56 protein-coding genes, 1 tRNA gene and 2 riboswitches (2 of these 59 cut by a window edge) are annotated in these 55,809 nt (G+C 65.0%); of the genes, 20 read left to right on the top strand and 37 right to left on the bottom strand.

Annotation, left to right across the window (positions count from 1 at the left end; all coding sequences use genetic code 11):
• A protein-coding gene (locus CDI09_RS05315) for a phosphorylase family protein (RefSeq protein WP_078525468.1) crosses the window boundary here: on the bottom strand, window positions 1–628 show its 5' portion. The gene continues 53 nt to the left of window position 1, outside the view; the window shows 628 of its 681 coding nt (coding positions 1–628); it begins with the start codon at window positions 626–628; the stop codon falls past the left edge of the window.
• Here CDI09_RS05315 and CDI09_RS05310 point away from each other — a divergent pair.
• Complete coding sequence (locus CDI09_RS05310) at window positions 627–905, top strand: hypothetical protein (RefSeq protein ID WP_078525470.1); 279 nt, start codon at window positions 627–629, stop codon at window positions 903–905. The genes CDI09_RS05315 and CDI09_RS05310 overlap by 2 nt on opposite strands.
• 28 nt (window positions 906–933) lie before the next feature.
• Here the strand turns inward: CDI09_RS05310 and hpnE are convergent, their stop codons facing one another.
• From hpnE to hpnA, 5 genes are all read right to left on the bottom strand, one after another.
• Entirely contained in the window at window positions 934–2,247 is a 1,314-nt protein-coding gene (gene hpnE, locus CDI09_RS05305) for a hydroxysqualene dehydroxylase HpnE (protein WP_078525472.1), read from the bottom strand.
• Between the two features lie 4 nt (window positions 2,248–2,251).
• Window positions 2,252–3,133, bottom strand: a complete 882-nt coding sequence (gene hpnD, locus CDI09_RS05300) for a presqualene diphosphate synthase HpnD (protein WP_078525474.1) — start codon at window positions 3,131–3,133, stop codon at window positions 2,252–2,254.
• A gap of 84 nt (window positions 3,134–3,217) precedes the next feature.
• Entirely contained in the window at window positions 3,218–4,081 is an 864-nt protein-coding gene (gene hpnC, locus CDI09_RS05295; RefSeq protein ID WP_078525476.1) for a squalene synthase HpnC, read from the bottom strand.
• Window positions 4,078–5,310 carry a glycosyltransferase gene (locus CDI09_RS05290; RefSeq protein ID WP_078525478.1) on the bottom strand — a complete coding sequence of 411 codons (1,233 nt, stop codon included), beginning with the start codon at window positions 5,308–5,310 and terminating at the stop codon, window positions 4,078–4,080. The genes hpnC and CDI09_RS05290 overlap by 4 nt, the downstream gene beginning before the upstream one ends.
• Before the next feature lie 10 nt (window positions 5,311–5,320).
• Window positions 5,321–6,316, bottom strand: coding sequence for a hopanoid-associated sugar epimerase (gene hpnA, locus CDI09_RS05285; protein WP_078525480.1), 996 nt, complete (start codon window positions 6,314–6,316; stop codon window positions 5,321–5,323).
• Between the two features lie 193 nt (window positions 6,317–6,509).
• Here hpnA and CDI09_RS05280 point away from each other — a divergent pair, with 193 nt between their 5' ends.
• Both CDI09_RS05280 and CDI09_RS05275 read left to right on the top strand, forming a co-directional pair.
• The gene (locus CDI09_RS05280) at window positions 6,510–7,571 is read left to right on the top strand and encodes a lysylphosphatidylglycerol synthase domain-containing protein (RefSeq protein WP_078525482.1); all 1,062 of its coding nucleotides are present in this window, start codon (window positions 6,510–6,512) and stop codon (window positions 7,569–7,571) included.
• A gap of 50 nt (window positions 7,572–7,621) precedes the next feature.
• The gene (locus CDI09_RS05275) at window positions 7,622–8,524 is read left to right on the top strand and encodes a prephenate dehydrogenase/arogenate dehydrogenase family protein (protein ID WP_078525484.1); all 903 of its coding nucleotides are present in this window, start codon (window positions 7,622–7,624) and stop codon (window positions 8,522–8,524) included.
• Between the two features lie 107 nt (window positions 8,525–8,631).
• Here the strand turns inward: CDI09_RS05275 and pyk are convergent, their stop codons facing one another.
• The 4 genes from pyk to CDI09_RS05255 are packed head-to-tail and all read right to left on the bottom strand — an operon-like array spanning window position 8,632 to window position 12,311.
• Complete coding sequence (gene pyk / locus CDI09_RS05270) at window positions 8,632–10,071, bottom strand: pyruvate kinase (protein ID WP_078525486.1); 1,440 nt, start codon at window positions 10,069–10,071, stop codon at window positions 8,632–8,634.
• A gap of 27 nt (window positions 10,072–10,098) precedes the next feature.
• Window positions 10,099–11,088 (bottom strand): SH3 domain-containing protein, encoded by a 990-nt coding sequence (locus tag CDI09_RS05265; protein ID WP_078525488.1) that lies wholly within the window; start codon window positions 11,086–11,088, stop codon window positions 10,099–10,101.
• A gap of 15 nt (window positions 11,089–11,103) precedes the next feature.
• Window positions 11,104–11,490, bottom strand: a complete 387-nt coding sequence (locus CDI09_RS05260) for a DsrE family protein (protein WP_078525490.1) — start codon at window positions 11,488–11,490, stop codon at window positions 11,104–11,106.
• The gene (locus CDI09_RS05255; RefSeq protein WP_078525492.1) at window positions 11,487–12,311 is read right to left on the bottom strand and encodes a HesA/MoeB/ThiF family protein; all 825 of its coding nucleotides are present in this window, start codon (window positions 12,309–12,311) and stop codon (window positions 11,487–11,489) included. The genes CDI09_RS05260 and CDI09_RS05255 overlap by 4 nt, the downstream gene beginning before the upstream one ends.
• Window positions 12,312–12,508: 197 nt before the next feature.
• Between CDI09_RS05255 and CDI09_RS05250 the strand changes: the two genes are divergently transcribed.
• A complete protein-coding gene (locus tag CDI09_RS05250; RefSeq protein WP_078525494.1) occupies window positions 12,509–13,135 on the top strand; it encodes a DUF2939 domain-containing protein in 627 nt (208 codons plus the stop codon).
• Between the two features lie 141 nt (window positions 13,136–13,276).
• Here CDI09_RS05250 and CDI09_RS05245 read toward each other — a convergent pair whose 3' ends face one another.
• Window positions 13,277–13,504 carry a DUF3126 family protein gene (locus tag CDI09_RS05245; RefSeq protein ID WP_061273942.1) on the bottom strand — a complete coding sequence of 76 codons (228 nt, stop codon included), beginning with the start codon at window positions 13,502–13,504 and terminating at the stop codon, window positions 13,277–13,279.
• Between the two features lie 267 nt (window positions 13,505–13,771).
• Here CDI09_RS05245 and CDI09_RS05240 point away from each other — a divergent pair, with 267 nt between their 5' ends.
• Window positions 13,772–14,329, top strand: a complete 558-nt coding sequence (locus tag CDI09_RS05240) for a hypothetical protein (RefSeq protein WP_236944436.1) — start codon at window positions 13,772–13,774, stop codon at window positions 14,327–14,329.
• On the opposite strand, the gene CDI09_RS05235 is transcribed toward CDI09_RS05240, so the two are convergent.
• Entirely contained in the window at window positions 14,301–16,082 is a 1,782-nt protein-coding gene (locus tag CDI09_RS05235) for a hypothetical protein (protein ID WP_236944437.1), read from the bottom strand. The two genes, CDI09_RS05240 and CDI09_RS05235, sit on opposite strands and share 29 nt — an antisense overlap.
• A 291-nt stretch (window positions 16,083–16,373) precedes the next feature.
• Between CDI09_RS05235 and CDI09_RS05230 the strand changes: the two genes are divergently transcribed.
• The 6 genes from CDI09_RS05230 to CDI09_RS05205 all read left to right on the top strand — a co-directional run bounded on the left by CDI09_RS05230 (window position 16,374) and on the right by CDI09_RS05205 (window position 22,191).
• Window positions 16,374–17,270 carry an MIP/aquaporin family protein gene (locus CDI09_RS05230; RefSeq protein WP_078525496.1) on the top strand — a complete coding sequence of 299 codons (897 nt, stop codon included), beginning with the start codon at window positions 16,374–16,376 and terminating at the stop codon, window positions 17,268–17,270.
• Window positions 17,271–17,360: 90 nt separating this feature from the next.
• Window positions 17,361–17,520, top strand: a riboswitch (FMN riboswitch).
• Window positions 17,521–17,655: 135 nt separating this feature from the next.
• Window positions 17,656–18,654 carry a bifunctional diaminohydroxyphosphoribosylaminopyrimidine deaminase/5-amino-6-(5-phosphoribosylamino)uracil reductase RibD gene (ribD, locus tag CDI09_RS05225; protein ID WP_078527863.1) on the top strand — a complete coding sequence of 333 codons (999 nt, stop codon included), beginning with the start codon at window positions 17,656–17,658 and terminating at the stop codon, window positions 18,652–18,654.
• Between the two features lie 9 nt (window positions 18,655–18,663).
• Complete coding sequence (locus tag CDI09_RS05220; protein ID WP_078525498.1) at window positions 18,664–19,281, top strand: riboflavin synthase; 618 nt, start codon at window positions 18,664–18,666, stop codon at window positions 19,279–19,281.
• Window positions 19,281–20,531 carry a 3,4-dihydroxy-2-butanone-4-phosphate synthase gene (gene ribB / locus CDI09_RS05215; protein WP_078525500.1) on the top strand — a complete coding sequence of 417 codons (1,251 nt, stop codon included), beginning with the start codon at window positions 19,281–19,283 and terminating at the stop codon, window positions 20,529–20,531. The genes CDI09_RS05220 and ribB overlap by 1 nt, the downstream gene beginning before the upstream one ends.
• A gap of 98 nt (window positions 20,532–20,629) precedes the next feature.
• Window positions 20,630–21,115 carry a 6,7-dimethyl-8-ribityllumazine synthase gene (ribH, locus tag CDI09_RS05210; RefSeq protein ID WP_078525502.1) on the top strand — a complete coding sequence of 162 codons (486 nt, stop codon included), beginning with the start codon at window positions 20,630–20,632 and terminating at the stop codon, window positions 21,113–21,115.
• A gap of 71 nt (window positions 21,116–21,186) precedes the next feature.
• The gene (locus CDI09_RS05205; RefSeq protein WP_078525504.1) at window positions 21,187–22,191 is read left to right on the top strand and encodes a lysylphosphatidylglycerol synthase domain-containing protein; all 1,005 of its coding nucleotides are present in this window, start codon (window positions 21,187–21,189) and stop codon (window positions 22,189–22,191) included.
• 31 nt (window positions 22,192–22,222) lie between these two features.
• Here CDI09_RS05205 and CDI09_RS17540 read toward each other — a convergent pair whose 3' ends face one another.
• The gene (locus CDI09_RS17540; RefSeq protein WP_146220806.1) at window positions 22,223–22,471 is read right to left on the bottom strand and encodes a hypothetical protein; all 249 of its coding nucleotides are present in this window, start codon (window positions 22,469–22,471) and stop codon (window positions 22,223–22,225) included.
• A gap of 56 nt (window positions 22,472–22,527) precedes the next feature.
• Between CDI09_RS17540 and CDI09_RS05200 the strand changes: the two genes are divergently transcribed.
• Window positions 22,528–25,122, top strand: coding sequence for an MMPL family transporter (locus CDI09_RS05200; protein WP_078525506.1), 2,595 nt, complete (start codon window positions 22,528–22,530; stop codon window positions 25,120–25,122).
• A 153-nt stretch (window positions 25,123–25,275) separates the two neighbouring features.
• Here the strand turns inward: CDI09_RS05200 and CDI09_RS05195 are convergent, their stop codons facing one another.
• From CDI09_RS05195 to gmk, 7 genes are all read right to left on the bottom strand, one after another.
• Window positions 25,276–25,512: a DUF3297 family protein gene (locus CDI09_RS05195; RefSeq protein ID WP_061275528.1), complete on the bottom strand. Its 237-nt coding sequence runs from the start codon at window positions 25,510–25,512 to the stop codon at window positions 25,276–25,278.
• A gap of 59 nt (window positions 25,513–25,571) precedes the next feature.
• A complete protein-coding gene (locus CDI09_RS05190; protein WP_408884488.1) occupies window positions 25,572–26,177 on the bottom strand; it encodes an IMPACT family protein in 606 nt (201 codons plus the stop codon).
• 14 nt (window positions 26,178–26,191) lie between these two features.
• Window positions 26,192–27,592: a DNA repair protein RadA gene (gene radA, locus CDI09_RS05185; RefSeq protein ID WP_078525510.1), complete on the bottom strand. Its 1,401-nt coding sequence runs from the start codon at window positions 27,590–27,592 to the stop codon at window positions 26,192–26,194.
• Window positions 27,593–27,773: 181 nt separating this feature from the next.
• Window positions 27,774–28,568: an ABC transporter ATP-binding protein gene (locus tag CDI09_RS05180; RefSeq protein ID WP_078525512.1), complete on the bottom strand. Its 795-nt coding sequence runs from the start codon at window positions 28,566–28,568 to the stop codon at window positions 27,774–27,776.
• On the bottom strand, window positions 28,565–29,350 hold the full coding sequence (locus CDI09_RS05175) for an MlaE family ABC transporter permease (protein ID WP_078527865.1): 786 nt from the start codon (window positions 29,348–29,350) through the stop codon (window positions 28,565–28,567). The genes CDI09_RS05180 and CDI09_RS05175 overlap by 4 nt, the downstream gene beginning before the upstream one ends.
• 121 nt (window positions 29,351–29,471) lie before the next feature.
• The gene (locus tag CDI09_RS05170) at window positions 29,472–30,710 is read right to left on the bottom strand and encodes a multidrug effflux MFS transporter (protein WP_078527867.1); all 1,239 of its coding nucleotides are present in this window, start codon (window positions 30,708–30,710) and stop codon (window positions 29,472–29,474) included.
• A gap of 224 nt (window positions 30,711–30,934) precedes the next feature.
• Complete coding sequence (gene gmk, locus CDI09_RS05165) at window positions 30,935–31,597, bottom strand: guanylate kinase (protein WP_078525514.1); 663 nt, start codon at window positions 31,595–31,597, stop codon at window positions 30,935–30,937.
• A gap of 93 nt (window positions 31,598–31,690) precedes the next feature.
• On the opposite strand from gmk, the gene CDI09_RS05160 reads away from it, so the two are divergent.
• The 6 genes from CDI09_RS05160 to CDI09_RS05135 all read left to right on the top strand — a co-directional run bounded on the left by CDI09_RS05160 (window position 31,691) and on the right by CDI09_RS05135 (window position 39,117).
• Complete coding sequence (locus CDI09_RS05160) at window positions 31,691–32,521, top strand: SDR family NAD(P)-dependent oxidoreductase (protein ID WP_167370192.1); 831 nt, start codon at window positions 31,691–31,693, stop codon at window positions 32,519–32,521.
• Between the two features lie 49 nt (window positions 32,522–32,570).
• Window positions 32,571–35,864 (top strand): efflux RND transporter permease subunit, encoded by a 3,294-nt coding sequence (locus tag CDI09_RS05155; protein WP_078525518.1) that lies wholly within the window; start codon window positions 32,571–32,573, stop codon window positions 35,862–35,864.
• Window positions 35,865–35,935: 71 nt separating this feature from the next.
• Window positions 35,936–36,012: transfer RNA gene (locus tag CDI09_RS05150), tRNA-Arg, on the top strand.
• 193 nt (window positions 36,013–36,205) lie between these two features.
• Window positions 36,206–36,592: a hypothetical protein gene (locus CDI09_RS05145; protein WP_078525520.1), complete on the top strand. Its 387-nt coding sequence runs from the start codon at window positions 36,206–36,208 to the stop codon at window positions 36,590–36,592.
• Between the two features lie 123 nt (window positions 36,593–36,715).
• Complete coding sequence (locus tag CDI09_RS05140) at window positions 36,716–37,927, top strand: cytochrome b (RefSeq protein ID WP_078525522.1); 1,212 nt, start codon at window positions 36,716–36,718, stop codon at window positions 37,925–37,927.
• A 59-nt stretch (window positions 37,928–37,986) separates the two neighbouring features.
• Window positions 37,987–38,083, top strand: a riboswitch (TPP riboswitch).
• Between the two features lie 71 nt (window positions 38,084–38,154).
• Window positions 38,155–39,117: an ABC transporter substrate-binding protein gene (locus CDI09_RS05135; protein ID WP_078525524.1), complete on the top strand. Its 963-nt coding sequence runs from the start codon at window positions 38,155–38,157 to the stop codon at window positions 39,115–39,117.
• A 93-nt stretch (window positions 39,118–39,210) separates the two neighbouring features.
• Here CDI09_RS05135 and CDI09_RS05130 read toward each other — a convergent pair whose 3' ends face one another.
• A complete protein-coding gene (locus CDI09_RS05130; protein WP_167370193.1) occupies window positions 39,211–39,717 on the bottom strand; it encodes a DUF2721 domain-containing protein in 507 nt (168 codons plus the stop codon).
• A gap of 169 nt (window positions 39,718–39,886) precedes the next feature.
• On the opposite strand from CDI09_RS05130, the gene CDI09_RS05125 reads away from it, so the two are divergent.
• Window positions 39,887–40,126 (top strand): hypothetical protein, encoded by a 240-nt coding sequence (locus CDI09_RS05125; RefSeq protein WP_078525528.1) that lies wholly within the window; start codon window positions 39,887–39,889, stop codon window positions 40,124–40,126.
• Between the two features lie 480 nt (window positions 40,127–40,606).
• On the top strand, window positions 40,607–42,379 hold the full coding sequence (locus tag CDI09_RS05120; protein WP_205836578.1) for a porin family protein: 1,773 nt from the start codon (window positions 40,607–40,609) through the stop codon (window positions 42,377–42,379).
• Window positions 42,380–42,527: 148 nt separating this feature from the next.
• Here the strand turns inward: CDI09_RS05120 and CDI09_RS05115 are convergent, their stop codons facing one another.
• From CDI09_RS05115 to rapZ, 16 genes are all read right to left on the bottom strand, one after another.
• Complete coding sequence (locus tag CDI09_RS05115; RefSeq protein WP_078525532.1) at window positions 42,528–44,198, bottom strand: ArnT family glycosyltransferase; 1,671 nt, start codon at window positions 44,196–44,198, stop codon at window positions 42,528–42,530.
• A 12-nt stretch (window positions 44,199–44,210) separates the two neighbouring features.
• On the bottom strand, window positions 44,211–44,966 hold the full coding sequence (locus CDI09_RS05110; protein WP_078525533.1) for a glycosyltransferase family 2 protein: 756 nt from the start codon (window positions 44,964–44,966) through the stop codon (window positions 44,211–44,213).
• Window positions 44,967–44,987: 21 nt separating this feature from the next.
• A complete protein-coding gene (locus tag CDI09_RS05105; protein WP_078525534.1) occupies window positions 44,988–45,482 on the bottom strand; it encodes a F0F1 ATP synthase subunit B family protein in 495 nt (164 codons plus the stop codon).
• A gap of 30 nt (window positions 45,483–45,512) precedes the next feature.
• Entirely contained in the window at window positions 45,513–46,127 is a 615-nt protein-coding gene (locus CDI09_RS05100) for a F0F1 ATP synthase subunit B family protein (RefSeq protein ID WP_061275558.1), read from the bottom strand.
• 16 nt (window positions 46,128–46,143) lie between these two features.
• Window positions 46,144–46,368 (bottom strand): ATP synthase subunit C family protein, encoded by a 225-nt coding sequence (locus CDI09_RS05095; RefSeq protein ID WP_003616715.1) that lies wholly within the window; start codon window positions 46,366–46,368, stop codon window positions 46,144–46,146.
• A gap of 60 nt (window positions 46,369–46,428) precedes the next feature.
• Window positions 46,429–47,178: a F0F1 ATP synthase subunit A gene (locus tag CDI09_RS05090; RefSeq protein WP_078525535.1), complete on the bottom strand. Its 750-nt coding sequence runs from the start codon at window positions 47,176–47,178 to the stop codon at window positions 46,429–46,431.
• Window positions 47,179–47,190: 12 nt separating this feature from the next.
• The gene (locus tag CDI09_RS05085) at window positions 47,191–47,532 is read right to left on the bottom strand and encodes an AtpZ/AtpI family protein (RefSeq protein WP_078525536.1); all 342 of its coding nucleotides are present in this window, start codon (window positions 47,530–47,532) and stop codon (window positions 47,191–47,193) included.
• 124 nt (window positions 47,533–47,656) lie between these two features.
• A complete protein-coding gene (locus tag CDI09_RS05080) occupies window positions 47,657–48,427 on the bottom strand; it encodes a hypothetical protein (protein WP_078525537.1) in 771 nt (256 codons plus the stop codon).
• Between the two features lie 96 nt (window positions 48,428–48,523).
• On the bottom strand, window positions 48,524–50,104 hold the full coding sequence (gene purH / locus CDI09_RS05075; RefSeq protein ID WP_078525538.1) for a bifunctional phosphoribosylaminoimidazolecarboxamide formyltransferase/IMP cyclohydrolase: 1,581 nt from the start codon (window positions 50,102–50,104) through the stop codon (window positions 48,524–48,526).
• A gap of 49 nt (window positions 50,105–50,153) precedes the next feature.
• Window positions 50,154–50,330: a hypothetical protein gene (locus tag CDI09_RS18065; protein ID WP_167370194.1), complete on the bottom strand. Its 177-nt coding sequence runs from the start codon at window positions 50,328–50,330 to the stop codon at window positions 50,154–50,156.
• Window positions 50,331–50,354: 24 nt separating this feature from the next.
• Window positions 50,355–51,164 carry an aminotransferase class IV gene (locus CDI09_RS05070; protein WP_078525539.1) on the bottom strand — a complete coding sequence of 270 codons (810 nt, stop codon included), beginning with the start codon at window positions 51,162–51,164 and terminating at the stop codon, window positions 50,355–50,357.
• Window positions 51,161–52,537 (bottom strand): anthranilate synthase component I family protein, encoded by a 1,377-nt coding sequence (locus tag CDI09_RS05065; RefSeq protein ID WP_078527869.1) that lies wholly within the window; start codon window positions 52,535–52,537, stop codon window positions 51,161–51,163. Before CDI09_RS05065 ends, CDI09_RS05070 begins: the two co-directional genes overlap by 4 nt.
• A complete protein-coding gene (gene ptsP / locus CDI09_RS05060; protein WP_078525540.1) occupies window positions 52,530–54,368 on the bottom strand; it encodes a phosphoenolpyruvate--protein phosphotransferase in 1,839 nt (612 codons plus the stop codon). Before ptsP ends, CDI09_RS05065 begins: the two co-directional genes overlap by 8 nt.
• On the bottom strand, window positions 54,355–54,651 hold the full coding sequence (locus tag CDI09_RS05055) for an HPr family phosphocarrier protein (RefSeq protein WP_078527871.1): 297 nt from the start codon (window positions 54,649–54,651) through the stop codon (window positions 54,355–54,357). The genes ptsP and CDI09_RS05055 overlap by 14 nt, the downstream gene beginning before the upstream one ends.
• Entirely contained in the window at window positions 54,644–55,105 is a 462-nt protein-coding gene (locus tag CDI09_RS05050) for a PTS sugar transporter subunit IIA (RefSeq protein WP_078525542.1), read from the bottom strand. The genes CDI09_RS05055 and CDI09_RS05050 overlap by 8 nt, the downstream gene beginning before the upstream one ends.
• Window positions 55,102–55,809: the 3' portion of an RNase adapter RapZ gene (gene rapZ / locus CDI09_RS05045; RefSeq protein ID WP_078525543.1), read on the bottom strand. 264 nt of this gene lie beyond the right edge of the window; only the last 708 of its 972 coding nucleotides appear in the window; its start codon lies off the right edge, out of view; it ends in the stop codon at window positions 55,102–55,104. The genes CDI09_RS05050 and rapZ overlap by 4 nt, the downstream gene beginning before the upstream one ends.

The following is a 55,809-nucleotide window of genomic DNA, read 5'->3' as shown; positions in this document are numbered from 1 at the left end:
CATCACGCCCCACACGGATCAGGGCCGGAATCTGGAACGGATTGCACACGATGCTGCGCGCCAGTGCGCCCACTGCAAGGCTGCCATCAGGCCGCAGCGCCACCACGGCGGCGGGCGGCAGGGTGCGGTCTGCGGGGTCGCACACCACGCGCAGCACGGCGAAGGGCACCTTGCGGGCAGCAGCCATTTCCGCCACCACGCCGCTTTCCATGTCCAGCGCCACGCATCCCGTCTCGCGGTACAGCGCCATCTTGCGGGTGGCGGCGGTTACGATCACATCGCTATGCAGCAGGTCGCCGCCCACCACATCCGCCCGGTCGGCCCCCAGCCATGCCAGCAGCGCGGGGGCAGCGGGCAGGCGCTCGCCATTGACCAGCACATTATGCGGCACGACCACAGCACCCGGCTGAAGCACCGGGTCAAGCCCCGCCGCCAGCCCGAAGGAGAGCAGCGCGTCCACGCCGCCTTCAAGCAGATCAAGCACCGCCTGCCGCGCGCCGGACAGGGTCGCGCCACTCAGCCCGAAACGGGCATGGGGCAGGAAGGGACGGATGAGAGCCGCTTCCGCCTCCATCCCCACCACGATGCCCAACCGGGAAAATGGAGAGACTGCTGTGCTAGCCGACATGTTGATTGATCTCCCTGCCATTATCACAAGCCATAGCCGGACCGGCCTGCAAGCGCGTGGCGCTCACGCGCAGGCCCTGGCCGCGCGCAACACGACCATGCCCTCCGGCCACACCGGCCAAACACCGGGCGGAAGCCTGCCGCGCCTTATGGTACCGAAGCTTTTTGCCACCACCCACACGACACGCGACCCGAAGAAACGGGGATGCCTTACGGAAACCAGAGGCAACGCCCATGCCAACCGTCATGACCATTATGTGTTGTGGCCCGCGTGCTGATGCAGGCCCGTTATCCGTGCGCCCCGCCTCATCCCGGTCGGCCTGGCGTGCCCTTGCGGGCATGCACCGCGCGCGCCGCCGCCGCACCCGAGCGGATTGCGCCCTCGATGGTGGCGGGCAGGCCCGTGGCCGTCCAGTCCCCTGCCAGCAGAAGGTTGGGCACCATGGTCTGCGTGCCGGGGCGCAGGCGGTCCTGCGCGGGGGTGGCGGCAAAGGTGGCGCGCTTTTCACGCACGATGCGCAGCGGCGGCACTTCTACCGGCAGCGGCGCGGTGGCTGCCGGGTCGATGGCGGCGCGCACCTCGTTCCAGATCAGAGGGGCGAGTTCATCCAGATCACGCCCGGCATAGCGGTTGGCGGCGCTGACCGTGACCGACAGGATGCGGTCCTTGGCGAACACCCATTCACTGATGCCACCCACCACCCCGATAAAGCGCGCCTGCGCCAGCCCGCCGGTCAGCACCGGGGCGGAAGGCAGCAGGAAATGCACGTTCAGGATCGCCTCGAACGCATCGGGCGCGCTGAAGCCGGGCAGTTCGGCCAGCAGGCCCGAGGCCACGGGGGCGGGCACGGCCATGATGACCGTATCCTCCGGGCCGATTTCAATGCGTTCCGCGCCCAGCAGCAACGCCGTGACCGGGCCGCCACGGGTGAATTCCACAGCGCTCACCCGGCTGCCCGTACGCACCTGCGCCCTGAGCACGTCCAGATGGGCAAGGGCGGGGTCAACAAAACTTTCAGAAAGCCCGATGGCGGGGAAGCGCGGCAGGCAGTTGCGCCCGCCCCGGGCCAGGCTTTCCTTCACTACGGCACCGAGCAGGGCGGCGCTGCCGGTATCGGGCATGGTGTTGAGCACCGATATGGCAAACGGCTCAAGCAGGCGGCGCGAGAGGCTGCCAGAAGGCAGGCAGTCCGCCACCACCATATCGGGCGTGGCCTCCATCAGCGCCAGCAGGCCACGCAGCTCGGCCAGCCGCATGCCCGGCACGCGCCTGCGCTTTGAGAGCACCCATAGCGGCACCCGCCCGCGCGAGAGGTCGAGCGTCCAGCGCAGCCGGTCGGCCAGATCAATGAACGGAAAGACCGGGCGCTTCGGCCCCACCAGCGTATCCTGCGCCCCGATCAGGCCCAGGTAGCGGTACACCGCCGGGTTGCCCGACAGCAGCAGGTGGTTGCCATTGTCGATGCGGCAGTCAAGATGCCGGTCATGATACGAGCGCGCGCGACCACCACAGGCGGGCCCGGCCTCGTAAAGCGTAACCTGTTCGCTGCCACCCGCCAGCTCGACCGCGGCGGACAGGCCCGCAAGGCCCCCGCCAATGATATGGACATGCCCCGCCATGGCCTCAGCCCGCCAGCGCGCGCAGCGCGATCAGCACCTTGCGCGGGCGCGAGAGCGACACGCGCTTTTCAGGCGTGCCCCAGCCCTGCCGCTCCTGCGCGCTGAGAATGGCGGCATAGGTCGCCCCCATCAGCCGCGCGGGCCGCATGGCCGTGCGGTCGCACTGCGCCATGGCTGCGGCTGCGGCGCGGAAATGATCATGCGCCCGCGCCGCCAGAATGCGCCCTACCTGCTCCAGTTGCGGCGCATGCACCACGGCGGAAGGCCTGGGCGTAATGCCGAAGCGCTCAAGCAGGTCACGCGGCAGGTAAAGACGGCCAAGCCGGGCATCCTCGGCCACGTCGCGCAGGATGTTTGTGATCTGCAGCGCGCGGCCCAGATGATAGGCCACCTGATCGGCCGCAGGCGAGGAATCGCCAAACACCCGCACCGAAAGCCGCCCCACGGCCGAGGCCACGCGGTCGCAATACAGGTCGAACGTCGCTTCATCGGGGGCCACGATGGGGCCGCGCGCATCCATTTCCATACCGTCGATCACGGCATTGAAATCATCTTGGCGCAGATCGAAGCGGCGGATGGTGGCCATGAGCACGCGGTCAATGCCATCGTGCGCCTCACCGGCATAGAGCCGGGTAATGCGGGCACGCCATTCCTCGAGCCTGCGGCTCTTGTCCTCCGCCTCGCCCTCGTCATCGGCCACGTCATCGACAAGGCGGCAGAAAGCATAGACGGCATACATGCCATATCGCCGGTCAGGCGGCAGGATACGCATGCCCTTGCCAAAGGACGTGCCCGACCGCACCACGATCTGCTCGACCTCGGCCAGGTCGGCAGCATCGCAGCCCAATACCGGCGCCTCATCATGCCGCGCGCGCAAAAAACCCATTCCCGCGTGTTCCGTTCACTTTACGAATTAACAGTTGCGCCTGTTCTTAGCGGCAATCACCTCCAAGAACAAAATCAGGCCCTATCAGACCAGCGTTCGCACCGCCCCCGCAAGGGCTGCAAGCACATCCCCGCGTGAAAGCTTGACGCGGCCTGCCACCGGGTCCTCGCTACGCAGCCGCGTGGCCAGCCGCTTTGACAGCCCCACGATCACGGCCGCCTCCATGCGCATGCGCCGGTCACGGATCAGGCCGGGCAGCAGCGAGGCACGGCGGTTGAGTTCATCCACGCGGTCAAGCAGCTGGTTGAACACCCGGCGCAGGCCGGGGCTGGCGTGGCGGCCACGCAGGTCATCAATGCTGGCACCCGCCTGCGCAAGCCACGGGCGCGGCAGATAGCAGCGGTCAAGATTGCGCAGGTCATCGGCGCAGTCCTGCAGGTGGTTGAGCACCTGCAACGCCGTGCACAGCGCATCCGACGAGCCGAACGTGCCTGCATCCTCGCCATGCAGTTCGAGCAGGAAGCGGCCCACGGGGTTGGCGGAATAGCGGCAGTATTCCTCCAGTTCCTCCCACGAATCGTAGCGGTTCTTCACCGCATCCTGCCTGAAGGCCACGATCAGGTCGGTCGCCGTGGTGGTGGGCACGCCCGTCTCGCGCAACGTCTGGCCCACGCGCACCGCCGTCTGGGCATCGGCGCGGTGGGGGGCGAGGCGCGTGCCAAGCACCACCTCTTCCATCGCGTTGAGGCGGGCGATCTTGGCGGGGGCATCAAGCTGGTCGGTATCGACGATATCATCGATCACCCGGGCGAAATCATAATAGGCATGCACATGCGGGCGCAGCCTGCGGCTGATCAGCAGGGAGCCTACGGGAAAGTTTTCATCCCCGGCATCCTTGCCCGACGAGACATCCGCGCTGCCCCATACGTCCTGCTCATCCGTGTTCACCCTACGTCATCCCCCATGGTGCGGTTCATTACCGTTGCAGCACCCTCGCTGCGCATATGTGTCGAGATCGCGCCATCCGGCTCGGTATAGGCGCGACTTTTCCAGACCACGCCCCGCCCCCGATGGTGATCGAGCGCCGAGCCGATGGTGGCCAGCGTATAGAACCCCGCAATGACCGGCAGCAACAGCGCCCAGGCCGGCGACTGGCCAAACCGGCGCAGCGTGGGCGTGTAGGACGCCATGGACAGCACCCATGCCCCGGCCCCCAGAAGGCAGGGCAGCCCGTGTGCGAGCAGCGCAAGCTGCATCGGCAGCATCCACACCAGCACCATGCCGATGACCGTGCCCACAAGCAGGAAGGGCGAATAGCCAAGCTGCACATAGGCCGTGCGCGCCACCATGCGCCAGATGTCGGAGGGGTGCGGATAGGGCCGGATGGATCTGGCCAGCCCGCTATGGCCTAGATAGATCCGCCCCCCGCTATGCTTGACGTGGGCGGCCAGCGTGCAGTCATCGATCAGCGCGCCGCGCAGGCTCTCGATCCCGCCAATGCGCGCAAGCGCGCTCCAGCGCACCAGCACCGTGCCGCCTGCCGCTCCCGCCACCCTGCTGCGCGGGTTGTTGACGCTGGCAAACGGATAGAGCAGGGCAAAAAAGAAAACGAAGGCCGGCACCAGCATGCGCTCGGCGGGGCTGGTGCAGTTCAGCTCCACCATCTCCGAGACCTGATCGAGCCCGCCCGCCTGCGCCTTGGCCACCAGGGTCGAGACATGGCGCGGGTCGTGGGTGATGTCAGCATCGGTCAGCAGCACGAAACCGCTGGAATCGGGGGCGAGTTCACGCGCGCGGGCCACGCCCTGCGCCACGGCCCACAGCTTGCCGCTCCACCCCGGCGGGCGCGCCTTGCCCGTAACCACGGTCAGCCGCCGCTGCGGGTCGGGCACCGCGCGCGCCAGCCGCCCCGTGCCATCGGTGCTGTTGTCATCCACAAGCACGACATGCAGCGCGCCGGGATAATCCTGCGTGAGCAGCGAGCCAATGCACGCCGCGACCGATGGCGCCTCATCACGCGCTGGCACCACCACGCACACATCGGGGCAGGTTGCCCCGTCAAGCTGCTGGCCTGACACGGGGGCAAGCACCGGCCCCGCCTGCCAGAAGCGGCCATGACAGAAAATAAGCCCGAGCCAGATGACGACTGTCAGAATGGAAAGGGAAAGCAGCAACATGACAGGCTGCTCAATCCAGCATGCCGTGCTGGCGGAACCAGTCGATCGCGTCCGTCACCGCCTCACGCGCGGGGCGCGGGGCGTAACCGAGTTCACGAATCGCCTTGTCCGATGAAAAGAACATTTTCTTGTGAGACATGGCCAGCATCTCGCGCGTGACGCGCGGCGCAATGCCAAAAGCGCGGGACAGCCATTCGCTCGCCACCGCCACCGGCCAGATCACCGCCTGCGGCAGGCTGATGCGCGGCGGGGCCACGCCCGCGATCTCGGCGGTCATGGCGAACAGGTCGCGCAGCAGGTAGTTCTGGCCGCCCAGGATGTATTTCTCGCCAATGCGCCCGCGCTCGAGCGCCAGGGCATGGCCCTCGGCCACGTCATCGACATGCACGATGTTCACGCCGGTATCGACATAAGCGGGCATGCGGCCTGCGGCGCAGTCGAGAATCATCTGGCCTGTGGGCGTGGGCTTGATGTCGCGCGGGCCAACGGGGGTGGAGGGGTTCACGATCACGGCAGGCAGCGCGCGCTCGTGCACCAGGCGCAGCACTTCCTGCTCGGCGCGGTATTTGGAGCGCTTGTAGATGCCGATCACGCCATGTTCATGCACCGGCGTTTCCTCATCGGAGATGGTGCCATCGCCAATCAGCCCCAGCGCCGCGACCGAGGAGCAGTACACGATCCGCTCGACCCCCGCCTTCTGCGCCGCCAGCATCAGGCTGCGCGTGCCTTCCACATTGGCCACCATCATCGGCACCGGGTCGGGCACCCACAGCCGGTAATCCGCCGCGACATGAAACACGTAGCGGCAGCCTTTCACGGCTGCATCAAAGCTTTCGGGGGTGGAGAGATCGCCTTCCACCAGCTCGGCTGGCAGATCACGCAGGTTGGTCAGGTCGCTGCCTTTGCGCACCATGAGCCTGAGCGTATGGCCACGCTCCACCAGATTGCGGGCGACGGCCGAGCCGACAAAACCGGTCGCACCGGTTACAAGGGTTGGGGCAGTCATGGTCTGAACGATCACTCCGTCAGGGGACAGAATTCACGATTGCGATACGGACTCGCAACCAGCGGGCGTTCCATTTATCCCGACACCTCCCAGTGGCGCCAGACCCTGCTGTAGTGTAAGTCAGGCAAAACCAGCCACGGCGGCATCAATTTTCCCCGGTGTCCTGACGCCAACAGACCAAGACGGATCTTTTTTGAGAAAGCTCACAATCCTGCTGGCCCTCCTCGGCCTGGCCCTGCTGACAGGCTGCACCGCCTGGTTCGGTGCCGGATCGGTGATGAAGGCCATCGTCTCCATCGGGGTGGTCGGATTCATGGCGACCGTGGTGGCACAGCTTGCAGTCGATGCAATACTGGGTCTTGCCTGGCACGCGGCTTGCCGGGACATTCCCTTCGTGCAGCTTGTGGTGTCACGCATGATCCGTGACGCTGCCGCGTCGTGCCTGCCCTTCTCGCAGCTTGGCGGCATGGTGCTGGGCATCCGCGCCACCTGCTCGAGCGACCTGTTCGCCCCCCGTGGCAAGGGGCGCCCGGTCAATGGCAGCGAGGCGGCCTGCGCCAACCTTGTCGATATCACCACCGAGGTGATGGGCCAGATCCTGTTCATCCTGACCGCCGTGCTGTGCCTTGTGGCCCACCAGCAGTCCAGCCCGTTCGCGCGCCCGGTCATCATCGGGCTCGTGCTGCTGACCATGGGCATCGCGGGCTTTATCTATACCCAGCGCCGGGGTGGTGACCTGCTCAAGCGCGCGGGCAGGATGCTGGGCCACAACATGGCCGCCCAGTGGCAGGATGCGATGCTGAGCAGCGCTGACAGCATACAGGAGCGTTTTGACGCCATCTGGTCGCATCCGCGCCGCATCGTGGAGGGCGCGCTGCTGCATTACGTGGGCTGGCTGGGCAGTGCCGCCACGATCTGGGTGGCCTATTATTTCCTGGGAGCGCATCTCAGCTTTGGCGGAGCGGTTGCGATCGAGGGCGTGGCGTGCGGCATCATGTCCGTCTCGTTCCTCGTGCCCGCAGGCCTTGGCGTGCAGGAAGCGGCCTATATCACCCTTGGCTCGGCCTTTGGCATTGCGCCTTCCATCTCGCTGGGGCTGTCGCTGCTGCGGCGCGGGCGGGAACTGGTCATCGGCATTCCCATGCTGCTGTTGTGGCAGGCCATGGAAATGCGGGCCCTGCGCCACAAGAAGGCCGCCCCCGCACAGCCGGAAGAAGCGCCCGCCCGCAAGCCCGCAAGCCCGCCGCAGGACTGATTGCACCACCCACTCCTTTGTCACACCCCATAGCCAGACAAGACCGCCCCATGACGGACAAGCCCGCCCCCCTGTTCGATACGCTGGTCATTATCGGCCCCGGCCTGATCGGTTCCTCCATCCTGCGCCGCGCGCATGAGGACCGGCGCATCGCGCGCAGGCTGATCGCATGCGACATAAGCCCCGAAGTGCGCGCGCGCGTGGCTGAACTGGGCATTGCCGATGAAGTCGCGGCCGACCCGGCACGGGCCGTGCGCGATGCGGACTGCGTGATCATCTGCGTGCCGGTCGGCGCGATTGCCATGGTCGCCGCCCAGATCCTGCCTGCCATGAAGAAGGGTGCGATCCTGAGCGAGGTCGGCTCGGTCAAGGTGACGGTGATGGAGGCCATGGCGCCGCTGCTGGCCGCCTACCCCGACATTGCCTTCGTGCCCGCGCACCCGATGGCGGGTACGGAGTTCTCCGGCCCCGATGCCGGTTTCGCCACCCTGTTCGAGGACCGGTGGTGCCTGCTCACGCCCCCTGCGGGCACGCCGGCCACCGCCCTCGCCCGCGTCACAACCCTGTGGGAGATGATGGGTGCCCGCGTGCGCGACATGACGGTGGAACACCATGACCGGGTGTGCGCCATTGTCAGCCACCTGCCGCACCTGCTGGCCTTTACCATATGCGGCACGGCCGATGACCTTGCGGATGAAACGCGCTCGGAAGTGCTGGATTTCGCAGCCTCGGGCTTCCGTGACTTCACCCGCATTGCGGCGTCCGACCCGACGATGTGGCGTGACATCTTCCTCAACAACCGCGAGGCGCTGCTCGACATGCTCGACCGCTTCATTGCCGATGCGCAGGCCATGGGCAACGCCATCCGCACCGGCAACGAGGATGTGATCGTAAGCCGCATCAAGCGCGGGCGCGCCATCCGCCGCAGCCTGATCGAGAACCGGCAGGCCTGAAGAAAACAGACAGATAAAAGTTTTTGGTGAAGCTTTTTTCAAAAAGCTTCAGAAGAACGCCGCCTTTTTGAAAAAAGGCAGCACCCAAAAACTTTTATCATTTCTCTTCAGGTCAGCGTGGCGACCCGCAGCGTGTTGGTGCTGCCCGCCACCCCGAAAGGCAGGCCCGCCGCGATCACCACCGTATCGCCCGCAACGCCATAACCATCGCCCCGGGCCACGGCCAGCGCCTGGTCCACCACGCTCTCCACGGTATGGACCGGGGCTTCCTGCCCGACCGAAACAGCCTGCACACCCCAGGCCACCGCCAGCCTGCGGGCAATCTCATCATTGGGGGTCAGGCCAAGAATGGGGCATGAAGGCCGCTCGCGCGCAATGCGCAGCGCCGTCCGCCCCGACAGGGTAAAGGCCACGATGGCGGCGGCATCGACCGTGGCGGCCACCTGCCGGGTTGCCGCGGCAATCGCGCCCGCAACGGCATGGTCCGGCTCGGGGCTGGAGGTCTCCATCTGGCGGCGCCAGACTTCATCTTCCTCAACACGACGCACGATACGGTCCATGATCGCCACCGCTTCACGCGGGTAGGAGCCTACCGCCGTCTCGGCCGAGAGCATGACCGCATCCGCGCCATCAAACACTGCCGTCGCCACATCGGAGGCCTCGGCGCGGGTGGGAGTCGGGGCGTGAATCATGCTCTCGAGCATCTGCGTCGCCACCACAACGGGGCGGCCAAGCTGGCGGGCGAGGCGGATGATGCGCTTTTGCGCCAGCGGCACCTGCTCGGGTGGCAGCTCAACGCCGAGGTCGCCACGCGCCACCATCACCGCATCCGACAGGGCGATGATCTCGTGCAGGTTGTCCATCGCCTGCGGCTTTTCAAGCTTGGTCATGATCCACGCACGGCCATTGGCCAGCGTGCGCGCCTCGCGCACGTCCTCGGCGCGCTGCACGAAAGACAGGCCGACATATTCAATGCCCAGATCAAGCGCGAACGCCATGTCCGCGCGGTCCTTGTCGGTCAGGGCGGGAATGGGCAGGACCACATCAGGCACGTTCACGCCCTTGTGGTCCGATAGCGGGCCGCCCACCACCACCTCGGTCAGCAGGAAGTCCGGGCCGCGTTCACACACGCGCAGCGCAAGCTTGCCATCATCAAGCAGCAGCGTGCTGTCCACCTGCGCTGCCGCAATGATTTCGGGGTGGGGCAGGTTCACGCGCTTTTCGTTGCCCGGTGCCCCGTCAAGATCGAGCCGGAAGGGCGCGCCCGGCGTCAGCTGCACCCGGCCATTGGCGAAATTGCCCACCCGCAGCTTGGGGCCCTGCACATCGGCAAGGATGCCGATGGGGCGGCCAAGTTCGGCCTCCACATCGCGAATGACCGCATGGCGGGCGGCGTGGTCGGCATGAGTGCCGTGGGAGAAATTGAGCCGGAAAACATCCACCCCCGCCACGGCCAGCGCGCGGATGGTGGCATGGTCGGTCGTGGCCGGGCCAAGGGTCGAGACAATCTTGGTCCGGCGCATGGCACGATAGGGTGTATCCGGCATTTCTTTCTCCGCCTGTTCACGTCATCCTCAGGAGGGCGCTATGACCTCCTGCGGCAAAAGCCCCCACATGGCGCTGCGCTCGATCCAGCCACTGTACTGCTTGACCGAAACCTTGCACCACGGCGTGCCCGCCTGGCACTGGCGCAGCGTGCCCACCACGCCGGGCCGCAGCACGGCCACCACGGCCGATGTGGTGCTGGCATCCGCATGCAGCATGACCGCGCCCTTGATATCCGCCGCATCGGCCACATCCGTCACGTGGCCTACGATGCGGGTATCGGCCCGGCCAATCACGTCAGTCTCCTTGGCGGTGGGCTGGCCCGCCTGCTGGGCATCACCCTGGGGGGGCAGTCCCGGTATGACAAACGTGCGGGTTCCCACCAGGGTTGCCTGATGGACCCAGCCCTTCTGCCCGTCCGAATCCTCAACGAGGCGCCACACATCGAATTCTCGCTCGATTTTCACCGGCAGGCCCCGGCGGTGGTACACCCAGTCAATGGGGTAACGCTGCCCCGGCCCGGTGCGCAGGTTGACCTCATCGGCGCGGAAGGCGGCAAAGCGCGGCAGGGGCAGGCCGGTCACGCTGCCCTTGGTGTTATCAACGGGCGCGAGTGCCGCGGCATCGGCCGGGGGGGCAGGTGGTGGCGTGGCGGGGGCCGGATGGGCCGTGCCAGCCGCAGCAACCCCCACACCCGCCACGGCGCCTGCGCCAGCACCGGCGGCAACCGCTGCCGCATGGTGGTGACGGCCTGCCTCATGCGTGGTCTTTTCAGCCTTTTTTTCCGCCGTTTTTGCGGTCCTGGCGGCCCCATGCACATGGGCGTGGCCAAGACTGGTCGCTGCCTTGGTCGCGGCCGCATGGGCATGATGGTGGGCCGCCACCGTCGCGGCCCGTACTGGCCCTGCCCCCATGGCCAGCACCGCAGCGCAGGCCGCCAGATACCCCCACCGCCGGGTGACACGCGAGGGCCTGCTGGCCGCCCGCGCAAGGAATTCATGCCGCACGCACTGCGCCATCGTGTTCTTCAATCCTTAAAGGGTTATGATCTGCCGCCCCCGGGCGGCTTCGAGAAAAGTGGGAATACCGGCCACCTGTACGCCATCAAGCAACTGCCCGGGCGCAAGATCGCACAGTTTCAGCGCGGCCTCGCACACCATGAGCGTCGCCTCCAGTTCAATCGTGGCTTCACGCAGCGTGTCGATGCCCGCAACGCCACGCGCACGCACGCCTGCATCATCCTCCGCATCATGCAGGCCACGCCAGTCGCGCGCCAGCGCGTGCACGCCCCGCCCCGCCGCGAACATGATGACCGGGCGGCCAATGGCCAGCGCGCCCGCAGCCACCACAAAGGCATAATGCGCGCGGGCATACGCGCCATCATACAACAAGATGGCCAGCGCCCCGTCATCACGCATCATGGCGCAGCGCTTTCGGGCACGCCGCACAGGGCGGGGGCCGGGCCGTGATGGGCCGACAGGTCATGGATGGCAGGATGCGCGCCGCACAGGGCGCAGTCAGGATCGGCTGGCAGGGTAATGGTGTGAAAGCGCATGGCCAGCGCATCCCATACCAGCAGGCGGCCGGACAGGCTCTCGCCTATGCCCAGTATTTCCTTCAGCGCCTCGGTGGCCTGGAGCGTGCCCATCACGCCTGTCACGGCGCCGAACACGCCCGCCTCGGCGCATGACGGCACGGTGCCCGCGGGCGGGGCCTCGGGGTAGAGGCAGCGATAGCACGGGCCGCCGGGGCGGAAGGTGGAAAGCTGCCCCTCAAAACGCAGCACGGCGGCGGAGATGAGGGTGCGCCCTTCCAGCGCGCAGGCATCGGCCACGAGGTAGCGGGTGGCGAAATTGTCGCTGCCATCGCACACCAGGTCATATCCGCGCACCAGCGCGCGGGCATTGTCAGCTGCAAGCCGCACGTTATGACAATCGACCCGTGTTCCCGGATTGATCGCGCGCATGGCGGTCGCTGCCGACTCGACCTTGGGCTGGCCTACGCGCGCGGTCACATGCGCGATCTGGCGTTGCAGGTTGGACAGGTCCACCACGTCATCATCGACCAGCCCGATGCGGCCCACCCCGGCGGCCGCGAGGTAAAGCGCCACGGGCGAGCCCAGGCCGCCTGCGCCAATGACCAGAACGCTGGCGTTTTTCAACGCTTCCTGCCCCGTGCCACCCACCTCAGGCAGGAGGATGTGGCGCGCGTATCGCTGGATCTCTTCGTCGGAAAAATTCATTCCTCTCTCCTGCCCCGCCCGTTGCCGCACCCATGGCGGATACACCCTGCCCCCCGCTGGCGCAGCCGGGAGAAACAGGCTTTCGATCACGATTACGTGAAAATTATGTCACGCAATCATGAAACCAATGCATGCCCGATATGTTTCCAGTATAAGCTCAAGGGCAAGGTGAAACCATTTTGGGGGAGTATAAATCAATGTCATATCTTTCCCGCATGGAAATTCCCGCCAACCTGTTCACCCTGCGCCGCCAGCAGGCGCGGTGGGTATGCGCGGGCACGCTGGCCGCCGCCACCACACTGTATGCGGCCTCGCCCTTCTGCACGCTGTGGTCCATCACGTCGGCCATCCGCACACATGACATGGGCAGCCTCAACACCTGCCTCAAATGGGAATCGGTGCGCAACGGGCTCAAGACGCAGGTGGTCGATGACCTGATCGGCCCGCCCGTGGCTGACGATGAGCTGCCCGCTTTCGGGTCATCCTTCGCCTCATCCGCCGCATCCAACGCGATTGACGAGGAAGTGCGCCCCGACAAGCTGGGCATGCTGGTCGATCACCTGATGCCGCATGAACACAAGCCCGCCACGGCGGCCATGATGCTGGGCATGCTGTGGCGCGTGCATGCGCATTTCACCCATCCCGGCGTGTTCGAGGCAAGCGTAATCATGCCCGGCCATGAGAACGAGACCCCACTGCGGCTGCAGATGCGCATCCACGCCTTCCAGTGGAAGATTCACCGAATCGACCTGCCCGCGCACCCCCAGCAGCCCCTTGTCGAGGCCTCGGCAGGCCCCGTGCCCCAGCCGCTGACGCAGCCCTAGGCTGACCAGACCCCGTGAGGGGACTGGAAAACCATCGCAGCCTCCGGGGCCACCTTTTTCCAAAAGCAGCGTCTGCTGAAGCTTTTTGAAAGAAGCTTCTCCAGAAACTTCTTTCCATTTCCGGGCGTTATGGAGGCCGCCTTACTTCGCGGGGGGCAGGTCTTCTTCGAGAACGGTCATGTGGATGGCGTAGGACACTTCGCCCTCGTCTTCATCGCGATGGACGGTGCCCACCACTTCACCATTGACCGCGAGTTCAACCGACAGCCCGGCACGCGGCGGCGCATTGACGGTAAGCCCCGGCGAGCCCAGCAGACGGCGCAGGCAGACCTGAAGACGCGAAATTTCGGAAGAGGACATGGCACCCATGAAACGTCTGTTCTCCACAATGGCGAGACCCGCCAGAAACAACAATTCAGGGCCTTGTCCGCCCCCCGATCAACGCGCGTGGCAGGTCCGGTCAGGATCGCGCGGCTGCCCCGTGACACATGCGGGCATGGCCGCAGGCTATAAGCACATGTGCCCACCCCTGCAACCGGCGTGCCCATGATTTTCCCCATCCATGCCCTGCCCGCGCCACGATTGCGGTGTTTCCTCACCATAACGCAACACCAGTAAGAAGGGAGAACAAAGACGATGCGCCCAAGCGCTTTTCCCCGGCTGATGCTGCTTGCAGCCCTGCTCGCTCCCACCATCGGGCTGACTGCACTTGCCGCAAGCCTGCCCCCTGCGGGTGCGCCCACCGAGGCCGGCATGGGCCTGAGCGCGCGCGCTCTTGCCCGCCAGCTTCATGAAGAGGGGGCCGAAGCCACCATCAAGGCGCTTGACGAGCACAAGGCCTGGCCACAGCTGCGCCGCGCCGTGGCCGCTGGCTGGTCAGGCTGGATCGAGCTGGTGCCTGAACTGATCAACCATGCCGATGACCAGACAGCCAGCCGCCTGCGCACCGCGCTGCGCCTTGCCCTGCCGCGCAACCCGCGTGCCGTGCTGGCGGTGGTTGATCCGGGCAACGGGCCGCTGCTCGGCGCGGGCGCCCTGTGCACGCCCCATGGCATGACCGCGCACTGGCGCACGACCAGCATCCGCGCCGTAAGCGACGTGCATGACATCCACCTCGCCCACCCGGCCGCTGACTGCCAGGCCGCCCTTGCAGCCAGCAGCGCGGCTACTGGAACGGCAAATAGCGGAACGTGACGTAGATGGTGTTGCCCCCGGTAGTGGGGCTGGCGCCATCGCCGCCCTTGTAGGCGAATTTGCGCAGATAGGTGTACTGCACGCCCGTCATCACCGCGCCATAGCCGCCCTGCAGCACATGCCACCACCCCCCCACGGTCAGGTCGGCAATGGTGTGGGTCTGGGCGTCACAACTGCCGCCGCTGATCTGTTCGACATCACAGCTGGCCAGTGCAAGATCGTTCACGCCATAACCGTACTGGTAGCCATCCGTGCCGGTATAGGTGCGCCTGCCCGCGCTCTCCACGCCACCATACAGATAGACCAGCAGGTTGGAGGTCGGGTGACCGATCAGCCCCATGCTGCCGATGATCTCGGGAATGGGGGCAGGCGTGCCATTGGCCCTGAAGGTGGCATCGGGCAGCATGGCGGGGCCATAACGGCCAATCCCCTCACCTGCCAGCACGTTGCCGGTAAACTGCAGGTAGCGCGGAATGACATGCACCGTCACGTCGCCGCCCACGCCACCGGCAAAGGATACGTGCTCGCGGATCGGCCCGCCCGGCGCCTGCGCCATGGCCTTGAACCAGCGCGCCAGGCCATAGACCTCGTAATGGGCAGGCTTGGTGTCGAGCGCGCCCTTGAGCACGATGTCGGGGGCTACGTCCATGCTGTATTTGGCATTGGGGTTGAGCATGCCCGAGCCTGCATTGCTGTAGAGCAGGGTCGTGTTGGAAGATGCGATGGTATCATCGCTGGCTCCCGTCAGCATGGCGTGACTGCCCCCGTTGGCGGCATAGGCCACCTGCGGCGCCTCAAGCGAAAGCCCGAGCCACCATTTACGCCCGAAATCCTTGATGAAGCGGATCTGCGGCACGCGGGTGAACACGATGCCGGGGATCTGGTTGTTATCGACGACCGGCGGCAGCTGCTCATGGCGCGACAGCAGGCCCTGCGTATAGCCCGTGGTCAGGCTCCATGCCTGGCCTGCCAGCACATGGAAGCCCCACTTGGTGTTGCTGTAGGTCATGTACGCCTGGCGGATGCGCGGCGTGTAGCTGTTGGTCTGGTAGCTGTTGGCGGTGCCGGCCGCACCGCCGAAATCGGTCTCGATATAGCCTGACAGCGTCTCGTCCTTGGTAGGCGAGCCCTGCAGCAGCACGCTCAGGCGGGTGAGCTGGGCGGAGGGACGGTACTCACCGGTATGGGCGTTGGGGCTGTTGGCATAGGGAAAGCTGCCCCAGCTCGTGGCCGGGCCGCTGGTCAGATTCTTGCTGCGATAGATGTTCGAGAAATCAATAAAGCCACCGAGCCTGACCGACACGCCGCCAATGCGGAAAATGGGCGGCAGGCTGTCCACCCCGGTCTGGGTAATGGCCAGCGGGCTGGAGGAATCAAGGTCCAGCTTGGGCTGGCTGGGCACGATGGACTCGGTCATGGTGTTTTCGGCCGCTGCCGCCGCCTGTGCGTCATCCGACAGGGCGGGGCCGCCGATGGTCAGCCGTGACAGGTCGGGCATGGCCGTAATCTGGCCCGACGGGTTGGTGACTGACGTGCTGCTTGCATTCGGGCGCGGACCCGAGCGCAGCGTGCGCCCCGCAAGCACATGCGAGCCACCACCTGTCATGCCGTGACGGGCCTCGAGCTGCTGCACCTTGGCCTCGAGCCGCTGCATCTCGGCATGGAGGGCGCGGATCTCGGCCATGTCATCGGCCTGGGCGGCGGCGGGCGCCGCCATGCCGCCAAGCACGACCATCAGGCCGCCAAGCATCATGCGGGGCCTGCCCGCCCTTTCGGCCCGACAGGAACAGCGGCCTTCTTTCCAACAGCAATCCATCAGCCTGGCGCGTCTGCCCCTGAACACATGATTGATAAAACCCTCACCCACACCCGATGCCTGACGGGATACAGGAGGGATGGCGCATCCTATTATAGAAAAAACATTCAGCTGCTATGCATTAACTATTCTCATGCACGGCTTATATTCGCATCATTTCCTTTATTCCACACCATTCCCTGCTTTAATTCAAGGCCTCTACATGTGTCAGGAAGGGAGTAACACGACATGACCGCACCCCGGCAGACCGGCTCCCCACCCCAGGAGGACCGGCCCCTTGCCGGCGCAGCCCACCCCGACCATCCGCTGCACTGGAAGCTGTATGCGTGCGAAATGGTGGCCACAATGGTGCTCATGCTGTGCGGGATCGTGTCGGTTGCGGTGCTGACCACGCCCTATACCCCCATTGGCCGCGCGCTCGCGCCACACCCGCTGGTGCAGACCGCGCTGTGCGGGCTGTTCTTTGGCCTGTCGGGCACGGTGGCGGCGTTCACGCCGTTCGGGCAGGTCAGCGGGGCGCATGTCAGCCCTTCGGTCTCGCTGGCGTTCAGCCTTGCGGGCAGGCTGGGCGTGATCGATCTGTGCGGCTACGTGGCCGCACAGATGACTGGCGCCTGCCTGGCCACAATACTGCTGGCGGGGCTGGGCCATGTCCTGCCGGTATGGGGGCAGATGGCGCAGGCCTCGGCCTATGCCGCCACCATTCCGTTCGCGCATGTATCCGTGCTGTGGCCACTGGTGACGGAACTGGTGCTGACCGTGCTGCTTGTGCTGATGATCTGCTACCTTGCCGCCCACCCGGTGCTCAAATGGCTCACGCCATGGGCGGGCGGGCTGTTTTTCCTGGCGTGCAACCCCATCTCGGCATGGCTGTCGGGCAACAGCTCCAACCTTGCGCGCAGCTTTGGCCCGGCGCTGATTGCAGGGCAGTGGCAGTCTTTCTGGATCTATGCGCTCGGCCCGTTCATGGGGGCGGCGCTGGCCATTGCCATCATCCGCTCGCGCCTGCTCGGCCGCATCGAGGTCGAGGAGGCACGGCTGGTCAATTTCGGCCATCATGGCCGCATCCCCTCGCTGCTCCATCCCGGCCGCCACAGGCAGGAACGTGAACAGGACACATTATAGTTCCCTGCACAGGGCACGGCTTGCAATCAGCGCGAATTGTTCCCACTATCAGTGCCACTGAATACGAATCGGGGCGCCGCCCCGGTTTACAGACGTTCTCAGGGCGGGGCGAAATTCCCCACCGGCGGTAATTGGTCCTGCATGCAGGGCCATAAGTCCGCGAGCGCCCGACCGCGAAAGCGGGCGGGGTCAAGCAGATCCGGTGCAATTCCGGAACCGACGGTTACAGTCCGGATGAGAGAGAACGGAAACTATGGCCCTGCTTTCCCGCACGGAAGGCAGGCATGTGGTTTTACGCGCCCTGGGTCCGTCCAGATGGATGGAGTACTGTGTTTTGGACGCGTTGCCACAGGGTTCCCACGCCAGCACCACGCAGGCCCCCGCCCTGCCGCCCGCCATCGCCCACGCCTTTCGCGCGGCGGTGGATGAAGCCGCGCGCCATGTGGGCGCCACCACGCCCAACCCGCCCGTGGGCTGCGCCATCCTTGATGCCGAAGGCACCATTCTCGCCACCGGCGGCCACCACCGCGCGGGCACGCCCCATGCCGAGGTGCAGGCCATAAACCAGTGCCGCGAGCGTGGTCTGCTGGCGCGCGCGCATACGGCGGTCGTCACCCTCGAGCCATGCAACCACACCGGGCGCACCGGGCCGTGCTCGCTCGCACTGCTCGCAACCCCCATCCGCACCGTATGGATTGGCGTGCGCGACCCCAACCCGCATGTGGAAGGCGGCGGAGCAGACACGCTGCGCCAGCGCGGCTGCACGGTGCATGTGCTTCAGCCCGCAGGCCCCCAGGGGCCCATGCAGGCGCTGTGCCGCAGCCTGCTTGCCCCCTTCACCCACTTCATGCGTACCGGCCAGCCGTGGATCACGGTCAAGCAGGCGCTTGACGCCCATGGTTCCATGGTGCCGCCCGCGGGCCAGACCACCTTCACCACCACAGCCTCGCTCACGCTTGCGCACCGCCTGCGCCGGGCGAGTGATGCGGTGATTACCGCCACCGGCACCATAAACGCCGACCGCCCCGGCCTTGACGTGCGCCATGTGCCCGACCATCCGGGCCGCGCGCCGCGCATCCTCGCCATCTGCACCCGCGCGGGCGAGGTGGATGAAGCCTACCTCACCGCCGCGCGCAACCGGGGCTTCGAGATACGGGTCTGCACCGACATCGCCGCCCTGCCCGACATGCTCGGCGAGGCGGGTGTTACATGGGCGCTGGTGGAGGCCGGCCCGAAACTGCTGGCCGAAATCGAGGCCCGCGGGCTGTGGCACGACTGGCTGAGCATTACCGCAGGCCCCGATGGCACGGACCGGTACGACGTGCGCGTGCGCGAAGGCGACGTAACGCCGCTGCGCCTGTTCCCCGAACTTGCCGCCGCATAAGGAGTAAGCATGTTTTCTGGCATTATCGAGCACCAGGGACAGGTCAGCGCCGCGCGGCGGCTTGACCGCGATCTGGACATAACGGTGCAGACGGGCATCACCGACCTTGCTCTTGGCGAGAGCATCGCCGTCAATGGCGTGTGCCTGACCGTGACCTCCTTCGATGCCGCGGGCACGGCCACCTTCTTCATCAGTTCCGAGACGCTGGACCGCACGGCGCTTGGCCGCATTGAGGCCGGGCATACCGTCAACCTCGAACGCGCGGTCACCCCCGCAACACGGCTTTCGGGCCATATCGTGCAGGGGCATGTCGATGGCACGGGCCGCCTGCTCGCAGTGCGCGAGGAAGGCGAGGCGCGGCACATCACCTTCACCATTCCCGCCCGGCTGCGCCGCTACCTGGTCGAGAAAGGCTCCATCACCATTGATGGCATCAGCCTTACCCTGAACGCCGTGGGCGCACCGGGCGAGGATGGCTGCAATGCGGATGAATTCCGCATTGCCCTGATGATTATCCCCCACACATGGGAACACACCACCCTTGGCGGCCTGAAGCCAGGCGACGCCGTGAACATCGAAGTCGATGTCATTGCTAAATATGTGGAGAGCGTATGTCAGTATCGTTGATGCCCCCGGCACTGGCGCAGGCCATAGAAACCATCCGCCGGGGCGGGATGATCATCCTTGTGGATGACGAGGACCGCGAGAACGAGGGCGACCTGGTCATGGCCGCCGAACTCATGACGCCAGACGCCATGAACTTCATGGTGACCCATGCGCGCGGGCTGGTGTGCATGCCCATGTCGCCCGAGCGCATCACGCAGCTCAGCCTGCCCATGATGACACAGGTGAACACCTGCCCGCGCGGCACGGCGTTTACCGTCTCCATCGAGGCACGCGAGGGGGTGACTACCGGCATCTCGGCCGCTGACCGCGCCGAGACCGTGCTGGTGGCAGCGGCACCTGATGCAAAGCCTGAGGATCTGGTCTCACCGGGCCACATCTTCCCGCTGCGCGCGGTGCCCGGTGGCACGGTAGCGCGCCCCGGCCACACCGAGGCCTCGGTGGACCTTGCCCGCATGGCGGGGCTGATCCCGGCCGCCGTGATCTGCGAGATCATGAACGAGGACGGCACCATGGCCCGCATGGACGACCTCCGCCCCTACGCCAAGCGCCACGGGTTGCAGATCCTGTCCATCGCCGAGCTGGCAAAATGGCTGAAGGACAACCCTATTGCAGCGCAAGGCGCGGAAAAGCCCGCCATCGAGCAGGTTGCCCAGGCCCGCCTGCCCAGCCGCTTTGGCGGGCCGGACATGATGATCCACGCCTTCCGCGCGCCCGATGGCACGGAGCATGTGGCCATGGTCAAGGGCGAACCCGGCAGGCCGGGCAGCGTGCCACTGGTGCGCCTGCACTCGGAATGCGTGACGGGGGATGCGCTGGGCTCGCTGCGCTGCGATTGCGGGGCGCAGCTACAGGGCGCGCTCGAGCAGATTGGCCGGGCGGAATCCGGCGTGCTGGTCTATGTGCGCGGGCATGAGGGGCGCGGCATTGGCCTTGCCAACAAGATCCGCGCCTACGCGCTGCAGGATGAGGGGCTGGATACGGTGGACGCCAACCACCGGCTGGGCTTCGAGACCGATGCGCGCGACTGGCAGGCGGCATCAGACATCCTGCGCGCGCTGGGCGTGAACCGGCTCGACCTGCTGACCAACAACCCCGACAAGGTCCACGCCCTGCAACGCCACGGCTTTGACGTGCGCAGGCGCATTGCGCTGGCCATTGCGCCCAACCCCTTCAACCGCGCCTATCTGGAAGCCAAGCGCACCCGGATGGGCCATGCCCTGTGCGAACCCGCGACAGCAGATGCCAACTGATAAAAGCTTCGAAGACGCCGTCTTTTTGAAAAAAGGCGGCACCCAAAAACTTTTATCCTTTTTTCAAATCTAACAATTCACAACGGACAACGTCGGATATGAGCACCAACATCCCTTCCACCACGGTCGAGCTCGACTTCGCCCATCCGCCACGCCTTGCCATCGTGGTCAGCCGCTTCAATGAAGAGGTGACCCACGGCCTGCGTGACGGCGCGCTGGCATGGCTGAAGGAACACGCCATTTCCATGCGTGATGAAGATGTGATGTATGCACCTGGCGCATACGAACTGCCGCTGATCGCGCAGACCCTGGCCAAAACCGGCCGTTATGATGGCGTGGTGTGCCTCGGCTGCGTGGTGAAGGGGGATACCGCCCATTTCGAGTTCATCAGCCTTGGGGCGGCGGTTGGCCTGCAACAGGCAGCGCTGAACACGGATGTGCCGATCGCCTTTGGCGTGCTGACCACCTACACCGATGAGCAGGCCATCGTCCGCTCGCGTGATGACGTGCACAACAAGGGCCGCGAAGCCGTGGCCGCCTGTGTTGAAAGTCTCGCATTGCTTCAGAAAATCAGAGGCTGCTAAAGTAAAACCGGGCCAATGAATGGCTGAAAACAGCCTTTCTGCGGTCCTGTTTTGGGTGACAGGGATGGCGGATGCGGCAGCTTACCTTCCTCGCCGGAGCATTCGGTGTCGGCCTTACGGTCTGGATGCTGGGGCGTTTCGGCCTGCATGACATCCTCGGGCTGATCGCGGCCGGGGGATGGAGCATTCCTGCCATCATCATTTTCCATGTCACCCAGGTCTGCGCCTCGGCGCAGGCATGGCGCCTGCTGGCCCAGACCGGGCGGCCCAAGCTGGCCTTTGCCGATTTCTTTGCCCTGCGCTGCGCGCGTGAGGGCATCAACAACCTGCTGCCCGTAGCCCAGGTGGGCGGCGAGGTCATCACCACCCGCCTGCTGGCCCGGCGGGATGACACCGGCATCAAGCAGGCCGCCGCCTCGACCATATGCGACCTGACCATCGAACTGCTCAGCCAGGTCACCTTCACGCTCATCGGGCTGGGGGTGCTGTTCTGCCTCGTCAACCGCTCGCATGTGACTGACGAACTCATGGAAAGTGCGGGGGCTGCCCTGCTGCTTGGCGCCATATTCTTTGGCAGCCAGTACCTCGGCGCCATTGCACTGGTGGAAAAGCTGCTGGTGCGCATCGCCGCCCATCTGGGGTGGGACGGGATAGACGACATCCGTGGCCTGCATGCCCAGATCCTGACCCTGTACCGCACGCGTGAGAACTCGCTGCGCGCGGGGGCGCTGCAACTGCTGGGCTGGTCGCTTGGCATGTTCGAGGTTTTTGTGGTGCTTGCGGCGATGGGCCACCCGCTTTCACTGGCTGACAGTTTCGTGATCGAAAGTGTCGGGCAGGCCGCGAAATCGGCGGGGTTTGCCGTGCCGGGCGCGCTTGGCGTGTCGGAGGGAGGATATATCCTGATTGGCGGTCTGCTTGGCCTTTCCCCGCAGGAGGGGATCGCGCTCTCGCTCATCAAACGCCTGCGCGAGATCGCCTGGGGCCTGCCCTCGCTTGTGGCGTGGCAGGTGATGGAAATGCGCTGGGTCCGCCCCAATCCCGCCAAGGACATGCGCCTGCCCCACCAGTCCTGACCGGGCGGGGGCCGTTTTTTGTAAAAGAGTGTTACCCAGCAAATAATTGATGAAAAAAACAAGGCCCCGGCTGCCGCCTTTTTTCACCACGGCGGCGTCTTGCAAAGCTTTTTGAAAAAAGCTTTGCCAAAAACTTCTTTATGATTTGCCAGTTTTTTCGTGGGTAGCCCTTTCGGGTGCCATAAGCCCCGCTGGCACCGGCGCCACCGGCATCAGCCCATGGCGGGAAAGAACCACCTTGCATCGGCACCGCATCATGGGCCAAACCGTACTTCTTCACCGACTGCCGCGTTCATGCGGCATGGGGTCAGGTTTCTGAAGGGCTGAATACTCGTCATGCTATCGGTACCGCTTGGGCGTCTTGTCGCTTTGTGTTCCCGCCATGCCATTGCTGTCGTGCTGGCGTTTGCCGTGCTGATTGCTGGCGCGACCTATGCCAGCTACGCGCTGCTCGGCGTCACCACCGATACGGACCAGATGTTCTCGTCCTCGCTGGACTGGAAGAAGCGCTCGGATGAAATGGGCCGCCTGTTCCCGCAAAAGCAGGACCAGCTCGTGGCCGTGATCGACGCCGCCCTGCCCGAGGAAGCACAGCAGACAGCCCTCGGCCTTGCGGCCAGACTGCGCGGCGACCATGAGCACTTCAATTACGTCACCACGCCGCAAACCGATCCGTATCTGGTGCGCAACGGGCTGATGTTCCTTGACCCCAAGGCGCTCGAGCGCGTGCTCAACACCACCATCACCGCCCAGCCCTTCCTAAGCGAACTTGCGGCCGACCCTTCGGGGCGCGGGCTGTTCAGCGCGCTCAACCTCATTGCACTTGGCGTGGCGCAGGGGCAGGCCAACCTTGGCAACTTCCATGCCGCCCTTGATGGCTTCGCCACCACGTTGCAGCATTCGGTCGATGGCACGCCCGAGCCCCTGTCATGGGAGCGGCTGCTGGCGGGTGACCTGGCCGACCTTGGCGGCAAGTTCCAGTTTGTCGTGACCCAGCCCAAGCTGGATTATGATTCCTTCCAGCCCGGTGGTGCGGCATCCGACGCCATCCGTGCGGCTGCCAACGACCTGCCTTTTGTCAAAAGCGGGCGGGCGCATGTACATATCACGGGTGATACCCAGATCGCGGATGAGGAATTCGCCACCGTGGCCGAAGGCATGGTGGCGGGCCTGCTCGGCTCGCTGGTGCTGGTCACGCTGTGGCTGATTCTGGCGGTGCATACGTGGCGCATCATCGTGCCGATCATCATCACGCTGGTGTCGGGGCTGCTGCTCACCACCGGGTTTGCCGCCATCGTGGTGGGCAAGCTCAACCTGATCTCGGTGGCGTTCGCCATCCTGTTCGTCGGCATTGCGGTGGACTTCGCCATCCAGTTCTCGGTCCGCTTCCGCGCGCAGGCCAACCCCGATGGGTCCGCGCTGAGCCTGCCCGCAGCCCTTGAGCAGACCGGCAACGAGACCGGCCACCAGATCCTTGTTGCCGCCATGGCCACCTCGGCGGGGTTCCTGGCCTTTACGCCCACCGCCTTCGTAGGTGTTGCGCAGCTGGGGCTGATTGCCGGTTTTGGCATGGTGTTCGCCTTCGTCTGCACGCTTACGCTGCTGCCCGCACTGCTGCGGCTGTTCCGCCCCACGGCGGGGCATGGCACGATCGGCTTTGCCTTCGCACGGCCCATCGACACCGCCATCCGCCACCATCGCAAGCCCATCCTTGCAGCCTTTGTGGTAGTGGCGCTGGTGGGGCTGGCACTGGTGCCGCGCCTGACCTTCGATGCCGACCCACTGCATACCAAGAACCCCAAATCCGAGGGCATGGTCACGCTGGGCATGCTCATGTCCGAGCCGCAATATTCACCCTATACGGTCGATGTGCTGATGCCGGACCTCAAGCAGGCCGCCGCCATGTCGGACAAACTTTCGGGCCTGCCGCTGGTGCATGACGCGCTTTGGCTCGGCTCGATGGTGCCTGCCGACCAGAAGACCAAGCTGCCGCTGATTCAGGATGCCGCCAACATCCTGCTGCCCACCCTGATCGTGCCCGACCCCAAGCCCGCGCCCGATGCCGCCGCCCTGCGCGCCGCCGCCGCCAAGACGGCGGGCGATCTCGGCGGCGTGCTGGACAAGCTGCCCGCCAATGACCCGCTGCGCCGCATCCAGTCGGCGCTGGCGCAGCTGGCAAAGGCCGATGATGCGCGCGTGATGGCCACCAACGAGGCGCTGGTGCGCTTCCTGCCCATGCAGCTGAACATGCTGCGCGACATGCTGCAGGTTAAGGAAGTGGGCATTGCCGACGTGCCCAAGCAGCTGGCACGTGACTACCTGCTGCCTGACGGGCGGGCCCTCGTCGAGGTCCATCCCAGCCACGACATGCAGGGCAACCGCGCGCTGCACCAGTATGTAGGCGAGATCCAGAAGATCGCCCCCACGGCGGCGGGTTCGGCCATCGACATCGTGCAGAGTGCCGCCACCATGGTGCATGCCTTTGTCACCGCCGCCGCTGCGGCCATTGTCATGATCGCCATCATCCTGGCCGTGGCCCTGCGCAAGCTGCTTGATACGGCGCTGGTGCTCGCCCCGCTGCTGCTCTCGGCGCTGATGACGGTCATCCTGATTATCGTGGTGCCCGAGCAGCTCAACTTCGCCAACATCATCGCCCTGCCCCTGCTGCTGGGCGTGGGCGTATCGTTCAACATCTATTTTGTCATGAACTGGCGGGCAGGCATCAGGTCGCCGCTATCCAGCCCCACGGCGCGTGCGGTGCTGTTCTCGGCGCTGACCACGGGCACGGCGTTCGGCTCGCTCGCGGCCTCGCACCATCCGGGCACGGCCAGCATGGGTCGCCTGCTGCTGCTTTCGCTGGCCTGCACGCTGATTGCGACCCTGATTTTTGTGCCCGCCCTGCTGCCCAAGCGCGCGATTGATGAGGAATGACCCTGCAGGGGGCACAGCAAAAAGGCCGCATCCTTCGGGGTGCGGCCTTTTTTATTATAAAAGTTTTTGAGGGCCACTTTTTAAAAAAAGGGCGTTCTTTTGAAGCTTTTTGCAAAAAGCTTCACCAAAAACTTTTATCTTTTTGTCGAATGATCAGGATTTGAACCAGACCTCGACCGGACCGGTGACCTTCATGGTCATGGGGTTGCCAAAGCGGTCGGTGCCACGGCCCACGGCCAGGCGCACCCAGCCTTCGCTGATGCAGTATTCCTCGACATTGTTCTTCTCGATGCCCTTGAAGCGCACGCCAATGCCGCGCTCGAGCAGGGCTTCGTCATAAAAGGGGCTGGTCGGATTGACGGACAGGCGATCGGGAGGGGTATCGGTCATGGCTGGTCTTTTTTCCGTATGCTGAACGTGAAACGCTGTCTGACATAGCGCCAATGCCGTTACGCTCCAACACCCTGTGCGCCATCTTCCTCCACCGCTCGGATGGTGGCCTGCCCGCGCGTGATGTCGGTAATGCGCGTGCGCACCTCCGCCTCACGCGCCGCGGGCACGGTTATGTGCAGACCAACGCTATCGGCGCCGAATTCCTCGGCCACGATCTGGCAGTCCATGGCCTCAAGGCGCGCGCGCAGCAGCGCGTGCTCGGAAAAACCGCAGCCAAAGGTCAGCTCCGCCATCTCTACAATCGGTACGCGCGGCGCAGTGCGCAGGCATTCCGCCGCCGTGCCACCATAAGCGCGCACAAGCCCGCCCGCGCCCAGCTTGGTGCCGCCAAACCAGCGCGTAACCACAACCACGGTGCGGTCAAAGCCCTGCCCCTCGATCACCTGCAATATGGGGCGGCCCGCCGTGCCGCCCGGCTCGCCCGCGTCATCGCTGCGATAGGTCTGGCCAATCAGGTAGGCCCAGCAGTTATGCGTAGCGTCGGGATCGCTGACGGAGGCAATGAATTCCATGGCTTCGGCCGGGGTGGCGACAGGTGCTGCCTGAGCGAGGAAGATGCTTTTTTTCACCTCGCGCTCCAGCATGGCGGGCGCGCTGAGCATGAAGCGTTCGGCGCTCACGCCTCCTCCATCGCCCCCGTGAACAGACTGACCAGATCGCCCAGATGCCCGATTTCATGCAGACCCAGCCCGTCGGGTGCGGAAGGCTTGCGGTTGCCACGCGCAATCCGGCGCGGCAGGAACGCCTGCTCGAAGCCCAGCTTGTGCGCCTCCTTGAGCCGCGTATCGGGCTGCGACACCTGACGGACCTCGCCTGAAAGCCCGACCTCGCCAAAATAGACCGAACCCGCGCTGGTCGGCTGGCCGGTCGCGGCGGAAACGAGGGCTGCGGCCACCGCCATGTCGGCAGCAGGCTCGCCCACACGCAACCCGCCCGCAATGTTGAGATGCACATCCATGGCGTTGAGCTTGATGCCGCAACGCGCTTCAAGCACGGCAAGCAGCATGTTCAGCCGCCCCGTCTCCCACCCCACCACAGCACGGCGCGCGCCGCCATCACCCGCCTTGGGGGAAAGCAGCGCCTGCACCTCGAGCAGCACGGGGCGCGTGCCCTCCATGCCCGCGAACACGGCGGAGCCCGCAATGTGGCCACGCCGCTCGGCCAGGAACAGGGCGGAAGGATTGGGCACTTCCTCCAGCCCCTGGTCGGTCATGGCGAACACACCGATTTCGTCGGTCGCGCCAAAGCGGTTCTTGGCCGCGCGCAGGATGCGGAACTGGTGGCCGCGATCACCCTCGAAATACATCACCGCATCAACCATGTGCTCGAGCACGCGCGGGCCTGCCAGCGCGCCCTCCTTGGTCACATGCCCCACGAGGATCAGGCTGAAGCCGCGCTGCTTGGCAAGCCGGATGAGTTCAAACGCGCAGGCCCGCACCTGGCTGACCGTGCCGGGCGCGCTCTCCACCGTTTCCATCCACATGGTCTGGATCGAGTCGATCACGACCAGCGCCAGATCCTTTTCCGCCTCAAGCGTTGCCACGATATCGGCCACGTTGATGGCGGCGGCGAGTTCCAGCGTGGGCGCTTCCAGCCCCAGCCTGCGCGCGCGCATGCGGATCTGGTCCACCGCCTCCTCACCCGATATGTACATCACCTTGCGGCCCGCGCGCGCCAGCGCGCACGCCCCCTGCAGCAGGAGCGTGGACTTGCCAATGCCGGGGTCACCGCCCACCAGCACCACCGAGGCCGGCACCAGCCCGCCGCCAAGCACGCGGTCAAGCTCGCCGATATGCGTCTCGATACGCGGCGGCGGCGGCGTATCGCCCGCAAGGCCCACGAGGTTGATGCGCGCACCGGTGCGCCTGCGCGCGTTGGTGCCGCCGGTGGCGGTGGGTTCGACCGTTTCCTCGACAATGCTGTTCCACGCGCCGCAGGCATCGCACCGGCCTGACCATTTGGGAAAGACCGCCCCGCAGGACTGGCAGACAAAACGGTTAGCGGGCCGACGCGCCATGATGGCTCCTTGGGCAAGAACAGATCGTGTATATCATATATGGAACGACCGGCCGCGAAAGTCAGGGAAGCCCCTGCCCAAACGACAAAAAGTTTTTGGTGAAGCTTTTTTCAAAAAGCTTCAGAAGAACGCGGCCTTTTTGAAAAAAGGCGGCACTCAAAAACTTCTGCTTCTTTATCAATCAGGTACGCACGTCCACCTTGATCGGCCCCTCGCGGCGGCCATGAGTGAACTGGTCCACCACCGGGTTGCCGCTGTCGAACAGCGTATCGGGCGCGCCCTGCCAGATCAGCCTGCCTTCATACAGCATGCCCACCCTGTCACCGATGCGCTGGGCGGAGGCCATGTCGTGCGTAATGGCAATGGCGGTGGAGCCAAGCTTGCGCACGCAATCGGCAATCAGCCCGTCAATCACCGCCCCCATGATGGGATCGAGGCCGGTGGTAGGTTCATCAAAGAACAGGATCTCGGGGCGGGCGGCGATGGCGCGGGCCAGCCCCACGCGCTTTTGCATGCCGCCGGACAGTTCGGAGGGCGAAAGCGCGCCCACGGCCGGGTCCATGCCCACCTGCTCGAGCAGTTCACCCGCCCGCGCACGGGACTGGGCGCGGGTCAGGCGCGGGCCATGGCCCATGCGGGCCGCGGCGGTGAGGCCGAAGGTCACGTTTTCCCACACGCTCAGGCTGTCAAACAGCGCACCGTTCTGGAACAGCATGCCGATCCGGGCCATGTAGGGCTCGCGCTGCCGCGGCGTGAGCGTGGTCACGTCCACGCCATCAATCTCGATGGAGCCTGCATCGGGCGTGATCAGGCCGAGGATGCAGCGCAGCAGCACCGACTTGCCCGTGCCCGAGCCACCAATGACCACGAACGACGTGCCGCCCATGACATCAAGGTCCACCCCATCGAGCACCACCTTGGGGCCAAACGCCTTTTTCAGGCCGCGAATGCGGATCTTGGGGGTCGGTTCGGTCATTGCGAGAAGAACACATCCGTCAGCAGGTAATCGAAGGTCAGCAGCAGGATCGACGCCGCCACCACGGCCGCCGTGGTAGCAGCCCCCACGCCTTCGGCCCCGCCGCGGCTATGATAGCCGTGGTAGCAGCCCATGAGCGTGATGAGGAAGCCGAAGATGGCCGCCTTGACCAGCCCCACCGTCACATCCATCACCTTGAGCGAGGCAATGGTGGCCGCGATATAGGCCGAAGCCGAGAAGTCCAGCTTCATCACGCATACGGTAAACCCGCCCAGCACGCCCAGTATGTCGGCAACCAGTACCAGGAAGGGCAGCGCCAGCGTGCCCGCCACCAGCCGTGGCGTGACGAGATATTTCATGGGGTTGGTGGAGAGCGTGGTCAGCGCGTCGATCTGGTCGGTCACGCGCATGGTGCCGATCTCGGCCGACATGGCCGCCCCCACGCGGCCCGCCACCATCAGCCCCGCCAGCACCGGCCCAAGCTCGCGCGTGACCGCAAGGATCACGATGCCCGCAATGGCGTTCTGGGCATGGTACTGGGCAAAGCCGGTATAGGATTGCAGCGCGATCACCCCGCCCGAGAACAGGGCGGTCAGCGCCACCACGGGCAGCGAGAAATACCCGATCTCGACCAGCGAGCCCCACAGCGTGCGCCAGTAAAAAGGCGGGCGGACGACATGCGACAGCGCCACGGCCCCGAACAGCGCCACCTTTCCGGCCATGCGCACCATGTCCAGAACGGCCCTGCCCAGTCCGGCAACAAAATCGAGAATGCCGTTCACCATGCCTCCCGCGCATAAGGATAACAGCCCGACCCCACAGCAGGCAGGGCGGGCCTGTCCCTGCCGTAGCGCGGCAGGCCACCCACGTCAAAGCGAAAGCGCATGACCACGCCGGGCCGCATCAGGCCCGTTGGGCGACAGCCGCCCGGCGCGCGCTGACATGCCGCCAGATATTGCACGCCACCGTGCAGCACACGCCCCCCATCACCACCACCGCCAGCGGCGTGGGACTGCGGAAGGCGACATGACCGAGAATGAAGCCGCTGCCTGCGGCGAGCGAGAACTGGATGGTGCCCATCAGCGCCGAGGCACTGCCCGCCTGGTGGCCATGATGGGTAAAGGCCAGCACCGTGGCGTTCGGCCCGATAAAGCCGAGGCTGCCGGTAATGCAGCCCACCAGCACGCAGACCAGCAGCGGGTGCGCAGGCCCCGCCACACCTGCCAGCGACAGGGCAAGGCAGGCGGAAGCGGCGATGATGATGGCCCCGATGCCATAATCAAGCAGGCGGGACAGGTCGATATGGTGCACCAGCCGCCCGTTGACCTGCGCGCAGGCGATGAACACCCCGGCATTGAGCCCGAAGAACACGCCAAACTGCCCCGGCGTGAACCCCAGCAGGTGCTCGAACACCATGGGCGCCGAGGTAATGTAGGCGAACATGACAAAGGAGGAAAAACTGTTGATCAGCGCGCTCGACATGAACACCGGCTCGCGCACCAGCCCGGCGTAGCGGCTGATCATGCCGGTGGGCGAGAACGCGATCCGCCGCTCGGGCGGCATGGTGTCGGGCAGGCTCGCGATGACCGTGACCAGACCCAGCGCGCCATAGCCCACCGCAATCCAGAAAATCCAGCGCCAGTGCCCGAACGAGAGCACGAGGCTGCCCAGCGAGGGCGCAAGGATGGGCATGACGCCAAACACGAGCATGAGCTGCGACATGATGCGCGCGCCCACAGCCCCCGTGGCCACGTCACGCACGATGGCGCGCGGAATGACCGCGCACGCCGCCCCGCCAAGGGCCGCGATGAACCGGCACAGGCAGAACAGCCCGAAGCCCCCGGCCAGCGCGCACCCCGCCGAGCCGATGATGAAGAACACAAGCCCGCCAAGCAGCGGCGCCCTGCGGCCCAGCCGGTCGGAAATGGGGCCCATGCTGAACTGCCCCAGCGCCAGCCCCGCAAACCACGCGGCCAGCGTGACCTGGCTGCTGCCCGCATGGCCGCCCACGAGTTCACGATCCATGACCGGAAAGGCAGGCAGGTACATATCCGTGGCCAGCGGCCCGATGGCCGTGAGCAGCCCGAGCAGGGCAATCATCCAGAACGGCATGACGGGGGCGGGACGGCTACGGGCAGGCATGGGAATCCATGGTGGAAGAAACACAACGGCGCGCGAGGGCGCCGGTGCATATCCCCGTATTTCAGGCAGGTTGTCCATGCGGGATCGCTGCATGCAACACATGCGTTGAGTGATGAAAAAGTTTTTGATGAAGCTTTTTTCAAAAAGCTTCGATAACGCCGCCTCTCCTGAAAAAGACGACGCGCCGAACCTTTACTCCTCACTTCCCGCAGTGAAGCACGGGTTCACACGCCAAAACTGGCCACGAGGTCAATCAGCCCCACCTGACGGTGGCGCTCGAGGCGGGCCGCAACCAGCACGGCGCGGGCCTCGGCAATGGCCTGGTCGAGGTCGGAATTGATGATAACGTGATCGAATTCATTCCAGTGCGAGATCTCGTCGCGCGCGGCCTGCATGCGGCGCGCGATCTCGTCGGCCTCATCGGAGGCGCGGCCATTGAGGCGGCGCTCGAGTTCCTCGATCGAGGGGGGCAGCACGAACAGGCTGATCACGTCATCAGGCAGCGCTTCGCGGATCTGGCGGTGGCCCTGCCAGTCAATGTCGAACACCATGTCGCGCCCATCGGCAAGCGCCTGCTCGACCGGGGCGCGTGGCGTGCCGTAGCCACGGCCGAACACGGTGGCCCATTCCAGCATCTCGCCAGTCTCGGCCATACGGTTGAATTCATCCATGCTGCGAAAATGGTAATGCACGCCATCACTCTCGCCGGGGCGAGGCTGGCGCGTGGTAACCGAGACCGAGTGCAGCAGTTGCGGCTCGGAGGCGCGCAGGGCATTGGCAATGGTGGACTTGCCCGCACCCGACGGAGCGGAAATGACCAGGCAGACCCCCCTGCGCCTGACCGGCGCCACGGAAGTTGGGCGGGAGGGGGTGGCGGACTGGCTCATGCGGCTCTCCTTGGTCGGTGGTCCTGTGCGAATGCAGGCCGGGTAGGCAAACGGGGTAGCGCAGTTCTAACAGGGTGTATGTATTCTGCGAATATGAAACAGGATTCGATACTCATCACAGGTGCCTCGTCCGGAATCGGGCGCGGTCTCGCCCTCGCCCTCGCACGTCCTGGCCGCACGCTGCATCTTGGCGGGCGCAATGCCGGCAACCTCGAGGCCGTGGCCACCGCCTGCATTGCGCGCGGAGCGGATGCCCGCATGAAAGTGCAGGACGTGCGCGATACGGCCGGCATGGAGGAGTGGATTACAAACGCAGGCACGCTCGACCTCGTATTCGCGGGTGCCGGCATTACCGCCTCGACCCGGGGCGGGGCAGACGCGCCTTATGAGCCCGATGCCCAGATCCGCCGCATGTTCGACACCAATGTCGATGGCGTGCTGAACACGGTGCTGCCCGCGCTACAGGTCATGCGCGGCCAACCTCGCGGGGTTGACGGGGTGCGCGGGCGCATCTGCGCCATGGCCTCGGTGGCGGGGCTGGTCTCGTTTCCCGGCACGCCGTCATACTGTGCCTCCAAGGCGGCGGTAGACCGCTTCATGGTGGCGACGGGAGCGAACATGAAACGCGCGGGCATTGTCATGACCAGTGTCAGCTGCGGGTTCGTGGCCACCCCCATGACGGCGCAGAACAGCTTTCACATGCCAGGCCTGACCCAGACGAATGATGCCGTGCAGGCCATCCTGTCCGGCATTGCGCGCGGCAGGCGGCGCATCGCGTTCCCGTGGTGGCTGGCCGCGGGCTCGCGCTTCATGGACCTGCTGCCCATCTCGATTGCCGAGCATTACTACTTCCGCCAGCCCGCGGGACAGGCGGGCACCATGCCCGAAACCGGGCTGACACCGGACGCCGCCCCATCTTCATGACTGCCACTCCCCGAAACCGCAGAACGGCCACGGGCAATGGAAGCCTGCCGTGAACCTGTGCCGCATTTTCATCCTGCGCCCGGTGGCGACCACGCTCATGGCGCTGGCCATCCTGCTTTCGGGCGTGTTCGCCTACCGGCTGCTGCCGGTGGGCGACCTGCCCAGCATTGCGGTGCCGGTCATCTATGTCATGGCCACACAGCCTGGCGCTTCGCCGCAGCAGATGGCCAGTTCCGTCACCACCCCGCTCGAGCGCAGGCTGGGACAGGTGGCGGGGGTGAGTTCGATTGAATCGGATTCAAGCCAGGACAGCGCCTTCATCCTGCTCGTCTTCGATGAATCGACCAATATCGACGCCGCCGCCAATGACGTGGAGGCCGCCCTGCGCGCCGCCCGCGCCGACATGCCCGCCACCTTGCAGTCCCAGCCGCAGTACTGGAAAGCCAACCCCTCCGACAACCCGATCCTGATCCTGGCCCTCACCTCGGACACGCAGCCGATGTCGGAGCTGTACGATATTGCCAAGACACGCCTGCAGCCCCTGCTTTCGCAGGTGCAGGGGGTGGGGTGGGTCGAGATCGCGGGCAGTTCCGCGCCTGCCGTGCGGGTGGACATCAACCCGTGGCCCCTGTTCAAATACGGGCTGGGGTTCGAGGATATCCGCTCGGCGCTGGCCTCGGCCAATGCCAACACGCCCAAGGGCATCATCGAAAACGACACCACGCGCACCATGCTGGCCACCAACGACCAGGCCCGCACCGCAGCACAGTACCGCGACCTCGTGATCGGCTATCGCGACACCCGCCCCGTGCGGCTGAGCGATGTCGCCACCGTGCGCAACGGCGTGGAGAACGAACGCGAGATCGGCTACCTTAACGGGCATACTGCGGTCATGGCCATCATCCGCCCGCGCGCGGGCGCCAATGTCATCCGCGTGACCGATGACATCAAGGCCCGCATCCCGGCATTGCGCGCGGCCCTGCCGCGCGGGGTGACGCTGAGCCCGGTCATGGACCGCTCGATCACCATCCGCGCATCCCTGGCCGATACCAAATGGACGCTGCTGGCCTCGGTCGTGCTGGTGGTGGGCGTAGTGCTGGCCTTCCTGCGCACGATGCGCTCGACGCTGATCCCGGCCATTACCGTACCCATCTCGCTGGCGGGCACACTGGCGCTGATGGCGGTGTTCGGCTTCTCGCTCGATATCCTCTCGCTCATGGCGCTGACCATCGCTACGGGCTTCGTGGTGGATGACGCCATCGTGGTGCTGGAGAACATCGCCCGCCACATGGAGGCCGGGCTGGACCGGCGCGAGGCGGCGCTGAAGGGCTCGCGCGAGATCGGGTTCACGGTGCTGTCCATCACCATCTCGCTCGTCGCGGTATTCCTGCCGCTGCTTCTGCTGGCGGGCACGCCGGGCAAGGTGTTCTTCGAGTTTTCCATGACGCTGGCCATCACGGTCACGGTGTCGCTGCTGCTCGCCCTCAGCCTCACCCCCATGATGTGCAGCCTGTTCCTTGAAGTGGGCGAAATTGCCCCCCTGCCGCCTACGGCGCCGTGGTGGCGCAGGTGGCCGCGGCAGGCGGGCGATATGCTGGAGGTGGGCTACGGGCACCTGCTGCGCGCCTACGAGCGCACGCTTGACGTGGCGCTGCGCCACCATGTGCTCACCGCCCTGACCCTGCCAGCAAGCCTGGCTGTGATGATCGGCGTGATCGTGCTCATGCCCAAGGGCATCCTGCCCAAGGAGGACGTGGCCATGGTCATGAGCTTCTTCCGCGCTGACCAGACCACCTCGTTCCCCGCCATGAAGGAGAAGATCCGCGCCATCAGCAACGCGCTCTCGACCGACCCCGACACGGAGGAAGTCGTGGCCTTTTCAGGCGATACCAACATCGAGGGGCAGGCCTTCGCGCAGCTGCACGACCGCGCGGCGCGCCATGACACCATAGACGACATGATCGCGCGCGTGCACACGCGCCTCGCCGCCATACCGGGGCTGGACATATCGCTGTTCTCGGCAGGGGACATCAGCGGCGGCGGCGGGCGGCAGAAGGAGGGCGCCTACCGCTACCAGCTGACCAGCGACAGTGCCGATGACCTGTATAGATGGGCCCCGATCCTGACCGCGGCGCTGCGCACGAACCCGGTGCTGCGTGATGTCACCACCGATGTCATGAACAATGGCGCGGCGATCCATGCCGACATCATCCGCGACCTCGCCGCGCGTTACCTGATTACGCCACAACTGGTCAGCAACACGCTGTATGACGCCTTTGGCCAGCGCACGGCCTCGAACATCTCCACCTCGCTCACCACCTATCATGTAGTGATGGAGGTGGCGGATGCGTACCGCACCAGCCCCGAGATTCTCAATTCCATGCGCATTTCCACCTCCGGCGGGAGTGCTGGCGGGGGCACGGTGTCAAACACGGTGCGCGCGCGCGCCACCACCACCACGCAGGCCAGCCGCAGCACGCAGCTCAGCCAGCAGTCCTTTCGCAACCAGATCGCCAACCGGCTGGCAGGCGGGAGCGGGGCCTCGAACGGGTCGGCTGTCTCATCAAGCACCGAGACCATGATCCCGCTCTCCGATGTGGCGCGCCTCGTGCCGCGCGTCACTCCCATCACCGTCTCGCATCAGGACGGGTTCGTCTCGGCGGCCATTTCCTTCGACCTCGCACCCGGCATGGCGCTGAGCGATGCCTCGTCCGCCATTGCGGACACCATGATCCGCCTGCATGTGCCACCCTCGATCCATGGCGGCTTCAGCGGGCAGGCGGCGCAGTTCAGGTCCGCCATCATCAACGAGGTGCTGATCTTCATCGCAGCCCTTGTTACGATCTATGTGACCCTGGGCATATTGTATGAAAGCTACATCCACCCGCTGACCATCATGTCCACCCTGCCCTCGGCGGGGGTGGGGGCGGTGCTCGCATTATGGGCGCTGGGGCAGGAATTCTCGCTCATCACCATGATCGGGATGATCCTGCTGGTGGGCATCGTGAAGAAAAACGCCATCCTGATCGTGGATTTCGCGCTGCATGCCGAGCGCGACCGGGGCATGGACCCCGCACACGCCATACGCGAGGCGTGCATCCAGCGCTTCCGCCCCATCCTCATGACCTCGCTTGCGGCAGCCCTTGGGGCCGTGCCGCTGATTACCAATAGCGGCTACGGCATGGAAATGCGCCGCCCGCTGGGCATTACGGTGGTGGGCGGCCTGATGATGAGCCAGTTGCTTACGCTCTACACCACGCCGGTCATCTATCTTTACATGGAGCGCATCCGTGTGGGAACGCGGCGGCTGGGCCAGCGCGTGCGTGCGCGGATGGGGCGCTAAAAAAAAATTTCCCAAAGCGAAAAAAGGGGCTTGCGGGGTACGATCACCTCGGCTAGAAACCGCCTCACAGCGCACCCGTAGCTCAACTGGATAGAGCACCAGACTACGAATCTGGGGGTTAGAGGTTCGAGTCCTTTCGGGTGCGCCACTTTTCCTTGAAAATCTGGTTCAGGCTGAACGTGGCATCTCAGGCAGATGGCTGTTCGCGCCCCCTTTTTTCCGGCCATGGCCGGATGGGCTGTCGCATGCCTTTCCCCCAATGCAACTTCACCCGCCGCGCGCGGTTCTACGGCGTGGCGCGGGGCGGTCATGCCCGTGCCGTGGCATGAAGGATGAAGGCAATGGGCTACCGTTCAGTCATGATGGGCGCGGTTACCGGTTTTGGCCTGATGGGGGGCCTGCCTGTCGCCATGGCGCAGAATACCCCCGCACCCGGCCCGCAGGCGATCCTGGCGGCAACGCCCGGCGCGCGGCTGGCGGGTTACCTCAATTTCTGCATTGGCAACGGGCTTGCGCAACATGATGAAGCCACACCCCTGCTGGTCGCGCTGATTGAAAAAAACAACGCCGTGCCGCCCGATGAAAAAGGCAACATGGATTACGCCTATGGCACGGCGGGCGTGCTGCACCCCGGCACGCCCGAGCGGGCGCGGCTGACGGATCTCGACATACCCCAGCGCCGCGACCTGTGCACGCAGGCCGTGCGGAAAGCCGGTATGGGCGCGTAATGACCCGCCGGCCGTAACATCATGCAGCCCGCCCCCACCTGATGAAAAAGAGAGCGTGCCCGCCCCCCGCCGGGCTGCTACACTCGGGGCTGATCTTTCCGTTGTCTGATTCAGGAACCGAGAATGAGCGGGCCCAGCCTCCCCGAACATAGCCCCACGCCTGTGCAGCCTGCATCAGGCGGCGTCCTTTCATGGATTGACCGCAGGCTTCCCGTCATCAGCGGGTTTCGCAAGGAATATATCGATTTCCTCATGCCCGCGAACCTCAACGCGCTGTGGAATTTCGGAGCGATCCTGACCGCGGTGCTGGTGCTCATGCTGGCCACCGGCATTTTCCTGGCCATGAACTACACGCCCACGGCCAGCGGGGCGTTCGCGTCGGTCGAGATGATCGAGCGCCAGCTCCCCGGCGGGTGGATGCTGCGCGCGATGCACATGACAGGGGCCAGCCTGTTCATGGCAGCGCTTTATATCCACCTGTTCCGGGGGCTGTATTACGGCTCCTACAAGCAGCCGCGCGAAATTCTGTGGCTCAGCGGGCTGGGGCTTCTGCTCATGGTCATGGTCACGGCCTTTGCAGGCTATGTGCTGCCGTGGGGGCAGATGTCGTACTGGGGTGCTGATGTGGCGGGCAAGGCGGTGGGCGCCGTGCCGGGCATTGGCCCCACGCTTGAGCACATCATGGAAGGCAGCGACACGCTGGGGGATATCTTCATCCACCGCTTCTTCGTGCTGCACTTCCTCATGGCGTTCGCGATCGTGGCGGTAGTGGCATTACATGTGCTTGCACTGCATGTCAGCGGACCGAACAACCCTGGCGGCAGGCCGGTGCCCGCAAAGGAGAGCGTGCCCTTCCACCCCTATTACACCACCAAGGATCTGAGCGGGCTTGTGCTGTTCGCGCTGGTGTTCGTGGCCCTTGCCTTCCTGTGGCCCGACCTGCTGAGCGAACCGGAAAACTACCGCCCCGCCAACCCCATGCATACCCCAGCCGATATCGAGCCGGAATGGTATTTCCTGCCGTTTTACGGGCTGCTGCAATCCGTGCCCTCCAAATTCGGCGGGCTGCTGGCGGCGGCGGGCTCCATCCTCATCCTGTTCGTGGTGCCGTGGCTTGACCGCTCACCCATCCGCTCGGCGCGCGAACGCCCGGCCTGCCGCATGGGCATGGCGGGGCTGGTCATCGCCTTCGTGCTGATGGGGCTGGTCGGCCGCCACCATGCCGAAGGGGGCTGGATGATCGCGGGACGGATCGCGGCCCTTTACTACTTCGGCTATTTCCTTGTGCTGCTGCCGCTGTGCGCGCGGCGTGAAATGCGCCAGCCCGCCGACTGAGGCCTGCCCGCGCGGTCCTGCATCCGTGACTTGACGCAGCGACCGCGTGCCCACACTGTGCCGCCTGACCGGGGTGCCCATAACTGATGGGCTGAGATCACACCCGTTGAACCTGATCTGGGTCATGCCAGCGAAGGGAGACAGCACGGCCCCGCCACGGGCCATGATACCGCTCCCTGCCTGCCGCGTGCTCCACAGTTCATGCTGGCAAAGGGAGCTTTCCTACCATGCACATTTTCAGGCACGCGCTGGGCATGATGGCTATTGTGGCCTGTACGCTCATGGCCCGGCCCGCCCTGGCGGCGGGGCAGCCGGTCACGGTCGTGCTGGACTGGTTTCTCAATGCCGACCATGCCAGCCTTCTGGCCGCGCAGTACAGCGGGGCGTTTGCCCGCCACGGGCTGGATGTCAAACTCATCGCCCCCGCCGATCCCGGCTCGCCCCCGCGCCTGGTGGCGGCGGGGCAAGCCGATCTTGCCGTGTCCTATCAGGCGCAGCTTGGCATGCTGGCTGACCAGAACATTCCGCTGGTGCGCGTGGGCACGCTGATCGACACGCCGCTGAACGTGCTGATTACCAGCCCGGACATTCACGGCCTTGCGGAACTGAAGGGCAGGACCATCGGCATTTCCATGCCGGGCGTGGATGATGCCTCCCTCGACGCCATGCTGCATTCGGCAGGTCTTGGGGTGGGTGATGTCAGGCAGGTGAATGTCAACTTCCAGCTTGAGCAGGCCCTTATCAGCCATGCGGTGGATGGCGTGATCGGTGCGGTACGCACCTATGAACTGCTCGACCTGCAGCAGAAGGGGATCAAGGTTTCCGCCTTCTACCCCGAGGAACATGGAGTGCCGATCTCTGATGAACTGATCTTTCTCGCCGCCCGCGCCCATGGGCATGATGCGTGGGTCAAAGCCTTCATGGAGGCGCTGGCCGAGGGCACGAACACGCTGATCAACCACCCCGACGCCATTCTGGCCCAGGCCATTCATGACCATCCGGAACTTGACACCCCGCTCAATCGCGCCGCCTGGCAGGCCACGCTACCGCGCCTGTGCAAGCAGCCCGCCCTGCTGAACCGCCCGCGCTACGAGGCCTTTGCCGCCTTTTTGCACGCGCATGGCCTGATGACGCATGACATTGCGCTGGGGCAGTACGCGCTGGATCCGTTCAGTCCTGCCGCGCCCTGATAATAATAAAAGTTTTCGGGCGCCGCCTTTTTGAAAAAAGGCGGCGTTCTTCCAAGCCATTTGAAAAAAGCTTCACCAAAAACGTCTTGGTTTTCAGTCCACCTGGCTTTCAAGCATTTCCTGCTTGTGCGGCAGAAAGGTGGTCACGCGCAGGCCATGCCATGCAACGATGCTGTCACCTAAAAACATGGCCAGCGCAATGACCGTGCACACCAGCGCATTGCCAAACATGAGCACCAGCCACCACGCAATGGCGGAATCACGCACGCTGCCCAGAAAAAGCGCAAATGCCGACCCACAGGCCGAAGCTCCGCCTACGCCACCAAACAGGATGGCGGCATCAAGCAGCAGGGTGCGGTAATGCAGGTGGGTCAGCCGGCGCAGCAGCACGACAGAACTGTCGCTACCCTTGTCATCGGCATTTTCCAGCTTGTCGCGCACGGTCTCGATATGGTCGCTGACCCGTGCGAGCCTTGTATTGAACATGTTGAGCAACGTGCCGATGCCCGAGAGCATGAACACCGGCGTCAGCGCCGTCTGGATCAGGTGGGCAACGCCATCAACAGATTCATCAGGCACAAGGCCGGGAAAAGGGGACACGGGCAGGCATATCCTTGGCTGCGGGCAACCGTGCGTTTTTTGGGGTTATCCGCGGCCCCGTCAAGGGGCAGACTTGCGCCCTGAAGGCTGTTTGAAAAGCCCGCTCTCCAAACATCCTGCACAAATAAGGACGTTTGGGGGGAACGCTTTTTGAAAAAAGGAGGCACCCATGTCCCATAATTATGCAACGCCGCTTACGCCCGAGAAAAGGCTGGCCCGCGTGCTGTCGCGCATTCCCGCCCCCTGGGGGATCAGCATCGAGCGCCTGCCCGGAGCACCTGATACCGAATGCTGGCACGCGCGCCTCGACGTGCCCGGACAGCCCCCGCAGGACTGGACCGCGCCCGCGCCCACCATGGTCGAGGCGCTGGAGCAGGCCTGGCGGCAGGCCCGCACCCTGCTGGCCTGAACCGGCGGGCATGGAAGATACGGTCAAGAACTAAGTTAATAAAATACAAACACAGCTTTGTGAGGCTCTACTGTGTATTCCTGCGGTGGCAACAGGCTTGCTCATGCCGTTTTATTGAACATAAACCACGAATTGAGCCGCACACGATTGTTTGATGGATCTTTGCGCTCCTTGCGAAACCGGACTGTTCCAGTCCACCGGGCATCATGACGTACTGCCTTGTCGCACACCACAAGACCCAAAACGCACATGTGTTCCGTTATGACCATTTTTTGAACATTGCATGAAAAAAAAGGAAGATTAACCAACGAATCCATAACGGAACCTGTCCTGCGCGCGCCCTTCCTCCCACCATGGGGGGAGAAATCCCTGCACGCTCCTGCGCCCTGCCACGCCTGCCCTGCCCCCTGCCACAGCCAGGGGGGGCCATTGACCCGCCGGGTTTTATACAACAGGAATGCGCATAGGGAGTTTAATACTATGTCGGCAGGAAAATTGGCGCGTATTGGCGCGGTGGTTGTTATGGCAAGCGGGGGGGCGTCGCTTGCCTGCGTCGATGAGGCATGGGCTGACGATTATAGTGAACTTCTCGATATCCTGAAGGCGAAGGGCAGCCTGACGCAGGGTGAATATCGTGGCCTGCTCGCCCATCACCTGCAACATGTGCACGAGGCCGCGACCAGTGCCGCCCGCACGCAGCAATACGTGCCCGCCGCGCGCCACATGGGCACGACAGCCGCCCATGCGCCCATGCGCACCGCAATGGGCCAGGCGGTTCAACCCCCCGGCCAGATCGAGATTGGCGGCAACGGCATGGACCCCGACTATGTGCTCGCCCAGGCGCAGCAGGCGGCGGCCAGTGCGCAGGCCAGTGCGGCCTCGGCCGAGTCCACCTGGCTTGCCGCCCAGCATTCCATGGGCCTTGGCGGCGGCATGTCGCTTGTGCGGATGGAAAAATACGTGCCCGGCAAGGGCCTGACCTTCAAGGCCGGGCCGATCGACATCAACCTGTCGGGCTTCATCAACGGTTTCTATACCTATAACAGCCCTGCTGGCGGCATGCCGGTGGCTGGTGGTGTCTCGACGGGGTCGAGCGGGTTCGATTCCTCGGCGCTGCGTAACGGCCTGCTGCCCGCAGGCCTGATTCTCAAGCTTTCGACCACGCAGAACGGCATCGACCTTGCCGCCGTGATGGGCATGTATCCCGGCATCAACAATGCCAAGAACGGCGCCTTCAACGCCAATACCGGCGGCAGCCCGGTGGGCCTTGGCACGGCCGGCATCGATTTTCGTCAGGTTTACGTGACGGCGGGCAACAAGAAATGGGGCACGTTCAAGATTGGTCGTGACCTTGGCATCTTTGGTGGCGACGCCATCCTTGATGACGCCACGCTGCTCAGCGTGGGCTCGACCGGCAGCAACTCGGCGCCGGGCAACACCTCGCTTGGCCGTATTGGCGTTGGTTATGTCTATGCCGACTGGATTCCGCAGATTTCCTACCAGTCGCCCACCATCAAGGGCTTCCAGGGCACGATCGGCATCCTGCAGCCGCTTGATGAGTTCGATTTCTCGGGCGCGGATGGCAATGGCAATGCCTATTCGGCAGCCTCCACGCAGCACAGCTCGCCCATGATCCAGGGCAAGGTGACATATGACTTCAAGATTGGCGGCCTGAGTGCCCGCATCTGGGCCAGCTTCCTGACGCAGCACCAGCAGGACCTGACGGTCAGCAAGACGACAACGGTCACCACCCAATTGCTTGAAGCAGATGGCGTAACGGCATTTCCCTACTCTACTACCAGTACTGCGGATGTTTCCGTCATTCCGGGCCAGAAGCATGGTGTCACGGCGGAAGCGGGCGAAATCGGCACGAAGCTGACCTATGGCCCGGCGCAGTTTGTGGGCTACTACTATCGCGGCAGCGGCCTTGGCACGACCGGCCTGTTCTTTGATGGCGTGGCCAGTAACGGCCGCAAGCGCGCATCGGAAGGCTACTATGTCCAGATGATGTATAACTTCACCAAGAAGTTCAAACTCGTAGGCAGCTATGGTGTCAGTAACCTGTATCTGGCACCGGGCGAGAAAGACCCCGATCTCGTGCGCCGCAATGAATCCGAAGTGGGTGCCGCCTACTACAAGATGACCGACTGGCTGAACCTGGTGGCCGAATACGCCCATACCAGTTCCGCAGCCCACGGCCCCTACAAGGAAAGCGACAACAGCGCCTCGGGCGGTATGATCCTGCTGTTCTGAGCAGGGAGCTTACAGAACAGAAGGCACTGCCGGGCAGATCCCGCGCAGCGCCTTTTTTGTAATGATGCCTGAAGCAAAAAGTTCTGAAGTGTAAAAAGTTTTGGGTGCTATCTTTTTTGAAAAAGGCAGCACCCAAAACTTTTATTTATTACGGTGCCGTAGGCGGCATCACCACATACAGCCCGATTTCCAGATGTTTGCCAGTTGAATAATTCAGCCCCGTCTGCTGCCCGAGTTCATGCAGGTCCAGGCCATCTTGCAGCGCGCGGGTACTGAAGGCCGCAAGTTCACGCGCGCCCACCAGAACCATGCCGCATTTCTGGTTCTGCTGCAGGAAATCAGCCGCCGCCGTGGGGCTGATCAACCGGGTATTTTCACCCAACAGAAAGACAAGGCTGGGCTCGGAATCCGATGTCGAGGCGATAATGCTCTCGCTTCCGCAGCGGCGGTGGGTATCCACCATGGCGGCCAGGCGCGGGCTGAGCCATATGGTCTGCAGGCGCGGAATGACGGTTGTAAACAGCCCGACATGGATGATGACCGCCGTGGCAACCGCCGCCATGACCGCCCGCAGCACCTCGCGATGCAAAATGAGATAGGCCGACAGCCCCAGCACCGGTAGCGCGCCCACCGGAATCAGCATGGCGGCGGGTGACAGCGTGCCTTCCATGCGCCACAGCAGCACCGGCCCGGCAAAGGCCAGTATGGAACCGACCGTAAACCAGATCAGCGCATAGGCTGCGAGCAGGCCGCGTGCCCACAAGGCGCGTGGCCATGCCCACTCCGTGGGAAAAGAGACCACGGCGGCAGCCGTCAGGATCGCAATAGCCGGATAGGTCGGCAGCACATAATGCGGCAGTTTGGTCGCAATGGCCTCGAACACCAGCCAGTGCGGCACGATCCAGCACAGCAGGTAGCGCACATGCGGCTGAAAACGCTGCGCCCACACAAAGGGTAGGCTCATGGCGGCAAAAAGCGAGCCGGGCCAGAAGGCAAGGGCAAACACGGCCAGATGATAGCCCGGCGGCAGACCATGCGTTTCCTGCCCGCTCGCGACCTTGCCCAGAAAATTGCGTCCTACCGAGCGCGAGAAGAAATCACCGTGGCTGACAACCCCGATGGCAATGCACCACGGCAGCACGATGGCCAGCATGAGCAGCCAGCCCCAGGCCGGGCGCAGGCGGCGCCACCAGTCAATGCGCCGCTCCACCACCGCCAGGGCCAGCAGCGTGCCAAAGCCGGGAATCAGCACCACCGGCCCCTTGAGCATGAGCCCACAACCCAGCGCGACCCAATACAACAGGGCCGCCGCCAGCGGTGTTGCCAGATCGCGTTCGCGGTCAAGATAGGCGCGCAACAGTCCGCATTGCGCCAGCAGCACGAACAGAAGCAGGGTGGTGTCAATGGTGGCCATGCGGCCTTCGGCTGTCATCAGCACCGAGACCGCCAGCAGCGCTGCCGCCAGCAGGCCACATTGCGGGCCAAACAGGGCAGCGCCGATCCATGCAGTCAGCACAGCGGCAGCCGTTACGGCCAGTAGCGAGGGAATCCGGTAGGGCCAGGTGGCGTGGCGGCCCTCCATGCCAGTCAGCCTTACGGCAGCGGCCTCCAGCCAGTAAATGCCCGCGGGCTGAAGATAGCGGGGCTGATCAAGAAACCGCACGTCGACATAATTGCCGCTATGCAGCATCTGGGCCGTAGCTTCCATGTAGCGGGGTTCATCACGGTCCAGCGGCGGCAGCGAGGCCCGCCCGGGCAGGAACAGGACAAACACGGACAGCGCCACAAAAACATAATGGCGCAGTGTCAGGCGCGTCATGGCACGGTCCCTTCAGCGTTCGATAACGCGTTTCGGTATCCTGGCGCGGTTATTGAGCCACATGACACCCAGTATATCGCGGATGCCAACAATCGCCCGGTTGAAATTGGTGTATTTGGAGGAACCATGCAGCCGGTTGCGATGATGTACCGGCATGCACACCAGCGGTACGCCGCGCTGCCCCATCAGGGCAGGCAGAAAACGGTGCAGCCCCTCGAATTGCGGCAATGGCAGGAAATCTTCCCGCCGGAACGCCTTGAGCGAGGCCCCCGTATCGGGGCAGCCATCATCAAGCAGGTGACGACGCAGGCCATTGGCAAAACGCGACGCCAGCCTGCGTGACAGGGTATCACGCCGCTTGGTGCGCACGCCCACCACCAGGGGCGCGCGCCCGCTGGCCTGCTGGCACAGCGCCATCATGTTGATGAAATCGATGGGGTTATCCTGCCCATCGCCATCAAGCAGAATGACCCATTCCCCCCGCGCGGCTTCAATGCCCGTACGCAGTCCGGCGGATTTGCCGTAAACGGCTTCATGGCTGAGAATCCGCAGTTGCGGCAGGATGCCATCGCGTCTGACCGCTTCAAGCTCCGCCACTGTGCCATCCGTGCTGCCATCATCGACAAAGATGATTTCAGCCGGGGGCAGGCGGTCGAGTACGGCCGCGATTTCCTGGCATAACGGGCGGAGGTTGCCGCTCTCGTTCAGCACGGCGGCAATAATGGACAAAACGGGGCGTGAAGACGCCCCGTTATCGCTGTCCTGCATGACAGGCGGCTGCAAAGGCAATCAGGCAGCGCGCTGGGAAAGGGCCGTCGGCAGATCACCGATCGCCCTGTCGATGATCTTGCCATCGGCATCCGCAGGCAGGCTTGCAGCCAGCGTCTCGCGGGCAGCCTGGATGGCGATGTCAACCGCCGTCTCGCGCACTTCGCGCAGGGCGGAACGCTCGGCCGAGGCAATGCGGTCCTTGGCCATCTGCTCACGCCGTGCGGCAATATCCTCGGCATCCTTGCGGGCTTTTTCCGCAATGTTCGCGGCTTCACGCAGGGAGTGCTCGACCAGTTCCTTGGCTTCGGCCAGTGCCGCCTCGCGGTCGCGCGTTGCGTCCTCCAGCATCTGCTCGGCCTCGCGGCGCAGGCGCGCGGCCTCATCAAGCTCGGCACGGATGCGCTCTGCCCGCCCGTCCAGCGCGCTCACCAGGGGCTTCCACAGTGAACGCCCGAACAGGACGAAAAACAGGACAAAGGCAACAGCCGACCAGAAACGGGGATCATGAAACATGATTATGACCTGTCTGTCTTGGGCAGCGGGTCAGAGACCACGTGCTGCCGCAGCAGAACCGACCTTTGCCGTCACGAAATCGGCCGGGGCGGCAATGCCAGATAACTGATTGATCAGCGTTTCCGCCGTGTTTGTGGAAATCTCGCGAACGGATGCCAGTGCCTGTGTCCGGGCCTGCGCGATGCGGGTCTCGGCGTCACTGATCTCGGCGGCAAGGCGTGCGTTCATTTCCTCGGTCTGCCGGGCGGCGGCCAGACGGGCCTCCTCGACAACCTTGTCCACATTGGCCTGTGCATCAGCCAGCGCCTTGCGGCGTGCGGCATGCAGGTCGGCCACGGCTTCATCAGCGCGGGTCTTGGCCTTGTGCGCGATGCCAAGGTCGGTCTCGATGGTCTGACGACGCAGCGAGAGAACCTTCTCCACCTTGGGCAGGGCCGAACGGCTCAGCAGCAGGTAGAGAACCAGAAAAATGCCAGCGCCCCATATCACCTGACCGATGACATAAGGATTGCCAAAATCAAGCTGGGGCATGCCCTCGGCGCGCGCGCCAGGAGCTGCCATGGCCATCAGCGGCAGAGCCAGCGCGGACGAAGCCAGAAAAGACTTCGCCCTTCGGATGTTGTTATACATCACGGCGCGCGCCATGTTCGCCTCCAGCGTATCAGACGAACAGGATCAGGAACGCGATCAGCAGCGCATACAGGGCCACGGCTTCCGTCAGGGCGAAGCCCAGCATGCCAAGGCCGAACACGTGCGGGCGTGCGGACGGGTTGCGCGCGATGCTGCTGACCAGCGTAGAGAAGATGTTACCCAGGCCAATGCCAACGCCAGCGAGGGCGATAACGGCGATACCGGCACCAATTTCACGGGCTGCTGCGATATCCATGTCTTGTTTTCCTTGTTTCAGACGTTCTGGATTGAAATAGATGGAAGCGGATGCGGCCTGTTAGTGGGCCACCGCCTCCCTCAGATAGATGCAGGTCAGGATTGCAAACACATAGGCCTGCAAGGCACCAACCAGCAATTCGAGTGCCATCAGCGCGATATTGATGACCACGGGACCAACGGCGATGATATCACCGAAGAAGCCCAGACCGGCCAGCATGATCGTGAAGGCGGCAAACATATCGAACATCACGTGACCAGCCACCATGTTGGCGAACAGACGGATCGACAGGCTCACGGGACGCGAAAGAAAAGAAAGGATCTCGATCGGGATCAGCAGCGGGGCCAGCGCCTTGGGCGCGCCCGCGGGCATGAAGTGGGCGAAGAACTTCGCCCCCTGCACCTTGAGCGATACGATGATCGAGAGACAGAACACCATCAGCGCCAGCGCCAGGGTCACGGCGATATGGCTGGTGAAGGCGAAGGAGAAAGGCAGCAGGCCAAGGTAGTTACCGGCCAGAATGAAGAAGAACAGCGTAAACACGAAGGGGAAGAAGGCCTTGCCCTCTACGCCGATCGTATCGACCGCCATGTTGTAGATGAAATCGTAGCACATCTCGGCTGCGGCCTGCAGGCGACCCGGCACCACTGCAGCAGGCCGCATGCCCACGTACAGGAACGCCAGAACCAGCAAGGCGGCGACAATCATCATCATGGGGGACTGGCTGAACCGCAGGGATTCGCCCAATGCACCCAGAACTGGATGGAGCTCGAACTGACCGAGCGCGTCGATAGATGATCCGGCCGCCAACTTCGTTCTTCCCTATAACCGTCCGGAGCCGCCATCCGGCCCGTCTGCCTTAGTGCTTATGGCATCGGGCCTGACAAGACGCCAGACATTAAGTACACCTGCCACACCGCCAAGAAGCGAAAAGACGATGAGGAACCAGGGCTTTGTGCCCAGCCAGTGGTCAAGACCCCAGCCAATGCCAACCCCGACCACAAGAGCCGACACCAGTTCCGTTCCAGACCGGATGACCAGGCCCAGGTCGGACATTGTCCCCCCCGTATCGCGTTCAGCGGTGACGCGGGGCTTCATGCGCTCGCGGGCCGCTTCCAGTCGCCGGTTGAAGGACTCGCCGGAAGGATCGTTATCCTTATCCACTTCTCGCACCTCCTTGAGGGTGCAGGCGGTAGCTAACGGGGCTGCAATAACCTGTCAAGCAAAGGGGGGCAAACAAAGCGTTTCCCCCCGCATCTTTTTTATCGGCTGTGCGTTTGCCGCACCCTTATTGCGCCGTGGCACTGCCTGGAATCACGTCATAACCCGCGCTGCCGGGAAAAGCCCCCGGCGGCGGCGCATCGGCGGGCTCGATGTGAATGGCCTGGTTCACGTCCGGCCCGATCTCACGCGCGTTGATGGCGGTGCCGCGCTCCCCGCTCACGCCAATGCCAATGGCGTGCAGGCTGGCACCCGGTTTGAGCCAGGCAGCAAGCCGGGTGGCGTTGGTCTCGCCCACATACACGACGCTATGATCGCGCATGATGGCGCCCTGCACCCTGCCCTGCATGTCATAGAGCGGGGCGAGCACGGTGCCATCCACCGGCACGTCGGGGCCGATGGAGGGCGAATCATAGGGTGCGGGCGCATTTGCGGGGCGCACATCGGCAATACGCTGCCCGCGCGGGCCGGTTATGGCATAGGCGCGCACGATGGGGCGGCCAATGCCCTTGAGCCCGTTGACAGAAACCTGCTCGCCCGGCCGGACGATGGCGGGCAGGTTCTCGCCAAGATCCTGCGGGCAGAAAACCTGCGTGCCATCAGCCAGCAGCAGCCCCGCGATCTGCCCTGCCGGGCTGAGGATGTACTGCACGAGCTGCCCGCTCGTGACAGGCAGCGGAGCGAGGTCAAACACGGGGGCGACCTGCGTTGCCGCAGGGGCCGTGGCCGTGGGCTGCGCGCCCGTCTTGCCAGCCGCATGGGCGCTACCCGCCGCCAGGCTGCCAGCAACAAGCACGCCCGCGAGCAGGCGGCAGGAGGAACGTCGATGAATGTCCATGCGGGTACCCGTCTTTCGTCTGTCTTGACCGGCACGCTGCCGGGCGTGCCATCTCATTCCATCCCCGCCCCGCAGGCAAGGGGGCTTGACGACGGATCAGTGCCGGAAATGGCGCATACCTGTGAAGACCATGGCGATGCCCGCCCTGTCGGCGGCGGCGATCACCTCGTCATCACGGATCGAGCCGCCGGGCTGGATCACGGCGGTGGCCCCTGCCGCAATCGCGGCCTCAAGCCCGTCGGCAAACGGGAAGAACGCATCGGACGCCACAACGCTGCCCTGGGTCAGCGGGTGGTCGATGCCTGCTTCCTTCGCCGCATCGGCACTCTTGGTGGCGGCGATGCGCGCGGAATCAACCCGGCTCATCTGGCCCGCGCCAATGCCGACCGTGCTCTGGTCCTTTACATAGACGATCGCGTTCGACTTGACGTGCTTGGCCACACGGAAGGCGAAGATGAGATCCGCCATCTCGGCTGGAGTCGGGGCACGTTTCGTCACGACTTTCAGCGCCTCGGGGGTGATGCGGCCGCTATCACGCGTCTGGGCCAGGAAGCCACCGGCCACCGAGCGCACCACCACGCCGCCAGCCGCGGGGTCGGGCAATGCTCCGGTCAGCAGCAGGCGCAGGTTTTTCTTGCGTGACAGGATCTCGCGCGCTTCGGCCGTCGCGTCAGGTGCCACGATCACCTCGGTGAAGATGCCGGCGATACGCGCCGCCGCCTCAGCCTCGAGCGTGCGGTTCAGCGCCACGATGCCGCCAAAGGCCGAGACCGGGTCGCAGCGCAGGGCGCGGTCCCAGGCTTCAGCCTGTGTGGGGGCGACCGCCACCCCACAGGGGTTGGCGTGCTTGACGATGACCACGGCGGGCGCATCGAATTCCGCCACCGCCTCGAACGCCGCATCGGTGTCGTTGATGTTGTTGTAGGACAGCGCCTTGCCCTGAATCTGCTTTGCCGTGGCAACACCGGGGCGGGTCGAGCCATCGGTGTAGAAGGCCGCCTTCTGGTGCGGGTTCTCGCCATAGCGCAGGCTTTCGCGCTTTTCGCCCGCAAGGATCATGCGCGGGGGCAGCACCTCGCCTTCCTGGCCAGCAAACCATGCGGCAATCGCGGCGTCATAGGCTGCGGTGCGGGCATAGGCGGCGCCTGCCAGCTTCGTGCGCTGCGCCAGCGTGGTGCCGCCATTTTCCAGTGCGGTAATCACCTCGCCATACTGGGCGGGGTCGGTCACGATGGCCACGTGAGCGTGGTTTTTGGCGGCGGCGCGGATCAGGGCGGGGCCGCCGATATCGATGTTTTCGATGCAGTCCTCCGGTCCCGCGCCAGAGGCCACGGTGGCCTCGAACGGGTAGAGGTTGACGGCCACGAGGTCGATCGGGGCGATCTTGTGCTCTTCCATCTGCCGCACATGGGCGGGCAGGTCGCGCCGGCCCAGAATGCCCCCATGTACCTGCGGCACCAGCGTCTTGACGCGGCCATCAAGAATTTCCGGGAAGCCGGTATGCTCGGACACGTCGCGCACGGCGATGCCGGCCTCGCGCAGGGTGCGGGCGGAGCCGCCGGTGGAAAGGATCTCGGCCCCGTGGGCAACAAGCGCGCGGGCCAGATCAAGCAGCCCCTTCTTGTCAGACACGGAAATCAGGGCACGCCGGACCGGCACGGTGGTGGGGGGGGTCATCTGCAAGTGACCTTTCACGCAAGCTGGAAATGAGCCAATGCGGGTTGGATTAGTCCAACCGCGCCAGAATGGGCAATAAGCGAAATGCCATGGCTGGCTCCCCCGGCGCGGTTTGAAAAGCCTGCCTGTGAAACATCAGAAAGTTTTTGGTGAAGCTTTTTTCAAAAAGCTTCGTGAAAAATGCCGCCTTTTTTTCAACACGGCGGCACCCGGAAACTTTTGTCATTTTTTATGAAAAGCAGGTGAAAAATCAGCCATCGAGATACGTCACCAGCCGCGCCAGACAGGCAGGCTGGCGTGGCAGTTCATGGCCGTCAATCGCCACCACTTCACGCGCGCACAGGCTGTTGAGGGCAAAAACCGCGTCGGCTCCGCGCAGCATGGCGGGGGTAAGGCGACCTTCGCGCAGCAGCCCCGCCGCCAGCAGCACGCCACGGGCAATGCCGGGCAAGGCGCCATCGCTCACAGGGGGGGTAAGCAGCTCCCCGCCAATAACCGCCACGAGCGTGCTGGCACTCGTCTCGGCCACATGCCCCGCCCGGTTGAGCAGCAGCGCATCATCCGCACCCAGGCTCGCAGCCTCCATCCGCGCGAGGATGGAGGGCAGGTAGTTCAGACTCTTGATGCGCGAGAGCACGCTCTCCTCATCGCGCCGGTGGGTGGCAGTGACCAGCCGCACGGGGGTTGCGGGCGGCAGGCTGGCGGCAGCAGCAAGCAGCAGGGTGGGCTGGACCCGAGGCGGGGGCAGCAGCCCGCGCGGGCCGGGACCACGGGTGAGCGTAAGCCGCAGCGAACCGCTCTGCAGCCCGGAGGCGGCCAGCAGGTCATGCACCGCCTGCGCGATCCTGTCCGTATCGGGTGGGGGGAGCATGAGCACGCCAGCGCCGTGGGCCAGCCGCTCCATATGAAGCGTGAAATGCCGGACCGCACCATCGGCCACGCGCATGGTCTCGAACAGGCCATCACCCAGCAGCAGCCCCCTATCCGCCGGGTCGATGCGGGCCTCGGCCGGACTGAGAACCTGGCCATTGAGCCATACGGGCAGGCCTGTAGGGGTCATGGCATGTTTCCTTCATCCACCTGCGGCCCGAACAGGGCCAGCAGAGCCGCGATTTTAAGCTGCATCTCGCGGTATTCACGCTCCGGGTCGGACTCCACGGTAATGCCGCCCCCTGCCGCTGCTGTAACGTGGTCACGCGTGAGGACCAGCGTGCGGATGATGACGGCGCTATCCATGGTGCCATCGCTGCCAATCCTGACCACGGCGCCGCAATAGGCCCCACGGGGCGAGGCCTCGAGCGCATCGATCACCTGCATGGCGCGGTGCTTGGGCGCGCCGGTGACCGAGCCGGGTGGCAGGGTGGCTGCCAGCAGGTCACAGGCATCGTGCTCCGGTGCCAGCCGCCCCGTTATTTCGGAGACCAGATGATGCACATGCGCGAATTGCTCGACCGCAAAAAGTTCTGGCACGGCAATGCTGCCCATCTGTGCCACGCGCCCGATATCGTTGCGCATGAGGTCAACGATCATCAGGTTCTCGGCCCGCTCCTTCGCATCATGGCGCAGGGCATGGGCCAGCCGGGCGTCGTCCTGCGCCGTGCCGCCGCGCGGGGCGGTGCCCTTTATGGGCCGGGTGCTGACCCGGCCTGCGCCATCAAGGCGTAAAAAACGCTCGGGCGAGGCGCCGAGCAGCGCAAACCCGCCCTCACCCACCATAAAGGCCCCGAATGGCGCGGGCGATGTGGCGCGCAGCGTGCGGTACACATCAACCGCCGAAAGCCCGGGCGGACGGGTGGCCCGCATGCGCCCGGTGATGTTGACCTGAAATACTTCGCCCGCCGCAATCCGGGCCACGGTCTGCGCCACGGCGGCGCGATACGCCGCCCCGTCCTGATCGGGCCGGAAACGCAACGCGGGCAGGGGCGGGGGTTTTGCCGCCGGAGCCATCGCCGCCCACTGCGCTGCCAGTGCCATCATATGCGGAGCATCAAGGTCTGTTCCCGCCAGCCAGGCGCGACCTGTCTTGCGATCGAGCACGAAGGCATGGTCATACAGGCCGAAAGCGGCCTCGGGGCCATCATCTCCTGCCCCATGGCGCGTGCCGATGCCTTCCATACGCTGACCCGCGCCATAGCCGATAAAGCCGATCGCGCCTCCGGCAAACGGCACCTCGGGCGGGCAGCACCCACCTGGCACGCACTGGCGCAGCAGGCCGGGCAGGTCATGCGCCACCTGCGTGCCATCCAGCCAGCACATGCCATCACGCTGCTCGATCCAATGTGCAGGGTCGCGGCAGATGATGGTCCAGCGCGCACGCGGGCCGACCGGACCGCCGCTGTCAAGACAGACAAACCCCGGTTGGTCGCCCCACGCGGCCAGCACGTCATCCACATCCCGCCAGGCCAAGGGCAGGCAGGGCGCGGAGCTAGCCATCCCCGGCGTGATGCAGGGTTGCGGCATAATCCATCAGCATGGCGCTGACTTCCGGTCCGTCGGCGGCTTCAAGCGCGCGGCAGGCCATGCGGCGGCAGTCATCCATCGCCGCCGCCCGCACCGCGCGCTTGACGCGCGGCACGGCGGAAGCATGCATGGAAAACGACCGCACCCCCAGCCCCACCAGCAACGGCACGGCCAGCGGGTCGGAGGCCATCTCGCCACACAGCGAGACCGGCCTGCGCTGCCGCAGCCCGGCATCCGCCGCCAGCCGCACAAGCCGCAGCACGGCGGGGTGCAGCGGGTCATACAGCCCCGCCACATCCGTCGCCGCCCGGTCTGCCGCCAGGGTGTACATGGTCAGGTCATTGGTGCCGATGGCGAGGAATTCAGCCTCCTGCGCCAGCACATCGGCCATGAGGGCGGCGGCAGGCGTTTCGATCATGATGCCAAGCGGCGGCAGCGGGTCGGGTATGTCCACCCCCTTGCGCCGCAGCCTGCGGCCCACGCGGGCATAGATTTCACGCGCTTCATGCAGTTCCGCCGGGCTCGACACCATGGGCAGCAGCACCCGCACCGGGCCTGCGGTGGCCGCGCGCAGGATGGCGGCGAACTGCGTTTCAAGCAGGGCGCGATGGCGCAAAAGCAGCCTTATGCCCCGCAGGCCCAACGCCGGATTGACATCGCTGCCGGTGCCAATGCCTGCCTGTGTCAGGGCATCGCTGTTCTTCTCGCTTCCCCAGTCCACGACGCGGATCGTGACCGGATCGCCCGCCATGGCCTCGACCAGAGGGCGGTAGAGGGCTTCCTGCCGGGCTTCATCAGGCAGGGTTTCGGCATTCATGAACAGGAACTCGCTGCGCAGCAGCCCGATGCCCGCAGCACCTGACTGCGCGATCATGGGCAGTTCGGCCGGGATTTCGAGATTGGCCTGCAATGTCAGCACTTCTCCGCTCGACAGGCGGGCAGGCAGGCGGCGCAGACGGCCAAGCGCCTGGCGTTCACGCGCATAGGCCGCCACCTCCACCCGGGCCGCGGCCGCCGTGCGGGTGGAAGGCCGGATGATGACACGCCCGGTCGTGCCATCAACCACCAGCCGCGTGCGCCGCCCGACGCGCGCCAGCAGGCCATGGACGGCCAGCACGGCGGGAATGCCAAGCGCGCGCAGCAAGATGGCGGTATGCCCGGTGCTGCCGCCCTCTTCAGTCACCACGGCGGCGATACGCGAGGGGTCGATCAGGGCGGCATCGGCGGGGCGCAACTGCTCGGCAACAAGGATCGCACCATCGGGAATGGTGGAAAACGACCGGTACGGCGTGCCGCTGAGGTTACGCACCAGCCTGCGCCCGATCTCACGGAACTCTCCCGCCCGCCGCCTTGCCGCCACCGCATCCTCGCCTTCGGGCGCAGGGCGGCCAGGGGGGCTGAGCATGAAGGCGGCCAGGGCCTCGGTTTCGTGCTGCACGGCGGCCTCGGCCAGCATACCCTGCCCGAGCAGGGCCTCGATGCCGCGCCGCAGGCGCGAGGGGCCGAGCATGCGGCGATAGACCTCAAGCAGGGAGCCGATTTCCACCTGCCCGTCCTCAGGCAGCAGGGCCAGGCGGTCATGCAGGCGACGCAGCTGGGCAGTAGAGCGGGTTATGGCCTCAAACAGGCGCGCGCGTTCATGGGCAGGGTCGCAGTCGCGCCGCGTGGTGTCGATGGGCGGCAGGGCGGGATCATGCGCAATGGCGGCATACCCGATGGCCACGCCCGATGAAACGGGCTGACCTTCCAGCCGCGCCTCACCGGGGCGCGGACGACGGGTGGTGGCGCGTTCAGTCGTCTTCATCAAACCCGGCCCCGACCAGCCGCACGAGGGCCGCGAGTGCCGGTTCCGCCTGCGGGCCGGAGGCGGCGATGCTGATCGTCTCGCCCTTCCCCGCCCCCAGCATCATGAGCCCCATGATGGAGTGGCCCGAAACCGTCATGCCCGCATGGGTCACGTCGATGGTTGCATCGAATTTTTCCGCCATCGTGACGAATCTGGCCGCCGCGCGCGCATGCAGCCCGCGCTGGTTGACAATGCCCACATCCGCCCGCCGGGGCGCCGCCTGCGCCACGGGTTCAGCCACCATGGCCCACGACGCTGTCCGCCGCCTCGCCCGCGCAGGCCCCCACGCCTGACAGGCAGGCAGCCGGCAGGTGCGAGGCAACCGAAATATAACGCCTGCCCGCCTCTTCCGCGCCGTGCAGGCAATCCTGCAGGGCCGCCTGGCCGCGCATCTGCGCCAGCTTGACCAGCATGGGCATGTTGACGCCTGCCAGCACCTCCACGCGGTTGTTCTCCAGCACCGAGATCGCGACATTGGACGGCGTGCTGCCGAACATGTCGGTCAGCAGGATCACGCCCTGCCCGCTATCGACCGAATCGATGGCCTGGCGCAACGGTGCGCGGCAGGTGCCCGGCAGCGAGGCCGCCGTGACATTGAACACCGTGGCCTGCGCCTGCGGGCCAACCACGTGTTCGAGTTCCGCCTTCAGGGTCTCGCCCAGAACACCATGCATCACGAATACAAGACCGATCATTGCGGGTCCGCCTGCTCCGTTGGTTCGGCCAGCCCGCGCGGGCGGTTGGCCCAGCGCCAGCTGCTGCGACCCTGGCGGGCCAGTTCACGGTGCATGATCACGACGGGCCATGCATCCTGGGGGTGGGCACTGTCAGCACGCTGCGCCAGCCGCCGCGCCAGTGCCTCGACAAGGGTGACCGAGCGGTGCCGCCCGCCCGAACAGCCAATGGCGATGGTGGCGTATTTCTTGCCCTCACGCACGAAGCGCGGCAGCACGAGTTCGAGCAGCCCTGCCATACGATCAAGGAATTCGGCATAATCAGGGTCATTGGCCACGTAATCCGCCACGGCCGCATCGAGCCCGGTCATGGGCGACAGGGCGGGGTCGTAATACGGGTTGGTGAGGAAGCGGGCATCGAACACCATATCCGCCTCCCGCGGCAGGCCCGCGGGAAAGGCAAACGACATCAGCGCCACGGTCAGCCCGTCAAGCCCGCCTGCCGACCACTCGCCAAAGCGGGCCTCGACAAGCTGGCGCAGCTCGAATGGCGGCAGGTCGGAGGTATCGATTACCATATCGGCAGCTTCACGCAGGGGGGAGGTGAGGCGGATCTCGGCCTCGATCCCTTCCTTGACCGTGCCATGCACGGCCTGCGGGTGGCGCCTGCGGGTGGCTGTATAGCGGCTGAGCAGCACGCTTTCCTCGGCCGTGGCGTAGATCAG

This window comes from Komagataeibacter nataicola, assembly GCF_003207795.1.
In the GTDB taxonomy this organism is placed as follows: domain Bacteria; phylum Pseudomonadota; class Alphaproteobacteria; order Acetobacterales; family Acetobacteraceae; genus Komagataeibacter; species Komagataeibacter nataicola.
This window is presented reverse-complemented; position numbering and strand designations above follow the sequence as displayed.

Bases quoted from the DNA above. Each gene is read 5' to 3' on its own strand.
- CDI09_RS05140 (WP_078525522.1), top strand. From the start codon at position 36,716: ATGAGCGGGCCCAGCCTCCCCGAACATAGCCCCACGCCTGTGCAGCCT.
- CDI09_RS05115 (WP_078525532.1), bottom strand. From the start codon at position 44,198: ATGACGCGCCTGACACTGCGCCATTATGTTTTTGTGGCGCTGTCCGTG.
- hpnA (WP_078525480.1), bottom strand. From the start codon at position 6,316: ATGACTGCCCCAACCCTTGTAACCGGTGCGACCGGTTTTGTCGGCTCG.
- CDI09_RS05080 (WP_078525537.1), bottom strand. From the start codon at position 48,427: ATGGACATTCATCGACGTTCCTCCTGCCGCCTGCTCGCGGGCGTGCTT.
- CDI09_RS05065 (WP_078527869.1), bottom strand. From the start codon at position 52,537: ATGGCTAGCTCCGCGCCCTGCCTGCCCTTGGCCTGGCGGGATGTGGAT.
- purH (WP_078525538.1), bottom strand. From the start codon at position 50,104: ATGACCCCCCCCACCACCGTGCCGGTCCGGCGTGCCCTGATTTCCGTG.
- ptsP (WP_078525540.1), bottom strand. From the start codon at position 54,368: ATGAAGACGACTGAACGCGCCACCACCCGTCGTCCGCGCCCCGGTGAG.
- CDI09_RS05290 (WP_078525478.1), bottom strand. From the start codon at position 5,310: ATGTTGCTGCTTTCCCTTTCCATTCTGACAGTCGTCATCTGGCTCGGG.
- CDI09_RS05110 (WP_078525533.1), bottom strand. From the start codon at position 44,966: ATGCAGGACAGCGATAACGGGGCGTCTTCACGCCCCGTTTTGTCCATT.
- CDI09_RS05235 (WP_236944437.1), bottom strand. From the start codon at position 16,082: ATGATGCTTGGCGGCCTGATGGTCGTGCTTGGCGGCATGGCGGCGCCC.
- CDI09_RS05220 (WP_078525498.1), top strand. From the start codon at position 18,664: ATGTTTTCTGGCATTATCGAGCACCAGGGACAGGTCAGCGCCGCGCGG.
- CDI09_RS05160 (WP_167370192.1), top strand. From the start codon at position 31,691: ATGAAACAGGATTCGATACTCATCACAGGTGCCTCGTCCGGAATCGGG.
- pyk (WP_078525486.1), bottom strand. From the start codon at position 10,071: ATGCCGGATACACCCTATCGTGCCATGCGCCGGACCAAGATTGTCTCG.
- CDI09_RS05105 (WP_078525534.1), bottom strand. From the start codon at position 45,482: ATGTTTCATGATCCCCGTTTCTGGTCGGCTGTTGCCTTTGTCCTGTTT.
- ribH (WP_078525502.1), top strand. From the start codon at position 20,630: ATGAGCACCAACATCCCTTCCACCACGGTCGAGCTCGACTTCGCCCAT.
- CDI09_RS05145 (WP_078525520.1), top strand. From the start codon at position 36,206: ATGGGCTACCGTTCAGTCATGATGGGCGCGGTTACCGGTTTTGGCCTG.
- CDI09_RS05310 (WP_078525470.1), top strand. From the start codon at position 627: ATGTTGATTGATCTCCCTGCCATTATCACAAGCCATAGCCGGACCGGC.
- ribB (WP_078525500.1), top strand. From the start codon at position 19,281: ATGCCCCCGGCACTGGCGCAGGCCATAGAAACCATCCGCCGGGGCGGG.
- CDI09_RS05170 (WP_078527867.1), bottom strand. From the start codon at position 30,710: ATGCCTGCCCGTAGCCGTCCCGCCCCCGTCATGCCGTTCTGGATGATT.
- CDI09_RS05120 (WP_205836578.1), top strand. From the start codon at position 40,607: ATGTCGGCAGGAAAATTGGCGCGTATTGGCGCGGTGGTTGTTATGGCA.
- CDI09_RS05125 (WP_078525528.1), top strand. From the start codon at position 39,887: ATGTCCCATAATTATGCAACGCCGCTTACGCCCGAGAAAAGGCTGGCC.
- CDI09_RS18065 (WP_167370194.1), bottom strand. From the start codon at position 50,330: ATGACAAAAGTTTCCGGGTGCCGCCGTGTTGAAAAAAAGGCGGCATTT.
- CDI09_RS05100 (WP_061275558.1), bottom strand. From the start codon at position 46,127: ATGGCGCGCGCCGTGATGTATAACAACATCCGAAGGGCGAAGTCTTTT.
- CDI09_RS05190 (WP_408884488.1), bottom strand. From the start codon at position 26,177: ATGCTCAGCGCGCCCGCCATGCTGGAGCGCGAGGTGAAAAAAAGCATC.
- CDI09_RS05250 (WP_078525494.1), top strand. From the start codon at position 12,509: ATGTCATATCTTTCCCGCATGGAAATTCCCGCCAACCTGTTCACCCTG.
- CDI09_RS05135 (WP_078525524.1), top strand. From the start codon at position 38,155: ATGCACATTTTCAGGCACGCGCTGGGCATGATGGCTATTGTGGCCTGT.
- CDI09_RS05205 (WP_078525504.1), top strand. From the start codon at position 21,187: ATGCGGCAGCTTACCTTCCTCGCCGGAGCATTCGGTGTCGGCCTTACG.
- CDI09_RS05275 (WP_078525484.1), top strand. From the start codon at position 7,622: ATGACGGACAAGCCCGCCCCCCTGTTCGATACGCTGGTCATTATCGGC.
- CDI09_RS05050 (WP_078525542.1), bottom strand. From the start codon at position 55,105: ATGATCGGTCTTGTATTCGTGATGCATGGTGTTCTGGGCGAGACCCTG.
- hpnD (WP_078525474.1), bottom strand. From the start codon at position 3,133: ATGGGTTTTTTGCGCGCGCGGCATGATGAGGCGCCGGTATTGGGCTGC.
- CDI09_RS05095 (WP_003616715.1), bottom strand. From the start codon at position 46,368: ATGGATATCGCAGCAGCCCGTGAAATTGGTGCCGGTATCGCCGTTATC.
- CDI09_RS05245 (WP_061273942.1), bottom strand. From the start codon at position 13,504: ATGGGTGCCATGTCCTCTTCCGAAATTTCGCGTCTTCAGGTCTGCCTG.
- CDI09_RS05230 (WP_078525496.1), top strand. From the start codon at position 16,374: ATGACCGCACCCCGGCAGACCGGCTCCCCACCCCAGGAGGACCGGCCC.
- radA (WP_078525510.1), bottom strand. From the start codon at position 27,592: ATGGCGCGTCGGCCCGCTAACCGTTTTGTCTGCCAGTCCTGCGGGGCG.
- CDI09_RS05260 (WP_078525490.1), bottom strand. From the start codon at position 11,490: ATGATGCGTGATGACGGGGCGCTGGCCATCTTGTTGTATGATGGCGCG.
- CDI09_RS05070 (WP_078525539.1), bottom strand. From the start codon at position 51,164: ATGACCCCTACAGGCCTGCCCGTATGGCTCAATGGCCAGGTTCTCAGT.
- CDI09_RS05200 (WP_078525506.1), top strand. From the start codon at position 22,528: ATGCTATCGGTACCGCTTGGGCGTCTTGTCGCTTTGTGTTCCCGCCAT.
- CDI09_RS05255 (WP_078525492.1), bottom strand. From the start codon at position 12,311: ATGAATTTTTCCGACGAAGAGATCCAGCGATACGCGCGCCACATCCTC.
- CDI09_RS05195 (WP_061275528.1), bottom strand. From the start codon at position 25,512: ATGACCGATACCCCTCCCGATCGCCTGTCCGTCAATCCGACCAGCCCC.
- hpnE (WP_078525472.1), bottom strand. From the start codon at position 2,247: ATGGCGGGGCATGTCCATATCATTGGCGGGGGCCTTGCGGGCCTGTCC.
- CDI09_RS05265 (WP_078525488.1), bottom strand. From the start codon at position 11,088: ATGGCGCAGTGCGTGCGGCATGAATTCCTTGCGCGGGCGGCCAGCAGG.
- CDI09_RS05180 (WP_078525512.1), bottom strand. From the start codon at position 28,568: ATGACCGAACCGACCCCCAAGATCCGCATTCGCGGCCTGAAAAAGGCG.
- gmk (WP_078525514.1), bottom strand. From the start codon at position 31,597: ATGAGCCAGTCCGCCACCCCCTCCCGCCCAACTTCCGTGGCGCCGGTC.
- CDI09_RS05240 (WP_236944436.1), top strand. From the start codon at position 13,772: ATGCGCCCAAGCGCTTTTCCCCGGCTGATGCTGCTTGCAGCCCTGCTC.